Raw genomic sequence first — 56,543 nt, 5'->3', positions numbered from 1 at the left:
CCTACGACATCGCCAGCCTGATGCGCGACGCCTTCCTGACCTGGGAAGAAGACTTCGTCATCGACATCACCGTGCGCTACTGGGAAAAGGCGCGCAAGGCCGGGCTGATGGACTTCGAGGACTGGCACAGCGACTTCGGCGCCTTCTACCGCGCGGTCGAGTGGATGGGCCTGCAGCGCCATCTGAAGGTGGCCGGCATCTTCGCCCGACTGACACTGCGCGACGGCAAACCGAAGTACCTGGCCGATGCGCCGCGCTTTATCGCCTACATCCGGGCCACCGCCCACCGCTACCGGGAACTCGGTCCGCTGCTGAAACTGATCGACGAAGTGGAAGGCCTGCAGGCGGCCAGCGGCTTCGCCTTCGGCCGCGTCTGAGCCGTTCCAGCGTGCCCCGCTTTCACTGCCCCATCCCGCTGAGCGCCGGCGCCGAGCTGGAACTGCCGGCCGCTGCCGCGCGCCACGTGCAGGTGCTGCGCCACCAGCCCGGCGATGCGATCACCCTGTTCAACGGAGAAGGTGGCCAGTGGTCGGCCACCATCCTGCGCATGGGCCGCAGCGACGTCGCGGTCAAGGTCGGCGCGTTTGAAGACGTCGAGCGCGAGCCGGCGCGGCGCGTGCACCTGGCGATGGGCATGCCGGCCAACGAGCGCATGGACTGGCTGGTGGAAAAGGCCGCCGAACTCGGCGTGGCCAGCCTGCAGCCCCTGCACACCGCGCACAGCGTGCTGCGCCTCAGTGGTGAACGTGCGGCCAAGAAGCAGGGTCACTGGCAATCGGTCGCGGTCGCGGCCTGCGAACAGTGCGGCGGCAACCGCGTGCCAGCGGTGCGGCCGGTGGCCGACGTGGCCGCCTGGTTGCGTGACAGCGGGCACATCGCCCCGCTGCGCTGCGTGCTCTCGCTGGCGGACGGCTCACGCCCGCTGGCGGAGGTGCTGCGCGAACAGCCGGCCGACACACCGGTGCTCTTCCTCAGCGGCCCGGAAGGCGGACTGTCTGCGCAGGAAGACGCCCTGGCGCGCACCGCGGGCTTTGTGCCCGTCACGCTGGGGCCCCGCATCCTGCGGGCGGAAACGGCGGCGCTCGCGGCCCTGGTGAGCGCCCAGGTGTGAACGACCGCTGAACGAACCCTTCAGCGCGGGTACAGGCGGACCGGCACAGACTGCGTTCCACAGTCAATACCGACTGCCACGCACGAAGGAGTTCACCATGAACAAGCACCTGCTTCTCGCTGGCGCCGCTTGCCTGGCCCTGGCCACCACCGCATCGCTGGCCACGGCCGGCGAACACCAGCGCGATGACCAGCCGACCCAGCGGTCGGCGCAGCACCGTGACGATTCCCACCACAGCCGCGCCAACCGTTCCGCCCAGGGCTTCGATCACGGCATGCAGGTGGTGCCCACCACAGCGGGCGCCGGCCAGGCCGGCGAAGGGTGGCGCTACTTCTCGGACCCTGCGGCACACCGCGCGGTGGTCATCAGTCCGCAAGGCGAGTACTTTCTCAGCCGCGGCAAGGGGATGCGCCTGGTCGCCGTGACACGGCCGCAATCCTGAGCCGCGTTCAGGGTGGCGTGCGGCGCGGCGCCGCCGCCTTGTATAAACGCTGACTTATGAACAAAAACCTCTGGCTGCTGGCCGCCGCGCAAGGCCTGTTCCTGACCAACAACGTGGTCTTCATCGCCATCAACGGGCTGGTGGGGCTCTCGCTGGCCCCGCTGGGCTGGATGGCGACGCTGCCGGTGATGGGCTATGTGGTCGGTGGCGCACTGTCCACGCCGCTGGTGGCGCGCACCCAGAGCGCCTTCGGCCGCCAGGGCTCGTTCCAGATCGGGCTGCTGGTCGCCCTGGGTTCGGCGCTGCTGTGCTGGTGGGCCGCGATGGACAAGAACTTCTGGCTGCTGGTGGCGGCCACCGTGATCGCCGGCTACTACAGCGCCAACGGCCAGCTCTACCGCTTCGCCGCCGCCGAACTGGCGGCACCGGACTACCGCGAAAAGGCGGTGTCGCTGGTGCTGGCCGGCGGTCTGGTGGGCGCGGTGCTCGGCCCCAATCTGGCCAGCCGCACGCGCAACCTGCTGGAGGTGCCGTTCGCCGGCGCCTACCTGGCGCTGGCGGTGGTGGCGCTGCTGTCGATGGCGGTGATGGCCTTCATGAAGTTCCCGCCGCTGCCGCCGAAGAAGGCCAACGCCGACACCGGCCGGCCGCTCTCGGAGATCATGAGGCAGCCCGTCTTCATCGTGGCCGCCGCGGGCGCGGCGCTGGGCTACGGCGTGATGAACCTGCTGATGGCCGCCACGCCGCTGGCGATGCAGGTCTGCGGCTTCGAGTTCGAGGACGCGGCCCTGGTGCTGGAATGGCACGTGATCGGCATGTTCGCCCCCGGCTTCTTCACCGGCCACCTGATCAAGCGCTTCGGTGTGCTCACCATCATGGGCGTGGGCGTGCTGCTGAACGCGGCCTGCATCGCCATCGCGCTCACCGGTGTGGACCTGCACCAGTTCCTGATCGCGCTGTTCCTGCTGGGTGTGGGCTGGAATTTTCTGTTCACCGGCAGCACCACGCTGTCGCTGCAGGCCTACAGGCCTGAGGAAAAAGACCGCGCACAGGCCGCCATCAACTTCTTCGTTTTTGCCACCATGGCCGTCACCTCGTTCGCCTCCGGTGCCCTCGTCACCACCCAGGGCTGGGCCTTGCTGAACCTGGGTTCGCTGGTGCCCGTGGCCCTCACCGGGGTGGCGCTGGGCTGGCTTGCCTGGCTCCGGCGCGCGGCCCACAATCCGGCCTGAACCGGCCCCGGTCGGCGCCGGACGCCACGCATTGAGAGGAGAGCTCGCATGGGACTGTTGGATTCACTGGTGGGCGCGGCCACGAACGCCGCCTTCGGGGGACAGCAGAACAGCCAGCCGGCGCAAGGCGGCCCCGGTGGTCTGGACCCGCAGCTGCTGATCGGTCTGATCGGCGTGCTGATGAACAACGCGGGAGGGCTCTCGGGCATCCTGGCCAAACTGCAGCAGGCCGGCCTGGGCGACGCCGCCTCCTCCTGGGTCGGCACGGGGGCCAACCAGCCGGTCTCACCCGACGCGCTGGGCAGCGCCCTGGGCCCGGACCTGATGGACATGATCGCCCGCCAGCTCGGGGGCAGCCAGCAGCAGGCCGCCGGCACCATGGCCGACCTGCTGCCCGGCCTGATCGACCAGCTCACCCCCCAGGGGCAGGTGCCGCCGGACAACGGCCTGGACGCGCTCGGTTCGCTGCTCGGCGGCGGTCAGCGCGGTGGTGCCGGGGGTCTGGATGCGGGCGACCTCATGGGCATGCTCGGCGGCCTGATGGGCCGGCGCTGAGCCTCAGGCCGGAATGTGCACGTCGAGCCAGGCGCGCAGTTCGGCGTACACCGCCGAGGGGTCGGTCTCGTTGAAGATTTCGTGAAACAGCCCATCGAACCGGCGGCTGTGCACCAGCCCCTTCGGCGCGACCGCGGCAAAGGCGCGGCTGCCCTCGGGCCGCACCAGCCGGTCGGCCCCGGCGTACATCAGCAGCGTGGGCACCTGCCAGGTCGGCGCGGCCGCCACCACGCGCGGGCCGTTGCTGTCGATGAAGCGCGCCAGTCGCGCCGAAATGCGGTTGTGCACCAGCCGGTCGCGCTGGTAGGCCGCCACCTGCGCCGGGTCGTGGGAGATGCCGCGCGGGTCCAGCCCGTTGGGCACGGTGAAGTCGGGTGCCCAGCGGTAGAGCAGCCGGGTCAGCAGGCGCTGGAACGCGCTCATGCCGGTGTCCAGCGCGGGCGACGAGAGCACCAGGGCATCCACCGGCTCGATGCCGCGCTGCACGAAGGTGGAGGCCACCAGGCCGCCCATGCTGTGGCCCAGCAGCACCAGGGGGCAGGCCCAGGGTTCGGCGATGTGCCGGCGCGTGTCGTCCACCAGCTCCTGCAGGTCGGCCAGCAGGTCGTCGTCGTCCGACAGCACCCCGCGGTCACCGCCCGAGTCGCCGTGGCCGCGCTGGTCGTAGGCGCGCACGCTGAAGCCCCACTCGTTCAGGCGCTGTGCCACCGCGTCGTAGCGCCAGGCGTGTTCGCCCAGCCCATGCACGATGAGCACCACGGCCCGCGGCCGCTGCCGCGACGGCAGGGGCCAGTCGTAGAGCGCGATGTTCAGGCCGTCGCGCAGGGTGAAGGGCGCCTGGGTGGTGTCGGACATGGGCGGCGCGGCGTCAGGGCATGCGGGCGATGACCTGCGCCACCGAGGCGGTCAGGCGCCGCGCGTAGTCCAGGTGCAGGAATTCATTGGGCCCGTGCGCGTTGCTTCGCGGGCCGAGCACGCCGCAGACCATCATCTGCGCGGTGGGGAAGCCCTGGCTGAGCATGTTCATCAGCGGGATGGTGCCGCCCTGGCCGATGGTGGCGCAGGCGGCGCCGTAGTGCGCCTGCGAGGCTTCCTGCAGCGCCTGCTCGAACCACGGCGTGGTGGAGGGCGCATTCCAGCCGGTGGCCGAGCTCAAGCCCTCGAACGTCACCTTGGCCTGGTAGGGCGCGTTGTCTTCCAGCAGGGCCTTGAGCTGCTGCACGGCGGGCGCGGCCTCGACCAGCGGCGGCAGGCGCAGGCTGAGCTTGAACGCGGTGTAGGGCCGCAGCACGTTGCCAGCGTTGGCGATGTCCGGGAAACCGTCGGCGCCGGTGACCGACAGCGTGGGCCGCCAGGTGCGCGCCAGCAGCGCCTCGACCGGGTCGGTGGTGGTGGGCAGGGCCGAGACGGTGGCGCCGCCACAGTCGTGGTGGGCCCAGGGAAAGCGCTTGAACAGCTCGTCGCCCAGGATGGCGGCCGTGGCCTGCGCCTGCGCCTGCCGTTCGGCCGGCACCTCGCAGTGGAAGCTGGCCGGCAGCAGGCGGCCGGTGCCGCTGTCTTCCAGCCGGTCCAGCACCTGCCGCATGATGCGGAAGCTCGACGGCACAAGGCCCGAGGCGTCGCCCGAGTGGATGCCTTCGGTGAGGATTTCGACCTTGAGCACGCCGCTGGCCATGCCGCGCAGGCTGGTGGTCAGCCAGAGCTGGTCGTAGTTGCCGGCACCGCTGTCCAGGCAGATCACCAGTCCGACATCGCCCAGCCGGGACCGCAGCGCGTCCACATAGGGCAGCAGATCGGCCGAACCGCTTTCTTCCGAGGTTTCGATCAGGCCGACGATGCGCGGGTGGGCCACGCCCTGCGCCTTGAGGGCCTGGATGGCCGTGACGCTGGCGTAGACCGCGTAGCCGTCGTCTGCGCCACCGCGGCCGTAGAGCTTGCCGTCGTCGATCACAGGGGTCCACGGCCCCAGGTCGCTGCGCCAGCCGTTGAATTCGGGCTGCTTGTCGAGGTGGCCGTACATCAGCACGGTCTGGCCTGACGCCGGGGCGGGCGTGCCGTCCTTTCCTTCGCTGGCCGGCAGTTCAAAGAACAGCACCGGTGTGCGCGGCCGGCCCTGGGCGTCGTTCAGGCGCACGATTTCCAGTTGCAGGCCGGGCACCTGTTGCGCGCGCACCCAGTCTGCGGCGTTCTGCAGCACGCGTTCGAGCAGGCCGTGGGCCGCCCAGTCGGGGTCGAACATCGGCGACTTGGCCGGCACCGCGATGTAGCGCTGCAGCTCGGGCACGATGGATTCGCGCCAGGCGGCGTCGACCTGCGATTGCAGGGCTTGCGGTTCCAGGGGCAGGGCGGAAGCGGGCAGGCGGGCGTTCATGGCGGTCCTCTCGGCGCGGGCGGTGCGACAGAGGGCCAGTATAGGCAGGCCACCGCCCCGGCAGGGCGGCGGGAACTTCCGAAAACCGCGCTCAGGCCGACAGGCGGAAGGTGGCGACCACGCCAGCCAGCCGCTGCGCCTGGTCCCGCAGGCTCTGGGCCGCGGCGGCGCTCTCTTCCACCAGCGCCGCGTTCTGCTGCGTCATCTGGTCCAGCTGGGCCACCGCCGAGCCGACCTGGGCAATGCCCTGGCTCTGCTCGCCTGTGGCGGCACCGATCTCGCTGATGACGTCGGTCACGCGCTGCACGCTGGCCACGATCTCGTCCATGGTCTGGCCCGCCTCGCTGACCAGGCGCGTGCCCGCCTCCACGCGGTCCACGCTGGTGCCGATCAGGCCCTTGATCTCCTTGGCGGCCTCGGCGCTGCGCTGCGCCAGGCTGCGCACCTCGCCGGCCACCACGGCAAAGCCGCGGCCCTGTTCGCCCGCGCGCGCCGCCTCGACGGCTGCGTTGAGTGCCAGGATGTTGGTCTGGAACGCGATGCCGTCGATCACGCCGATGATGTCGTTGATCTTGCGGCTGCTCTCGTTGATCTCGCGCATGGTGTGCACCACCTCGCCCACCACGGTGCCGCCGCGTCGTGCGGTGCCCGCTGCGGCCTCGGCCAGCTGGGTCGCCGTGCGCGCCGACTCGGCGCTCTGCCGCACGGTGCCGGTCAGTTCTTCCATGCTGGCCGCGGTTTCCTGCAGGTTGCTGGCCGTGTGCTCGGTGCGGCTGGACAGGTCCTGGTTGCCCGAGGCGATCTCGGTGCTGGCGGTGCTGATGCTGTCGGTCGCCGTGCGCACCTGGCTCACGGTGCCCCGCAGCGAGGCGATCATGTCGGCCAGCGCCGCGAGCAGGCTGCCAGCGGGCACACGGGGCAGGGTGACGGTCAGGTCGCCATCGGCCACCGAACGCATCGCCGACACCGCCAGGGCCGGCTCGCCACCGATCTGGCGCATCACGCTGCGCAGCGTCAGCCAGCCGATGCCGGCGATCACCAGCAGCCCCGACAGCGCCAGCGCACCGTTGACCGCCAGGGTGCGCCACACCATGGCGTCCAGGTCGTCGGTGTACAGGCCCGAGCCCACCATCCAGTTCCAGCCATCGACCTTCATGATGTACTGCAGCTTGGGCACCGATTTCGTGTCGCCCGGGCGCGGGAAATTGGTCTGCACGAAGGCCCGGCCGTCGGTGCTCTGGCGCATGCCGTTGACCAGGGACGCGATGACGTCGGCACCCTCACCGTCCTTGACCTTGCCGACCATGTTCTGACCATCCCACTCCGGCTTGATCGGGTGCATCACGCCCACGCCGTCGAGCGACCAGATGTAGAGGTACTCCTTGCCGCCCTCGCCGTAGCGCGCATGCGCGACCGCGGCCTTGGCCGCTGCCTGCGCCACCTCGGCGCCGAGCTTGCCGGACGTCTGCATGGCACGGAAGCCCTCGACGATGGAATGGGCCGATTCGACCGCCGTGACGAGCTGACCGTGGCGGGCGTCGGTGAGCTGGCGCTTGGTCTGCACCACCGACAGCGCACCCATGACCGCGATGCCCAGCACCGCCACCACCACCAGCAGCAGGATGCGGCCGCGGAGACTCATCTGATTCAACATGATTGTTTCTCTTTACCTAAATCAACCGGCACTCAGCCGGAAAGTGGCCACCACACCGGCCAGCTTCTGGGCCTGGTCCTGCAGGCTCTGGGCCGCCGCTGCGCTTTCTTCCACCAGCGCGGCGTTCTGCTGCGTCATCTGGTCGAGCTGCCCCACCGCGCCGTTGACCTGCCCGATACCCTGGCTCTGCTCGTTGGCCGCCGTGGTGATGTGACCGATCAGATCGGAAATCCTCTGCGCATTCGCGACGATCTCGCCGATGGTGGTGCCGGCCTCTGTGACCTGGCGCGTCCCGGCCTCGACCTTCTCGACGCTGGCGCCGATCAGGCCCTTGATCTCCCGCGCCGCTTCGGCGCTGCGCTGCGCCAAGCTGCGCACCTCGCCGGCCACCACGGCAAAGCCGCGGCCCTGTTCGCCCGCGCGCGCCGCCTCGACGGCTGCGTTGAGCGCCAGTATGTTGGTCTGGAAGGCGATGCCGTCGATCACACCGATGATGTCGCCGATCTTCTGGCTGCGGTGGTTGATCTCCTGCATGGTCGCCACCACCTCGCCGACCACCTCGCCGCCGCGCGCCGCCACCACCGCGTTGGCCTGGGCCATCTCGCTGGCCTGGCGCGCCGACTCGGCGCTCTGCTGCACGGTGCTGGTGATCTGGTCGATGCTGCTGGCGGTCTGCTGCAGGCTGGAGGCGGCCTGCTCGGTGCGGCTGGACAGGTCCTGGTTGCCCGAGGCGATCTCGGCGCTGGCCACACCGATGCTGTCGGTGGTCTGGCGCACCTGGCTGACGATGCGTGCGAGCGATGCCTGCATCTCGCCCAGCGCCGACATCAGCCGCGTGAGCTCGTCCTTGCCCTCCACCGCGACCGGCTGGGTCAGGTCGCCGCGCGAGATGGCCATGGCCAGGCGCTGCGCCTGGTCGAGCGGGCGGCAGATGCTCTGCATGTTGGCCAGGGTGGTCGGCACCACCACCAGCACCGCCACCGCCACCGCGATGCCGAACAGCAGCATGGTCTGCTGACCGGTGCCGACCTGCTCGGCCTGCACCGCCGCCGCTTCCGCCGAGATGATGGCCTCGATCTTCTTCATGTCGGCCTGCAGTTCGGCGTAGCGGTCGTGGGCGCGCGCCAGCATGCGGTTGGCCACGGTGGCGCTGTCGTACCCCCCGGCCTTGATGTTGGCCACCGTGGGTTCGACCGCCGCCGAGTAGTCCTTGAGCTTGGCGCTCATCTGCTGCAGCACCGCGTTGTCCTCGTCGGCCTCACCCTGCTGCAGGGCCAGCATCAGCTGGCCGATCTCGTCGCGGGTCTTCTCCCACTTCATGTTCGCCAGCGACAGCTGCTCGGGCGATTCGTAGTGGATCACCATGTCCTTCTCGTGGCGGCTGAGGTCCGCCATGGCCAGTCGCAGCTTGGACAGCTCGACGGTCTCATGGAAGGCGTGATCGACAAACTCCTGACTCAGGGCCTGCATGCGCTGCATGCCCCACAGGCCGGCGCTGCCCACCACGAACAGCAGGGCCAGCACGACGCCGATGGCGCCGATCATTCGGAAGCGGATGGAAAAGTGACGCATAAAGGACCGGATCCACATGATGAGACTCGCCGGAAGGTTGGTATTGGCTTCAGAAACTTTCCCAGTCGCCTTCGGTATTGGCACTGGCACTGGTCACCACCTTGGCGGGAGACACCGGGGCCACAGCGGGCGCAGGTGCCCGGGTGGCGGTGGCCAGCGGTGCTGCGGCCGATGCCTTGGGCGGCTGTTCGCGCACCACCGGGCTCGCGGCCGCCTTGGCCGGTGCCGAAGCCGGGGCCCGGGCCGCCTGCACAGGTGCGGTGGTCGCGCGGGTCACCGGGGCAGCAGGGCCTGCCGCTGGCTTGGCCGCGGCCTCTGTGGCGCGGGTGGCGCCATCGACCTTGAAGATCGACACGACCTGCGCCAGCCGGGCCGCCTGGTCCTTCAGGCTCTCGGCAGCTGCTGCACTTTCCTCGACCAGCGCCGCGTTCTGCTGCGTCATCTGGTCCAGCTGGTTGACAGCGGTGTTGACCTGGCCGATGCCGTCGCTCTGCTCGCCTGCGGCCGCGCTGATCTCGCCGACGATGTCGGTCACACGACGGATCGAGCCGACCACCTCGTTCATGGTCTGACCGGCTTCGCCCACCAGGCGGCTGCCCGCGTCCACGCGGTCGACGCTGGCGCTGATCAGCCCCTTGATTTCCTTGGCCGCCTCGGCGCTGCGCTGCGCCAGACTGCGCACCTCGGCAGCCACCACCGCAAAGCCGCGGCCCTGTTCGCCCGCCCGGGCCGCTTCCACCGCTGCGTTGAGCGCGAGGATGTTGGTCTGGAAAGCGATGCCATCGATCACGCCGATGATGTCGCTGATCTTCTGGCTGCTGTGGTGGATCTCCTGCATGGTGTGCACCACCTGGTCGACCACCTGACCACCGCGCACGGCAATCTCCGAGGCGCTGGCAGCCAGCTGGTTGGCCTGGCGCGCCGCATCGGCGCTGTTGCGCACCGTGCTGGTCAGCTCTTCCATGGAGGCCGCCGTCTGTTGCAGGTTGCTGGCCGCCTGCTCGGTGCGGCTGGAGAGGTCGTGGTTGCCCGAGACGATCTCGCGGGAAGCCACGTTGATGCTGTCGCTGGCGCCGCGCACCTGGGACACCGTGGCCACCAGCGAGGCCTTCATGTCGGCCAGTGCCTGTTGCAGCTGACCGAGCTCGTCACCGCGGTCCACGACCAGCGGCTGGGTCAGGTCGCCATCCGCCACCGCCCGCGCGGCACGCACCGCTCCGGCCACCGGCACCGACACCGAACGGGCCGCGCGCCAGGCCACCAGCGCGCCGACCAGCAGGGCCACGCAGGCGAGGACGCCGATGATGCTCATCTGGCGCGACAGCGCGGCGCTGGCCTGCTCCACTTCCTGGGTCACCAGCGCATGTTCGTGTTTCTGGAGTTCCTGCATGGCGCCGATGTAGCGCTGCGCCGCGGGCAACAGCTTCTCGGTCAGCATGGTGGATGCCTCCGGCTCCACCGCCTTGAGCGCATCGAAGTACGTCTTGCGCACCTCGATGTATTCCTTGCGCCGTGCGCCGATGTCGGCCAGCAGGCTCTTGCCCTGTTCGGAGGTGATCGCCGCTTCCAGGTCCTTCTGCAGCGTGTTGATGCGCTCGGTGGTTTCGGCCATCAGCGGCTTGAAGTAGCTGTCCACCTCCGGGTGGTTGGCGGACTTGGCCATCGCCATCACGCGGTTGACGTTCAGCTGCGTGCTGGCCACCCACTCGTCGGCGAGCTGCACCAGCCGGTTCATTTCGAGCAGGCGCTGCTGTCCGGCGGTCGCGGAAGTCACGGCATTGAACGCCATGGCGGTCAGCAGCAGGAGCAGCAGCAGCACGGCACCAAAGCCCAGGCCCAGGCGCTGGCTGATCTTGAGGTTGTTGAATTTCATGTTGGTCCTTCGTGGGGTCGGGTCTGGTCAGCGAAGCGATTCCGTGTGGGCCGCACCCTCGGTGCGGAACGTCGCCACGACCTGAGTCAATCGAGTGGCCTGCTCCCTGAGGCTTTGCGCGGCGGCTGCGCTCTCTTCCACGAGTGCCGCGTTCTGTTGCGTCATCTGGTCCAGCTGCGTCACCGCCACGTTCACCTGGCCGATGCCGTCGCTCTGTTCGCCCGCGGCCGCGCTGATCTCGCCGATGATCTCCGTCACCCGCTGCACGCTGGCCACCACCTCGCCCATGGTCTGACCCGCATCGCCCACCAGGCGGCTGCCGGTCTCGACCTTGTCCACGCTGGTGCCGATCAGCCCCTTGATCTCCTTGGCCGCCTCGGCGCTGCGCTGGGCCAGGCTGCGCACCTCGGCCGCCACCACCGCGAAACCACGGCCCTGCTCGCCCGCCCGCGCCGCCTCCACCGCCGCATTGAGCGCGAGGATGTTGGTCTGGAACGCGATGCCGTCGATCACGCCGATGATGTCGTTGATCTTCTGGCTGCTGTGGTGGATCTCCTGCATGGTGTGCACCACCTGGTCGACCACCTGACCACCGCGCACCGCAATCTCCGAGGCGCTGGCGGCCAGCTGGTTGGCCTGGCGCGCGGCATCGGCGCTGTTCCTGACCGTGCTGGTCAGCTGCTCCATGGAGGCCGCGGTCTGCTGCAGGTTGCTGGCCGCCTGCTCGGTGCGGCTGGAGAGGTCCTGGTTGCCCGAAGCGATCTCCGCGCTCGCCGTGCCGATGCTGTCGCTGGCATGGCGCAACTCGCCGAGCATGCCGACGAAGCGCTGGCGCATGTCCTCGACCTCGCGCACCAGACGGCCGATCTCGTCGCTGCGGTCGGTGGTGAAGCGCTGGCTCAGGTCGCCCTTGGCCACGGCCGTGACCGCGACGGTCAGGCTGCCCAGCGGGCGGCTGACATTGCGCCGCACCAGCCAGTACAGGCCCAGACCCAGCACCGCGGTGGCCGCAACCAGCAGGCCCCAGAAGGCGTACATGGTGGCCCAGTGCGACGCCATGGCCTCGTCGTCCGACACCTCGGCCACCACCCACCAGCCACCGGCCTTGGTGGGTCGCTTGACCACCCAGGGGCTGGACAGGTCGTTCGAGACCAGGGACGTGGAGTCCGCCACGAACGCCTCGGGCGTGGCACGAAGGCTGGCCAGCAGCGGTCCGGCCGAGGGGTAGGCCTCCAGCACCTTCTTGCCCGCCGCCGTGGGATGCACGACGAACACCGCGTCCGCATCGCTCTTGCGCGGATCGATGATCACGGTGGAGCCGCTCTCGAAGAAACGGGCCTCGCTCACCAGCTTCTGCAGCGCGGTCTGGAAGTCCGAGAGATCGAAACCGATGAACAGGATGCCCACCACCTTGCCGGCCTGGTCCTTCAGGGCCTCGTAGTGCGTCATGTAGGGCTTGCCGAACAGCACGGCACGGCCGGTGTAGTTCTGGCCCTGCAGCACCAGCGGGTAGGCCGGGTGGTCGCGCGCCAGCAGGGTGCCGACGGCCCGCTCGCCGTCTTCCTTCTTGAGCGAGGTGGTCACGCGCTCGAAGTCCTCGCCCTTGCGCATGAACACGGTGGCCACGCCGCCGGTCATCTTGTTGAAGTCGTCCACGTCGCTCGTTTCGCCGTTGAGGCGGAACGACCAGCTCTTGATCAGGCCGGCGGCCTCGTCCAGTTCAAAGAACTGGGAGAACTTGGCCCGGAACGGCCGGTACGCACGGTCGGTCATCAGGCGCGCGGTGGCGTCGAAGGCGTCCACCGAATCGGCGACCGACTGCGTCTTGTCGCCCACCCACTGCACGATGCGCTCGCGGGAGCGCTCCTCGGCCACCAGGCTCATGACAACGCTGATCGTCACCAGCACGCCCGAGAGCATGGCCACCGCCAGCAGCGCGACGCGCCGTGCCAGCGAGCGGTTGTTGATGGTGGGGTTCTTCATGGCTTACTGCAGGTTCTGCGAGCTGCTGTCCATCAGCCCCATGTCGGGACTGCTCATCAGCGCCTCGATGTCCATCAGGATCAGCATGCGCTCGCCCACGCTGGCGATGCCCGTGATGAAGCTCGTGTCCATCGACGTGTTCATCTCCGGCGCCGGCTTGATCAGCTCGCTGGCCAGCTCCAGCACGTCCGAGACCGAATCGACCACCGCACCGACCACCCGGCCGCGCACGTTGAGCACGATCACCACCGTGAAGCCGTTGTATTCCACCTTCTCGCAGCCCAGCTTGATGCGCAGGTCCACCACCGGCACGATCACCCCGCGCAGGTTCACCACGCCCTTGATGAAGTGCGGTGCGTTCGCGATCCGCGTAGGCTCCTCGTAGGAGCGGATCTCCTGCACCCGCAGGATGTCGATCCCGTATTCCTCCGCACCCAGGCGGAAGGTCAGGAATTCGGCATGGGCGCCTTGCTGGCCTGCGACGTGGCGGGCATCGCCGGCAGCGGTGGAGGGAGAGTGCATGTCCATGTAGGCCGTCCTTGAAACACAAATGGGGATTCATGAACTATCGGCCGGTCCGCCCGGTACTGAAGGCGGAAAAAGAGCCACTGGACCCGGGCAAATGACCGAATGACCGCCCACCATGGGTCCAAAGAGAAGGGCGCCCGACGGGCGCCCTTGAACACAGACCTGGTTTTCCCGGGACCTACTGCAGGTTCTGCGAACTGCTGTCCATCAGCCCCATGTCGGGACTGCTCATCAGCGCCTCGATGTCCATCAGGATCAGCATGCGCTCGCCCACGCTGGCGATGCCCGTGATGAAGCTCGTGTCCATCGACGTGTTCATCTCCGGCGCCGGCTTGATCAGCTCGCTGGCCAACTCCAGCACGTCCGAGACCGAATCGACCACCGCACCGACCACCCGGCCGCGCACGTTGAGCACGATCACCACCGTGAAGCCGTTGTATTCCACCTTCTCGCAGCCCAGCTTGATGCGCAGGTCCACCACCGGCACGATCACCCCGCGCAGGTTCACCACGCCCTTGATGAAGTGCGGTGCGTTCGCGATCCGCGTAGGCTCCTCGTAGGAGCGGATCTCCTGCACCCGCAGGATGTCGATCCCGTATTCCTCCGCACCCAGGCGGAAGGTCAGGAATTCGGCATGGGCGCCTTGCTGGCCTGCGACGTGGCGGGCATCGCCGGCAGCGGTGGAGGGAGAGTGCATGTCCATGGTCGGGTCCTCGGAGGCGGGTTCAGAAGCTTTCCCAGTCGTCGCTGGCGCCAGCGCCGGTGGTCAGGGTCTTGGGGATTGGAGCCGGCGGGTTCGCCGGTGCCGGGCGCAGGGCCCTGGCAGGCGACGGGGGCGTCGGCTGGTGGGCAGGCGCTCTGGCCGGAGCGGCGGCCTTGGACACGGACGCGGGCTTGTGCACCGGCATCGAAGCCCCGCCGTTCACCCGGAACACGCTCACCGACTTCAGCAGCTGGTCGGCCTGCTGCTGCAGCGAGGCCGCGGCCGAGGCGCTTTCTTCCACCAGCGCGGCGTTCTGCTGCGTGGTCTGGTCCATGCTGGTCACGGCCTCGGCCACCTGGTTCACTCCGGCGTTCTGCTCCTGGCTGGCGCTGCTGATCTCGCCCACGATGTCGGTCACGCGCTGGATCGACTGCACCACCTCCTGCATGGTCGATCCGGCCCGGTCAACCAGGGTCGTGCCCTGCTCGACGCGCTCGACACTGGCGTTGATCAGCTGCTTGATCTCCTTGGCCGCCTCGGCGCTGCGCTGCGCCAGCGTGCGCACCTCGCCGGCCACCACGGCAAAGCCGCGGCCCTGCTCGCCCGCGCGCGCGGCTTCCACCGCCGCGTTGAGCGCCAGGATGTTGGTCTGAAAGGCAATGCCGTCGATCACGCCGATGATGTCGCTGATCTTCTGGCTGCTGTGCTGGATCTCGCGCATGGTCGACACCACCTGGCCCACCACCTCGCCGCCCTGCACAGCCACGCTGCTGGCGCTGGCGGCCAGCTGGCTGGCGGCGCGGGCGTTGTCGGCGTTCTGTTGCGCGGTCGAGCCCATCTCTTCCATGGACGCGGAGGTTTGCTCCAGCGCCGAGGCCTGCTGCTCGGTGCGGCTGGACAGGTCCTGGTTGCCCTGGGCGATCTGCGCGCTGGCCGTGGCCACGCCCTCGGCGCCCTGGCGCACGGAGCTGACCAGCGAGCTCAGGGCCTGCTGCATCTTTTGCATGGCGGTCAGCAGCTGGCTGGTCTCGTCGCGACCGCTGACCACGATCTTCTGTGTGAGATCGCCGCTGGCGATGTGATCGGCGATGCCCACGGCATCGGTGATCGGCCGCACGATGGAGCGCGTGATCAGCACCGCCGCCAGCAGGCCGATGGCCATGGCCGCAGCGGCCAGCACCAGCACCGTCAGCAGGACCTGCCGATAGGAAACGGCCGACTCCTTCTTGACCTGGTCCGCATGGTTCACATTGAAAGTCCAGAGCTTGTCCAGCTTGGCCTGCAGTTGCTCGAAGTACTCGCGCGACGGGCCGGTCAGGCGCTCTTCGGCCACCGACTTGCCGGCGCCACCGATCTGTCCGGACAGGGCTTGGATGGCACCCCACTGACTCACGTAGCGCAGCGCATCGGCCTGGGCTTCCTGCCACAGGGCGCGATCCTCGTCGCCGCTGATCAGCGGCTCATACGCCTTGAATGTCTGCAGCAGATCGGCCTGCTGTTTCGCGATGTCGGCTTCCAGCACCAACAGCCGGCTCGGGTCTTCGGACACCAGGTGGTTGTATTCGAAGCGGCGCAGATTCAGGGACGTGCTCTTGAGATCGGCCGCCACCTGCAGCGACGGCACCGTGTTGTCCGCGATGCTGTGCAGGTCGTCGTTCGTGTCGTTCAGGCCCACATAGGCCGCAAGCGTGAGCGCCGCCATCAGCGACATCACCAGGCCAAAGCCGAGGGCCAACCGGTGACCCAGCTTGAGATTGTTGAAAATGCTCATGAGTACCTCGCCTGAGGATGGACGCGTTGAGTTTGGGAGACCTCTTCAGCGCACGCCCGCACCGAAGCGCCTGAACACCGACACCGCCTGCCGGGCCAGGATGGCGTGCCGGATCTGCAGCGACACACGGTGTCCCCAGCACTATCGGCGCGCCGGGCACAAGCTGAAGTGCGAAAAAAGAGTGCAATTCGACCCCTGATCCCGCACATCCGTCGCGCCGGTGATCGCCATCGACCGGCGGGTCTGCTACCTTGGGTCCATGTCCAGCCCGCACACGCCTCCCTCAGCGCCTTCTGCTGCCTGCCTGCAGCCCAGCACCGCCATCGACAGCGACCACCCGCTGGTCCTGGCCTTCGCGCGCGAACACGCCACCGGCCAGACCGAGCGCGAGCGCGCGGTGTCGCTGTACCTGGCGGTGCGCGACCGCCTGCGCTACGACCCCTACCGCATCGACCTGTCGGCACCGGGCATGCGGGCGAGCACGGCGCTGTCGCAAGAATTCGGCTGGTGCGTGCCCAAGGCGGTGGCGCTGGCGGCCGTGGCGCGCGCGGCGGGCATCCCGGCGCGGTTGGGGTTTGCCGACGTGCGCAACCACCTCTCGACCGAGCGCCTGCGTCAGACCATGAAAACCGACGTCTTCGCCTGGCACGGCTACACCGCACTCTGGATCGATGGCGCCTGGCGCAAGGCGACACCCGCGTTCAACCTGTCGCTGTGCGAGAAGTTCGGCCTGCTGCCGCTGGAATTCGATGGCGTCAGCGACTCGCTCTACCACCCCTACGACCGCGCGGGGCAGCGGCACATGGAATATGTGAACGAGCGCGGGCAGTTCGACGACCTGCCGCTGGCCGCCATCCGGGCCACGTTCGCCGAGCTGTATCCGTTATGGACGCAGGCGCCGGACGTGGGCACAGGAGACTTTGCGCAGGACGCGGCCCGGGAAAGCGGCGCCTGAGCCGGCTGAGCGCCGGCCCGGGGACTCAGTTGGAGAACTTGAAGACCGCCGTGCTGGCCAGCAGGTTGGGCGCGAAGCGCACCTCGCGGTCCTCCTGCAGACCGAAGCTGTCGTCCACGGTCAGGCCGCAGCTGCGGGCCAGTACCTCGAAATCGGCGTAGGTGCCGACCCGGATGTTGGGCGTGTCGTACCACTGGTAAGGCAGACGCCGGGTCACGGGCATGCGGCCCTGCAGCACCGCCAGCCGGTTGGGCCAGTGGGCGAAGTTGGGGAAGGCCACGATGCCGATGCGGCCCACGCGCGCGGTCTCGCGCAGCATGGTTTCGGCGTTGCGCAGGTGCTGCAGGGTGTCGATCTGCAGCACCACGTCGAAGGCGTCGTCACCGAACATGGAGAGGCCGTCCTCCAGGTTGAGCTGCAGCACGTTGACGCCGCGGCGGATGCAGGCGTGCACCTTGGCGTCGTCGATCTCGACGCCATAGCCGCTGCACTGGCGCGTGGTCTGCAGGTGCGCCAGCAGGGCGCCGTCGCCGCAACCGAGGTCGAGCACGCGCGAGCCGGGCGGCACCAGCCGGGCGATGGATTCGAGCAGGTGGCGTTCGCTCATTGCACACCTCCGGCGATGGTCTGTTCAAAGTAGCTCTTCACGGCCGCGTGGTAGCGCGGGTCGTCGAGCAGGAAGGCGTCGTGCCCGTGCGGTGCATCGATCTCGGCGTAGCTCACGTCGCGCCGGTTCTCCAGCAGCGCCTTGACGATCTCGCGCGAGCGCGCGGGCGAGAAGCGCCAGTCGGTGGTGAAGCTCACCAGCAGGAACTTGGCCTGGGCCCGCGCCAGCGCCGCGCTGAGGTTGCCGTCAAACTCGCGGGCCGGGTCGAAGTAGTCCAGCGCGCGGGTGATGAGCAGGTAGGTGTTGGCGTCGAAGTACTCGCTGAACTTGTCGCCCTGGTATCGCAGGTAGCTCTCAATCTGGAACTCCACGTCTTGGGTGGAATACCGGTAGGCCAGTTCGGCGGTAGCGCTCGGGTCTTCGCCATCGGCGGCCCGCAGCGTCCGACCGAACTTCTCGTTCATCACGTCGTCGCTCAGGTACGTGATGTGGCCGATCATGCGGGCGATGCGCAGGCCGCGGCGCGGCAGCGTGCCGGCGCGCAGGTAGTGGCCGCCGTGGAAGTCCGGGTCGGTGACGATGGCGCGGCGCGCCACTTCGTTGAAGGCGATGTTTTCGGCCGTGAGGTTGGGCGCGCTGGCCACCACCACCGCGTGGCGCACGCGCTCGGGGTACTGCAGCGTCCAGGAAAGCGTCTGCATGCCCCCCAGGCTGCCGCCCATGACCGCGGCGAGCTGCTCGATGCCCAGTATGTCGAGCAGCCGTGCCTGGGCATCGACCCAGTCCTCGACCGTCACCACCGGAAAGTCGGCGCCCCAGGGCTGGCCGGTGGCCGGGTTGGTGTGGGTCGGGCCGGTGCTGCCGAAGCAGGAGCCGATGTTGTTCACGCCGATCACGAACCAGCGGTTCGTGTCCACCGACTTGCCCGGGCCGATCATGTTGTGCCACCACCCTTCGCTGCGCGCGATCGGCTGGCCACGCTCGTCGGCGTGCAGCCCGGCCACGTGGTGGCTGGCGTTCAGGGCGTGGCATATCAGCACCGCGTTGGAGCGGTCGGCGTTGAGGCTGCCGTAGGTTTCATAGACCAGCTCATAGGCCGGCAGGACCGCGCCACTCCGGAGCGGCAGGGGCTCATCGAAGCGCTGGGTTTGTGGTGTGACGATCACGGTGGTTCACCTCGGGGGCTGGCAAAGCCCCAAAAACAGAAATCCCGGTGCCGCAAGGTGCGAGACCGGGAGTCCCCCCTTTAGCGGTATTTGTAGAGCGCCCGCAATCCGGACAAATCGGCGCTGGGAAGCAGTATAGAGGGAAGGCCACGACCCATGTTCTGTCGCACAACGGGCCCCTGCCGGATGCCCTGTGTTGCAAATGCGCACCAGCGCCGAAGGCGGCTTGACGCCCCCCCAAAAAAAGAACTCGCTTTCAGACAAACGGCGCATAATGGCCCGGCGAGCGTCCAAAACGCGCGCAAAACAAGTGATCGGTTGGTTTCGCGTGCTACAGAATTGTTTGCTGCCGGGGCTCCATCGCTATCTTTTTCTGTGTTTCTAGGAGTCCCAACCATGGGCAACAAACTGTACGTGGGCAACCTGCCCTACAGCGTGCGCGACGAAGACCTGCAACAGTCCTTCAGCGCCTTCGGCTCTGTCAACAGCGCCAAGGTCATGATGGAGCGCGACACCGGTCGCTCCAAGGGTTTCGGTTTTGTCGAGATGGGCAGCGATGCCGAAGCTCAGGCCGCCATCCAGGGCATGAACGGCCAGTCGCTGGGCGGCCGCAGCTTGGTGGTCAACGAAGCCCGCCCCATGGAACCGCGCCCCCCCCGCTCCGGTGGCGGTGGTTTCGGCGGCGGCCGTCGTGAAGGCGGCTACGGCGGTGGCGGTGGCGACGGCGGTTTCCGCAGTCCCTACGGCAACGGCGGCCGTCGTGAAGGCGGTGGCGGTCGCGGCGGTTACTGATTCTCAGGCAGGCCGGTCTTCGCACAGGCCTGCAAGCCCCGAACAAAAGCCCCTCGACGAGGGGCTTTTTTTCATGCCGGGGCGCCTTGAACCAACAGCGTCAGGACGCCGGCTTGCCCTGGCCCTGGCGGTGTTTGCGCGCACGCCCCGCCAGCAGCCGGTCGAACCAGGCGTTGGGCAACAGCCGCAACAACTTGGCCACCACCCCCATCTGCCAGGGAATGACGCGGTAGCTGCTGCCGGCCTCGATCGCGGCGAAGGCCCGGTCGGCAAACACCTCGGGGCTGAGCAGAAACGGCATCGCATAGCGGTTCTCGCGGGTCAGCGGCGTGTCCACGTAGCCCGGCAGCAAGGTCACCACCCGCACACCGCTGCCCCGCAGCTCACCGCGCAGGCTTTCGCAATAGGCCACCACGGCGGCCTTGCTGGCGCAGTAGGCCCCGTGCCCCGGCAGGCCCCGGATCGCCGCCACGCTGGCGATGCCGACCAGCCGCCCGCTGCCGCGCGCGCGCATGGCCGCCACGAAGGGATGGAAGGTGGCGGCCATCCCGGTGTTGTTGGTGGCAAAGGTACGCGCCATCACCACCAGATCGTCGCGTTCGGCGGTGTCCATGCCGATGCTGATGCCGGCGTTGGCCACCACCACCTCGGGCACGCCCTGCTGCTCAAGGCAGCCCAGGCCGGCCTGCACGATGCCATCGATGTCGGCCACATCGGCCCGGTAGACGCGGCAGCGCTGGGCGTCCCAGCCCTGCGCGTCCACCCAGGCCTGCAGCTCTTCGCTGCGCCGGGCCACCAGAGCCAGCCGGTAACCGGCGCGGGCACAGCGCAAGGCAAGCGCCTGACCGATGCCGCTGGAAGCGCCGGTGATGAAGGCCAGCGGCGCGCTGGTTCCAGGCACGCTGCTCATGGGCGGGGGGCGAACAAGGCGCGCACGTGGCCCGTGAGCACCGCCACACGGGCGTCGCCCGCATAGTCGAGGTTGTCGGCCGTGATCTGGTCCTGATCGCGCACCAGCAGCACGGGCTGGTCGGACATGATGTGCTCCGGCTCGGTGCTCACCCGCAGGTACTCGCCGTGAAATTCCAGCCGCGGCAGCGGTTCCCCGTTGACGCCTTTGCCGGCCTGACGGACCACGGCGGCGTTGCCCTCCAGCACAAACACCGTGCCTTCGTCGTTGCTGGTGATCTGCCGGGCCGTGGCGGTGGAGAGCTGGCGCTGCTGCCCGAAGGAGCGCACGCGGGCGGCATCCACCACCAGGGTCCCGTCGTCGGGATGGTGCCGCGCCGCCGTACCGTACAACTCGGTCTTCAGTGTCCCGCTCGGTTCAAACACCTTGACCGAGAAGCGCTGCATGAAGTAATCGGGCTCGTGGGTCACCTCGGGCTTGGGCCCGGGCTCTTCGGGAATCGGGGTCGCCCGCAACAGCCAGTACGAGGCGAGCGCCAGCAGCATCATGAGCAGCACGGGCAGGTAGATGGACATCCGGTCCCACCAGCGCGAAAAGCTGTGGCGGCCAGAAGAGGGCCCCGGCAGGGTTGCGGTGTTCATCGCGCCGCCGCCTCCAGCTCCGCCGAATAGGCGCCTCGCGCCACCAGCAGCAGGTCGCACAGCTCGCGCACGGCCCCGGCACCGGGCAGGCGCTGCGTCACATGATGGGCCAGTGCCAGCACCTCGGGATGGGCGGTCGGCGGGACGCAGGCGAAGGCCACACGGCGCAGCATGGGCAGGTCCGGCCAGTCGTCCCCCATGGCGGCCGCGGCCGACCAGTCCAGGCCCAGTTCGGCCAGGATGGCCTCGGCGGCGGGGCGCTTGTCCTCGGTGCCAAAGCGGGTGTGGCGCACCCCCAGCGCGGACAACCGGGCCCGCAGCGCCAGAGAATCGCGACCGCTGACCACAGCCGGCGTGATGCCCGCGCGCTGCAGCAGCTTGATGCCGTGGCCGTCGAGCGTGTGAAAGCGCTTGAGTGCTTCGCCCGACTCGCCGAAATACAGGCCGCCGTCGGTGAGCACCCCGTCGACATCGAAGAACACCACGCGCACCGGCTGCGCCCGCAGCAGCAACTCGGGATCAATGTTCAGCACGGGGCGCAAGGGCGGCAGGTTCTCGGACATCCGGCAATGCTAACGGGTGGCCGGCTCAGATGACTTTCGCCCGCATCAGGTCGTTGCTGTTGAGGGCGCCCACCAGGGCGCCGGTGTCGTCGACCACCAGCACGCTGGTGATGCGGCTGGCTTCCATCAGGTCGGCCGCTTCGACCGCCAGCGCATCGGCACGCACGGTGCGCGGGTTCGGATGCATCACGTCCCCGGCGCTCAACGCCCGCAGGTCGGTGCTGTTGCCGGTGCGCTCGATGACCCGCCGCAGGTCGCCGTCGGTGAAGATGCCCAGCACCTGCCCGTCCCCGTCGACCACGGCGCTCATGCCCAGCCCCTTGGCGCTCATCTCGCGCATCAGGCCCATCAGCGGCACATCAAGGGTCACACGCGGCACGTCGTCGCCGCTGCGCATCACGTCGCTGACATGGGTCAGCAGCTTGCGCCCCAGCGATCCGCCCGGGTGGGAACGGGCGAAGTCGTCGGCCTTGAAGCCCCGGGCGTTCAGCAGCGCCACCGCGAGCGCGTCGCCCAGCGCCAGCTGTGCGGTGGTGCTGGCCGTGGGCGCGAGGTTGTGCGGACAGGCCTCGCGCGCGACCGCGGTGTCCAGCACCACATCGGCGTGGCGGGCCAGGGTCGAATCCGGCCGGCCGGTGAAGGCGACCAAGGGCACACCCATGCGCTTGATCAGCGGCAGGATGGCCGACAGCTCGTCGCTCTCGCCGCTGTTGCTGATGCCCAGCACCACGTCGGCGGGCGTGATCATGCCCAGGTCGCCGTGGCTGGCTTCGGCCGGGTGCACGAACATGGCGGGCGTGCCGGTCGAGGCCAGGGTGGCGGCGAGCTTGCGGCCGATGTGGCCGCTCTTGCCCATGCCGGTGACCACCACGCGGCCCGTGCAGGCCAGCAGGCAGCGCACCGCATCGGCGAATCGCTCGTCGAGCCGGCCGGCCAGCGCCGTCACCGCCTCGGCCTCGATCTGAAGGGTCTCGCGCGCCATCGCCAGCAGGCGCGTGGCTTCTAGGGAAAGGGCCGTGCTCATGGGCGGATTATCGCGTGGGGCACCCATTACCATCAGGGCGCATGAATTCCCTGGACATCACCCTGCTGTACCTGCTGGCGGCCGTGCTGGGCGTGGTCGGCTGCCGCATGCTGCGGCTGCCGCCCATGCTGGGCTACCTGGTGGTCGGCGTGGTGATCGGGCCGAATGCGCTGGCGCTGGCCCAGAACTCGCAGGGCCTGCGCTACCTGGCCGAGTTCGGCGTGGTGTTCCTGATGTTCGTGATCGGACTGGAGTTCAGCCTGCCCAAGCTGCGCGCCATGAAGCGCCACGTGTTCGGACTGGGTCTGTCCCAGGTGGTGCTGACCGTGCTGCTGACCACCCTGGCCTCGCTGGCGCTGGGCTGGCTCCTGCCGACCTGGTGGAAGATGGAATGGCAGATGGCGCTGGCCCTGGGCGGCGTGATGGCCATGAGCAGCACCGCCATCGTGATCAAGCTGGTGGCCGAGCGGCTGGAGCTGGAGTCCGAGCATGGCAAGCGCGTGGTCGGCATCCTGCTGTTCCAGGACCTGGCCGTGGTGCCGCTGCTGGTGCTGATTCCGGCCCTGGGTTCACCGCCCGACGAGCTGTTCAAGGCGCTGGGCATCGCCCTGCTCAAGGCCGCCGTGCTGCTGGGCATCCTGCTGACCGGCGGGCAGAAGCTGATGCGCTGGTGGCTGACCCAGGTGGCGCGCCGCAAGAGCGACGAGCTGTTCATGCTCAACCTGCTGCTCATCACCCTGGGTCTGGCCTGGATGACCGAACACGCGGGCCTGTCGCTGGCGCTGGGTGCCTTCGTCGCCGGCATGCTGATCTCGGAGACCGAATACAAGCACCAGGTGGAGACCGACATCCGGCCCTTCCACGACGTGCTGCTGGGCCTGTTCTTCATCACCATCGGCATGCTGCTGGACTGGCGTCTGGTGCTGGAGCGCTGGCCGCTCGTGTTGTTGCTGCTCTCGCTCTCGCTGGCGTTCAAGATCGGCATGATCACCAGCCTGACGCGGCTGTTCGGCGCACCCATGGGCACCGCCCTGCGCACCGGCCTCTACCTGTGCCAGGCCGGCGAGTTCGGCCTGGTGCTGCTGTCGCTGGCCGGGCGGCACCAGCTGGTGCCGCCCGCGCTGTTCAACCCCATCCTGGCGAGCATGGTGATCTCCATGCTCGCCACGCCCTTCATCATCCAGTACACCAACGACATCGTCACCCGCGTGGTGGGCAGCGACTGGCTGATGCAGTCGGTGCAGATGACCAGCATCGCGCGCCGCTCGATCAACGCCGACAAGCACGTGATCATCTGCGGCTACGGCCGCTGCGGCCAGAACCTGGCGCGGCTGCTGGAGGCCGAAGGCATCCCCTACATGGCGCTGGACCTGGACCCGGACCGGGTGCGCCAGGCCGCCGCCGCCGGCCATTCCGTGGTGTTCGGTGACGCGGCACGGCTGCAGGCGCTCATGGCCGCCGGCCTGCACCGCGCCAGCGCGGTGGTCATCACCTACATCGAGACCGCCAGCGCGCTCAAAGTCCTGCATCACGCGCACGAACACGCACCGCAGGTGCCGGTGGTGGTGCGCACCATCGATGATGTCGACGACGGCAAGCTGCGCGCCGCCGGCGCGACCGAGGTGGTGCCCGAAGCGATCGAGGCCAGCCTGATGCTGGCCAGCCACGCGCTGGCGCTGGTGGGCGTGCCCATGCGGCGCGTGATCCGGGTGGTGCAGGACCAGCGCGACGCCCGCTACAGCCTGCTCAAGGGCTACTTCCACGGCGCCGATGACGGCAGTGCGGAGGAAGCCGAACACGAACGGCTGTCGACGGTGACGATTCCGCCGGGCGGGCGCAAGGTGGGTCGAACGCTGGGCAGTGTGGCGCTGGAGGCCATGGGCGTGCGCGTGGCCAGCCTGCGGCGCGCCGGAGGCCAGAACACGCCGTTTGACGACACCACCGTGCTCGACGGCGGCGACACCCTGGTGCTCAGCGGCAAGGCTCCTGCGCTGGCCCTGGCAGAAGAAAAGCTGCTGGGCGGGGGCTGAGCCCTCGGGTTTTCCCCAATCCATCCGCCGGGAACCCTCTCGCGGCATTGACGTCGCATCGTCTTTCAACCCGCTGAAAGATTTTCCGATGGATCGACGTGCTTTCCTGGGCACCGGCATGGCCGGCGCCGCCGCCCTGACCTTCTCGTCCGCGTGGTCGCAGCAGGCCACGCCGAACTTCGGTCCGCCGACGCTGCCGGCCACCGGCGTCAAGCGCATGAAGCTGGGTGCCATGGAAGTGATCGCGCTCAACGATGGCGCGCTGCGCCGCCCGTTGGGCGAGGAGTTCGTGCGCAACGTGCCGCTGGAGCAGGTCAAGTCGCTGCTGGCCTCTCAGAACCTGCCCACCGACTACGTCGACATCCCGTTCACGCCGTTTCTGGTGGTGACGCCGGCCGGCCGCTTCCTGCTGGACACCGGCTTTGCCGACAACGGACCGCCGACCACCGGCAAGCTCGCAGCGCAGCTGGCCGCCGCCGGCTTCAAGCCCGAAGACGTCGACCACGTGGTCATCAGTCACTACCACGGCGACCACATCAACGGTCTGCGCAAGAAGGACGGTTCGCTGGCCTTTCCCAAGGCCAAGGTGCACGTGCCGGCGCCGGAACACGCCTTCTGGTTCGACGACGCGAAGATGAACGCGGCGCCCCCGGCCGCCAAAGGCGCCTTCGAGAACGCTCGCAAAGTCATCGGCAGCCTGCCGGCCGACATCTTGGTGAAGTACGAGCCCGGCCAGGAACTCGCGCCCGGTATCAAGGCCGAGGCGGCGTTCGGTCACACGCCCGGCATGAGCATGGTGTCGGTGCAGTCCGAAGGCCAGAAGTTCATGTACGTGGCCGACCTGACCAACGTGCCCTCGCTGTTCGCGCGCAGCCCCGACTGGGCGGTGCAGTTCGACATGGACGCCGAACTGGCCCGCCAGACCCGCCGCCGCGTGTTCGACATGCTGGTCAAGGACAAGGTGACGGCAGGCGGCTACCACTTCCCATTCCCGGCGTTGGGCACCATCGAGACCGCGGGCAGCGGCTACCAGTTCAAACCCGTCGCCTGAGCGCGGCGGCGGTGTCTTCATAATGGCTTCCATGGACACCACCGCCTTTCTCAAGAGCCACATCCGCACCGTGCCCGACTGGCCCGCGCCGGGCGTGCAGTTCCGTGACATCACGCCGCTGCTGCAGGACCCGCGGGTCTTCCGGGTGCTGATCGACACCTTCGTGCACCGCTACATGGAGCCGTCGCTGCGGCCCTCCGTGGTGGCGGGGCTTGATGCCCGCGGCTTCATCATCGGTTCGGTGCTGGCCTACGAGCTGGGTGTCGGCTTCGTGCCGATCCGCAAGAAGGGCAAGCTGCCCTTCACCACGGTGGAGGAGACCTATGAGCTGGAGTACGGCAGCGCCACGGTCGAACTGCACACCGACGCGGTGAAGTCCGGCGACCGTGTGCTGCTGATCGACGACCTGATCGCCACCGGCGGCACCATGATGGCTGGTCGCCGCCTGCTGGAGAAGCTGGGGGCCGAGGTGATCGAAGGGGCGGCCATCGTGGATCTGCCGGAACTCGGCGGTTCACGCAAACTGCTCGACTCCGGCCTGCCCCTCTTCACGCTGGTGCATTTCGAGGGTCATTGAGCGCGGCCCGCCGGGCCTGGTCAGAGCCTGCCGTACTGGGTTTCGCTCAGTCCGGCGAAATCGCTGTGGACTTCCGGCGGTTGCTCCATCTGGGCCACGGCCGGGGCCTCCATGCGGTGTGCAGGCAGCGCCGGGGTCTCCAGGGCCGAGCGGAATGCCGCCACCTGTTCGGGAGCCAGCGGGCGGGCGGAACCGGATGCCGCGGCGCTCTCGCGCCGGGTCTGCGCCGCCACCGAGGCCTTGAGTGCAACACCCCGCAGATCGTGCACCGGCTGGCGGCGCCAGTACACCGCCTGCACCTGCATGGAATGGCGCGATCGGGCGCTGCCCTGGATCCAGCGCTCAATCTCCAGCAGGTACTCGTCGGGCATCACGTCGGCTGGCAGCGTAAGGTTGATCAGCACCAGGAAGCCGTCGCCCGTGGAGTCCAGGGCCAGCACTTTGAACTCGTAGCTGGTGGACAGCACGCCCGCGCGGATCAGGGACTCGCGCACGACCGAAAACAGCTGCTCGCGGCGCAGGATGCGCCGTCCCCGCCGCGGGGAGATCAGGGGCAATGTGGTCTGGCCGAAGGAGCGACGGGGCTTGCGCCCGCCAGTGGCTCCGGCATCGGACTTTTTGGCTTGCAGCCAGCGCAGGAGGGACATGGGCGAAGTATGCCTTCAGGAACGTTGACTTGTGACAGCTGCAGCGGGACAGACTCTCAGCACCGGTCGCCCGAAGTCGTGCACCCGCATCAGGTGACGGCCACGCGCTTGGGCTTGTTGTACATGCGCCGGGCCAGCACCGCCGCCATGGCCACGGTCAGTTCCAGTGCAATAACAGGGAAGCGGGTGGACAGCTCGCGGAACCGCAACGGGGTCAGGCACCACAGCCGGCTGTGGCCACCGGCGTTCACCGTCGCGCTGCGGGGCAGGTGACTGAAGAACGCCCCTTCGCCCAGCACCGAACCCGCGCCGACCATGGCGATGCGCACACGGTCCTTGTCGTCTTCGTAATGCACGGTGAGGCTGCCGCTTTCGACAAAGTAGACCGTCCGGTCCTTGACGCCCTGCTCAATGAGAACCTGCCCCTGGCTGAGGGTCACCGGCTGCAGGTAGTCGCCCAGCAACTGCCATTGCGCATCCGAAAGGTTCACCGGCACCGCATCCAGCGCGTTGCTGGTGCGCATGGCTTGCGCCAGCGCCAGCACGTCGAACCGCGGATCGGTGGGTACTCGGGCATTCATCCCTGCACCATACCGGTGGGAGCCATGGCCCCACAAGCCATGGTTACCGTTGCTTACGCTTTGGCTCCCGGTGGCGTCCTAAAGGAGGCCAGCGGTGGGCCTGTTAACGCCCCGTCACACTTTGACGCCCGAGAACCAGCGCCGGAACACGCGGCCGGCCAGGCGGTAAGGCGCCATCAACCGCCACGACCGGCTGGCCAAGAGCTCGGCCATCCCTCGCTGGCTTTCGGCCAATGCAGCCTGCGACTGTGCAAGGGCCCGTTCCACCAGCCGGCAGTGGTCTTCCCGTTGCGACAGCTGAGCGTTCTTCTGCGCCAGGTCCGCCGCCAAGGCGACCTGCGACTGCAACCGCTCTTCCAGACGCCCGAGTGTGCGCGCGAGTCCCTGCACCTGGCGTCGCCAGACCTGGGCATCCTGCATCGGCCGGACCTCCGCCGGACACGGGTCCGCCCGCCCATCCTCCAGCGAAGGCCCGGGCAGCGACCGAAGATCAAAGAAGGCCAGCGGAACCATCTCGTTGGTGATCACCATCAGGCGCCCCGATCGGTCCAGGTCCAGCCCCTTGGGACCTCCCTCCTGTGGGTTGGAGCGCCCCTGCAGAAAGGTGTGCTCGTCCAGCACCCGCAGCCGGCAGCCGTGCCGCTGCTCGCCCTGCCACCGACCATCGGGACAGGTGTAGACGTGTACGAACGGCGCACCAGCGTCGGCCACCAGGATGCGCCGCGAGTTCTCCACGAAACGCAGGCCGTGGGGATAGTCGACACCCAGCAGGCGGGCATCGGGCTCGGCATCCGGCCCGAGCGGCCGGCTGGTGTCATACAGGCGCACGCAATGCTCGTTGTGGTTGCTGACAGCGATCCATTGTCCGTCGGGGCTGTGGGCCACCCCGTCGGGTATGTCCAGCCCCCGGGCCAGCAGAGGTGACCCCGCGACGGCGCCTGGCCGGGCACCGTCCAGGTCCACCAGGTGCTGGGTCACCTGGTGCGTGTAGTTGTTGCACACCAGCACATCCAGGCAACCACACGCCAGGGGACGGGCGCTGACGGACCCCGGCGTCTCCACCAGCCCCGGATGGGCGGCCTCAAGGCGCAGCAGCGGTTGAAGTTCACAGGGTGTCGCGCCCCCGGTGGGCGGTGGAATGTGGAACACCGGCACACCACCCTGGCGATTGGCCACCAGCAGGGTGTCGTCGCTGCTCCAGAACAGACCATGGGGGTAGGAAAACTCGCGCGAGACGAATGGCTGGGGACTGTGCAGGCGCACATGGGGGTCCTTCGCGCCCCAGTCGATGTCGATGCCCAGGACCAGCACGCGATTGCTCAAGTGACCTGCAATGGCCAGCCGCCGGTTGTCAGGCGACAGATGCACGTCCTCGGTGCGGCCCAGCTCGGCCAGGGCGGTCGCCACACCGGGTCCGTGCACCACGGGCAGGCGCACGGCCTCCAGCGCGGGTGCCGTGGTCGTCGCGTCGGTATCGAACTCGGAAGCACTCATCGCAGGCCTGTCCGGTGGGGGGGTACAAGTGTGAGATTTTGTACCCAGGCCAGCGGCCCGCCGGTGCTCACTTCCCGATGCAGAACCTGGAAAAGATCTCGCCCAGCAGGTCGTCGGCGCTGAACTCGCCGGTGATCTCGCCCAGCGCCACCTGCGCCAGCCGCAGCTCTTCGGCCAGCAGGTCCAGGTGCTCGGCCCGCGCCGCCAGGTGCTCGTGCGCCAGCGCCAGGTGCTCGCCCACGCGGCGCAACGCCTGCAGGTGCCGCTCGCGGGCCATGAACAGGCCGTCGCCCGCGTGCTGCCAGCCGGCCAGGTCAAGCAGGCGCTGGCGCAGCGCCTCCAGGCCTTCGCCCTGCTTGGCCGAGATGACCAGTTCGCCGGCCGCCTCGGCGCGCGCCTTCAAGGGCATCGCGCCCGCGCTGCACTGGTCCCGCTTGTTCCACACCGGCAGCAGCGTCACACCCGCGGGCAAGTCGGCAGCGATGGCCGCGTCGGCCGCCTGGTAGTCGGCCTGGTCGGCGCGGCTGAGGTCGTGCAGGAACAGCACCGCATCGGCCTGTTCGATCTGGCCCCAGGCGCGCTGAATGCCGATCTGCTCCACCTCGTCCACGTCGGCGCCGTGGCGCAGGCCCGCGGTGTCGATCACATGCAGCGGCACGCCTTCGATCTGGATGGTCTGCTGCACCAGGTCGCGCGTGGTGCCGGCAATGGGAGTCACGATGGCCAGCTCGGCCCCGGCCAGTGCGTTCAGCAGCGAACTCTTGCCCGCGTTGGGCTGACCGGCGATCACCACCTTCAGGCCGTCGCGCAGCAGGGCACCCTGGCGCGCCTCGGCGAGCACCGCATCCAGCCCGGCGCGCAGGCGCGCCAGCTGGCCGGTGGCGTCGGCCTTCTGCAGGAAGTCGATCTCTTCCTCGGGGAAATCCAGCGTCGCCTCGACCAGCATGCGCAGGTTCACCAGCGCGTCGCGCAGCGCGTGGATGCGCTGGGAGAACACACCCGCCAGCGACCGGCTGGCACTGCGCGCCGCAGCCTCGGTGCTGGCGTCGATCAGGTCGGCCACCGCCTCGGCCTGCGCCAGGTCCAGCTTGTCGTTCAGGAACGCGCGTTCGGTGAACTCGCCCGCACGCGCGGGGCGCAGACCGCGCAGCAACGGCTGGCCGTCGGCACCTGTGGACTGCGCCACCTGAAGGCAACGCGCCAGCAGCAGTTGCAGCACCACCGGCCCGCCGTGGCCCTGCAACTCCAGCACGTCCTCGCCGGTGTAGGAATGCGGGCCGGGAAACCACAGCGCCAGTCCGTGGTCGATGGGCTGGCCGGCGGCGTCGGGAAAGGGCAGGTAGGTCGCCTCGCGGGCTTTCAGCGCACGCCCGAGCAGCGCCCGCACGAACGCTGCCAGCCCCTGGCCCGACACCCGCACGATGCCCACCGCCCCGCGACCGGGTGCGGTGGCGATGGCGGCGATGGGGTCACGGGACGCAGCGAGCATGGGCCAAAGGATAGGCGGAAAAACAATGGGCCTGCATCGCAGGCCCATCGGATGGTTCAACCCGTTGTTCAGCTCTTGAACAGGGTGATCGGATTGGTGATCTTCAGCGGCACGCCCATCTTGCTGTTGATGTACGCCTGCTGGGCGATGGTCAGCAGGTTGTTCGTGATCCAGTACAGCACCAGACCGGCCGGGAAGAAGAAGAACATGACCGAGAACATCAGCGGCATCAGCCACATCATCTTGGCCTGCAGCGGATCGGGCGGCAGCGGGTTCAGCGCGGTCTGCACGATCGTGGTCAGCGTCATCACGAACGGCAGCACGTAGAACGGGTCCTTGGTCGAGAGGTCGGTGATCCAGCCCATCCACGGCGCGTTGCGCATCTCCACCGACGACAGCAGCACCCAGTACAGCGCGATGAACACCGGAATCTGGATCAGGATGGGGAAACAACCACCCAGCGGGTTGACCTTCTCCTCCCGGTAGATCTTCATCATCTCCTGCTGCATCAGCTGCGGGTTGCCCTTCAGGCGCTCACGCATTTCCGTGATGCGCGGGTTGATGGCCTTCATCTTGGCCATCGAGCGGTATGCGCTGGCGTTGAGCCAGTAGAACGCCGCCTTGAGCAGCACCACCAGCAGCACGATCGCCCAGCCCCAGTTGCCCACGAAGCCGTGGATCTTCTCCAGCAGCCAGTACAGCGGCTTGGCAATGATGGTCAGCCAGCCGTAGTCCTTGACCAGCTCCAGACCGGGGGCCGTGGTCTCCAGCACCTTCTCCAGTTGCGGGCCCACGAACAGACGCGCGTCGAGCTTCTGGCTCTGGCCGGGGGCGATGGCGGGCAAGGTGCTGATCGCGCCGATGGAGAACAGGTTGTTGTCGATTCGGCGGGCGAAGTTCTCGCGCGCCGCGCCCTCGGGCAGCAGCCAGGCGGAGGTGAAATAGTGCTGCACCATGGCCACGTAGCCGTCCGTGGCGCTCTTCTCGAAGGTGGCCTTGTTGTCGGTGATCTGGCCGAATTCGATCTTCTGGTACTTCTGGGCCGAGGTGTAGACCGCCGGACCGGTGAAGGTCGAATAGAACGGCGTCTCGCTGTCGGTCTTGTTGCCGTCTCGCACCAGCTGCACGTAGAGCTGCGGTGTCACCGGCGCGGCGCCGGTGTTGACCACCTCGTGCGCGACGTCGATGGTGTAGCTGCCACGCTTGAGCGTGTAGGTCTTGACCAGCTTGACGCCGCCGACGTCGGCCGACTCGAACTTCACCGCCAGCGTGTCCTGACCATCGGCCAGCGAGTTGGGTCCGGGCACCAGCGCCATCGGCGTCTTGTGCGTCGGGAAGCTGCCGCCGATCAGGCCGGTCTGCGCGATGTAGGTGTGCTGGTCGTTCTGGGCCAGCAGCTGGAACGGCTCGGAGCCCAGCTGCTTGCTGGCGTGCTTCAGCAGCGTCGCGCCGATCAGCGAACCGCCTTCGCTGTTGAAGGTCAGCTTGAACACATCGGTGGTCACCTCGTGGCGCACAGCCGCCGGAGCGGGCGCACCCGCATCAGGCGCCGCCGCTCCGGAAGCGGCGGAAGCACTGGCGGAGGTGGCGGCCGGCACGCTGGCATCGGCCGCCGGCGCCGCTTTCTGCTCAGCCGGCGCGGTCGCGGCCGACGACGGGAAGAACGTCGGTGCCTTGCCGTTGTGGATCTGCCACTTGTCCCAGATCAGGACCATCGAAAAACCAAAAACCACCCAGAGGATGGAACGGCGGATGTCGTTCATGAAGGGTTCTTCTTTTCTGAGGAAACAGGAATCAGGTGAGAGAACAGTGCGGGCGCCGCGTCGGGCACCGGGTCGCAACCGCCCTCGCACCAGGGACCACAGCGCCCGATGCGCCTGAGCATCAGATACCCACCGGCCAGAGCGCCGTGGCGCTGCAAGGCCCCCAGCGCGTAGACCGAGCAGGTGGGCTCGAAACGGCAACTGCCGCCCAGCCAGGGACTGAGCAACAGGCGGTAGCCCTTGACCAGTCCGATGAGGGCCTGGCGCGGCCAGTCGCGCATCATGCCGCAAGCTCCGGCCGTGCGGCGATGCGTCCCAGCAACTGGGTCAGTTCGGCGCGCACCGCCCGTTTGAGCACGTCCGAGGTGGCGCTCACGAACTGCTCGCGGCTGAACCCGCTGCGCAGCCGCACGACCAGCGCCGCCGGCGGCAACTGGCTCGCGGCCAGGCGGGTGGCCTCGTACACCTGGCGCCGGATGGCGTTGCGGGTGACGGCCCGCTTGGCCCAGCGCTTGGGCAACACGACGCCAACCCAGGTGTCAGACACCGGAAACAGCAAACGCCCGTGCTCCGTGCCTGGCAGTGCCAACCGGTGCAGGGCGAAATGAGGGGTTTTGGCCACGATGGCACCCGCCATGGCAGCCTGGAACTGGGGCCGGGTCCGGATGCGCTGCATCAGACGACCGGAGTCACAGGCGCGCTGGAGAGCGTGGGCCCGGCCGACCAAGGACTGATCGATGCGGCAGGGCGGATCAGGCTCAGACGGCCAGACGCTTGCGGCCCTTGGCGCGGCGTGCGTTGATGACGGCGCGGCCACCGCGGGTCTTCATGCGCACGAGGAAACCGTGGGTACGGGCGCGCTTGATCTTCGAAGGCTGGTAGGTGCGTTTCATTGCCATGGCAGTGCGGCCCAGGCAAGGCCAGGGCGATTCAAGTTGGAGGGAAACCCGCAATTATCGCCGATAAAGCCTGAAGGCGGCAAGTGCGGCCGTCGCCAGCCTTGGTCAAGGGCTGATCTGCGGCTCCTTCGGACGAACATGTAACAGTCGCCCGAGGGGTGTGGATAACTTTTCGGCGGGCCTACAATGCCGGTCCAGCCCCGAGCCGTTTGTCCACAAGAACAATCTTTCCTTCCCGTTTCATGATCGAGGGCCATTCCCCCCTTTCTGCTGCCAGCGACGCCTCGTCGCTCTGGCTGTCCTGCGTCGACCGTCTCGCCCAGGAAATCCCCGAGCAGCAGTTCAACACCTGGATCCGTCCGCTCTCGGCCACGGTCGCGCCCGACGGGTCGCGCGTCACCGTGGCGGTCGCCAACCGCTTCAAGATGGACTGGATCCGGGCGCAGTACGCGGCCCGGATCACCGCCTTGCTGGAGGGCATCCAGGGTGCTCCCGTGGTACTGGAGTTAGCGCTTGCTCCTCGCGAAACCACCATCCGAAGCACCCCGTCGACGCGCACCGTGCAGGAACAGGTGCTGGCCGAGCTGCCCGATGTGGCGCCCGCTGAGCCCACCGCAGCCACCGGACCGCGCAGCCGCCTGAACCCGGCGCTGACCTTCGCTACGCTGGTTGAAGGCTCGGCCAACCGCATGGCGCGCGCCGCCGCGATGCACGTGGCCGGCAGCCTGGGTCAGCTCTACAACCCGCTGTTCATCTATGGCGGCGTCGGTCTGGGCAAGACCCACCTGGTGCACGCCATCGGCAACCAGTTGCTGGCCGACAAGCCGCAGGCCAAGGTTCTGTACATCCACGCCGAGCAGTTCGTCTCGGATGTGGTCAAGTCCTACCAGCGCAAGACGTTTGACGAGTTCAAGGAGCGGTACCACTCGCTCGATCTGCTGCTGATCGACGACGTGCAGTTCTTCGCCAACAAGGAACGCACGCAGGAAGAGTTCTTCAACGCGTTCGAGGCGCTGCTGGCCCGCAAGAGCCACATCGTGCTGACCAGCGACACCTATCCCAAGGGTCTGGCCGACATCCACGAGCGCCTGGTTTCTCGCTTCGATTCGGGTCTGACGGTGGCCATCGAACCGCCCGAGCTGGAAATGCGCGTGGCGATCCTGATCAACAAGGCCGCGGCCGAGAATGCCGTGATGCCCGAGGAGGTCGCCTTCTTCGTCGCCAAGAACGTGCGCTCGAACGTGCGCGAACTCGAAGGCGCGCTGCGCAAGATCCTGGCCTACAGCCGTTTCAACCAGAAAGAGATATCGATCCAGCTGGCTCGCGATGCACTCAAGGACCTGCTGTCGATCCAGAACCGCCAGATCTCGGTCGAGAACATCCAGAAGACGGTGGCCGACTACTACAAGATCAAGGTCGCGGACATGTACAGCAAGAAGCGCCCGGCCAGCATCGCCCGGCCGCGCCAGATCGCGATGTTCCTGGCCAAGGAGCTGACCCAGAAAAGCCTGCCCGAGATCGGCGAGCTGTTCGGCGGCCGGGACCACACGACGGTGCTGCACGCAGTGCGCAAGATCGCGGCCGAGCGCCAGACCAACACGGAGCTGAACCAGCAGCTGCACGTGCTGGAGCAGACCCTGAAAGGCTGACCGGGGGCGCCCGGAGCGGTCTGTAAAAACAGGTGAAAATAGCTACGTTTTGGGTTTCGAGGGGGCTGAGAGGCATGCCCGAGGAGAGCGCCGCGACAGAGCGCCAGTCAACCAGTGACGAAAGAGTCTGACATGATCGTTTTGAAGTCTTCCCAGGCCCAGGTGCTGGCCGCGCTGCAGTCGGTCGCCGGCATCGTCGAGCGGCGTCACACGCTGCCCATCCTGGCCAACGTGCTGCTGCGCAAGACCGGAGGCCAGGTGCAGCTGACCACCAGCGACCTGGAAATCCAGATCCGCACCACGGCCGAACTGGGCGGCGACGACGGCAGCTTCGCCACCACGATCGGCGCGCGCAAGCTGATCGACATCCTGCGCACCATGCCGGCCGACCAGGCTGTGAGCCTGGAGCACACCGGTGGCAAGACCATTCTCAAGGGCGGCAAGAGCCGCTTCACCCTGCAGAGCATGCCGCCCGAGGACTTCCCACTGGTGCAGGAGTCGGCCAGCTTCGGCCCCGTGTTCTCGGTGCCGCAAAAGACGCTCAAGAGCCTGCTGGGTCAGGTGTCGTTCGCGATGGCGGTGCACGACATCCGCTACTACCTCAACGGCATCCTGTTCGTGGCCGAGGGTACGAAGCTCTCGCTGGTCGCCACCGATGGCCACCGCCTCGCGTTTGCCAGCGCCGAGCTGGACGTGGAAGTGCCCAAGCAGGAAGTCATCCTGCCGCGCAAGACCGTGCTGGAGCTGCAGCGCCTGCTGTCCGACAAGGAAGGCGCGATCGAGATGCAGTTCGCGGCCAACCAGGCCAAGTTCAGCTTCGACGGCATGGAGTTCGTCACCAAGCTGGTCGAGGGCAAGTTCCCCGACTACAACCGCGTCATCCCCAAGAACCACAAGAACATCGTCACGCTGGGCCGCCAGCCGCTGCTGGCCAGCCTGCAACGCACCGCCATCATGACGAGCGAGAAGTTCAAGGGCGTGCGCCTGAACGTCGAGCCGGGCACGCTGCGCGTGGCGTCCAGCAACGCCGAACAGGAAGAGGCGGTCGACGAGCTCGACATCGACTACGGCGGCGACGCCATCGAAATCGGCTTCAACGTCACCTACCTGATCGATGCGCTGCAGAACATGGGCCAGGAAATGGTCCGCATCGAACTGCAGGACGGCAACAGCTCCGCGCTGATCACCAACCCCGAAGACAACGCGTTCAAGTACGTGGTCATGCCCATGCGGATCTGATCCGCAACACCCGCAGCCAACTTGCATGCCAACCCGCTGATCAGCGGGTTTGGCGTTTCTAGAAGTCAGAGAAATTCACCATGTCCGAAGCCAACAAGCCCGCCGATTCCGGAAAAGACGCCGTTCACACCGGTGAAGCAGGCGCCGACAGCTCCAATTTCCAGCCCAAGATCGACGCGAACCAGGCCGGCGCCAGTGAAGGCTATGGCGAGGGGGCGATCCAGATCCTGGAAGGCCTGGAGGCCGTTCGCAAGCGCCCGGGCATGTACATCGGCGACACGTCCGACGGCACCGGCCTGCACCACCTCGTCTTCGAAGTGGTGGACAACTCCATCGACGAAGCCCTGGCCGGCCACTGCGACGACATCGTCGTCACCATCCACACCGACAACTCGATCAGCGTGACCGACAACGGCCGCGGCATCCCGACCGGTGTGAAGATGGACGACAAGCACGAGCCCAGGCGCTCGGCCGCCGAAATCGCGCTGACCGAGCTGCACGCGGGCGGCAAGTTCAACCAGAACAGCTACAAGGTCTCGGGCGGCCTGCACGGCGTGGGCGTGTCCTGCGTGAACGCGCTGTCCGTGTGGCTGCGCCTGACGGTGCGCCGTGAAGGCCAGGTGCACCAGATCGAGTTCGCGCGCGGCTTCGTGCAGAACCGCCTCGTCGAGCAGCGCGACGGCGTCGAGGTCTCGCCGATGAAGGTCATCGGCGCGACCGAGAAGCGCGGCACCGAGGTGCACTTCCTGCCCGATACCGAGATTTTCAAAGAGAACAACGACTTCCACTACGAGATCCTGGCCAAGCGCCTGCGCGAACTCTCGTTCCTGAACAACGGCGTGCGCATCCGCCTGAAGGACGAGCGCAGCGGCAAGGAAGACGACTTCTCGGGCGCCGGCGGCGTCAAGGGCTTTGTCGAGTTCATCAACAAGGGCAAGCAGGTCCTGCACCCCAACTGCTTCCACGCCATCGGCGACCGGCAAAGCGACCAGGGCACCAACATCGGTGTCGAGGTGGCCATGCAGTGGAACAGCGGCTACAACGAGCAGGTGCTCTGCTTCACCAACAACATCCCGCAGCGCGACGGCGGCACCCACCTGACCGGCCTGCGCGCCGCGATGACGCGCGTCATCAACAAGTACATCGAAGAGAACGACTTCGCGAAGAAGGCCAAGGTCGAAGTGACTGGTGACGACATGCGCGAAGGCCTGTGCTGCGTGCTCTCCGTCAAGGTGCCCGAACCCAAGTTCAGCAGCCAGACCAAGGACAAGCTGGTGTCCAGCGAAGTGCGTGGCCCGGTGGAAGACGTGGTGGCCCGCCTGCTGACCGACTACCTGCAGGAAAAGCCCAACGACGCCAAGATCATCTGCGGCAAGATCGTCGAAGCCGCCCGCGCCCGCGAAGCCGCCCGCAAGGCCCGTGAGATGACACGCCGCAAGGGCGTGCTCGACGGCATGGGCCTGCCGGGCAAGCTGGCCGACTGCCAGGAGAAAGACCCCGCCCTGTGCGAGATCTACATCGTCGAGGGCGACTCCGCCGGTGGCTCGGCCAAGCAGGGACGCGACCGCAAGTTCCAGGCGATCCTGCCGCTGCGCGGCAAGATCCTGAACGTGGAGAAGGCGCGCTACGAAAAGCTGCTGTCCTCCAACGAAATCCTGACCCTCATCACCGCGCTGGGCACCGGCATCGGCAAGGCCGGCGGCGAGGGTTCGGGCGGTGAAGGCAAGGACGACTTCGACGTCGCCAAGCTGCGCTACCACCGCATCATCATCATGACCGACGCCGACGTCGACGGCGCCCACATCCGCACCCTGCTGCTGACCTTCTTCTACCGCCAGATGCCCGAACTGGTCGAACGCGGCCACATCTACATCGCGCAACCGCCGCTGTACAAGGTGAAGAACGGCAAGGAAGAGCTGTACCTGAAGGACGCGCCCGCGCTGGACCAGTACCTGCTGCGCATCGCCCTGAACGGCGCCAAGGTGCAGACCGGTGGCGCCGCCAACACCGTGCTCGAAGGCGACACCCTGGCCGAGCTGGCGCGCAAGCACCAGGCGGCCGAGCGCGTGATCGAGCGCCTCTCCAACTTCATGGACGCCGAAGCGCTGCGTGCGATTGCCGACGGCGTGAGCGTCAAGCTCGACACCGTGGAAGAGGCCGAAGCCAGCGCCGTCGCCATGCAGGCCAAGCTGGCCGAGCTGAGCACCACCGGCGTGCCGCCCGAAGTGGCCGGCGAATTCGATGCGCGCAGCGACAAACCCATCCTGCGCATCAGCCGCCGCCACCACGGCAACGTCAAGAGCAGCATCCTCACGCAGGACTTCGTGCACGGCGCCGACTACGCCGCCCTGGCCACCGCGGCCGACACCTTCCGCGGCCTGCTGGGCGAAGGCGCCAAGGCGCAGCGCGGCGAAGGCGACAAGCAGAAGGAAGAAAAGGTCGGCGACTTCCGCCAGGCCATGCAGTGGCTCATCAGCGAAGCCGAACGCACCACCAGCCGCCAGCGCTACAAAGGCCTGGGCGAAATGAACCCCGAGCAGCTGTGGGAAACCACCATGGACCCGCAGGTGCGCCGCCTGCTGCGCGTGCAGATCGACGACGCGATCGAAGCCGACCGCGTGTTCACCATGTTGATGGGGGATGAGGTGGAGCCGCGGCGGGATTTCATCGAAACCAACGCCTTGCGGGCGGGGAACATCGACGTGTGATCGTTTCTGCAAACCTTTCTGCAAACCGACCCTTTTGGCGGTTTGCAGAAAGAGCCAAGTCTTTGATTTTTAAAGACTTATTCAAAAGGCCATAAGCGGATCAGCCGTTTATGGCTTTTTGCTTTCTGCAAGTGACCAAATGGGTTGCGGTCGGATGTCTGCGTTGACTGACAAGCCCACTCCACCCCGCGCGCCCGGGCGACAGCGGCGAATGGAATGATGCAATCCCCCTCAGCCGCGACGCTGACGGAACATGTATGAGGAGGCACTTGGGTTCTTGGTTGAAAACTCAGGTAAGCCCTTTCTGCCGCCCGCCTGAAGTCTCCTCGAATTCCTGAGCCAGTCAGAAGTAGAGGTTGGGGAACAGTTTGACACGGTACTCGACCGGTGGGACTGGATTTCTTCATGTAGAGACTCCGTCTTGGGGAATTCTCTACTTCCGGGTGGTTCAGGTTTTCAAGGGGACTTCACACACTGTTTCAATACTCTCCGGTAAGCTTCCAAGCCTTTGCAGTGGTTTGGACTGGTATGGCAGGCCTGCGCCTAATACCGTGGCGGTTCCCTGACATCAGCTACGGCCTATACATCTTCCACATGCCAATTATTCTGTTTTTGGTCAAACGCCAACTGGTATCCACTACTACGGACATCGCTTGGTCACTACCATTGCCGTTGTTGTCCATAGCTTTAGCCAGTTGGTACCTTGTCGAAAAGCCTGCTCTGCGCTTCAAGCCACAGCGATCTGACACTAAAAACTTTCAGTGACGTTCCCCAGGAAAACCGCGACAGGTCAAAACTAGAGGTACGGTTGCTTCCCGAGGCTCCGAGAGGGGCAAGGAGAAGCGATGAAGAAGTCCCGATTCAGCGAAGAGCAGATCGCCTATGCGCTGCGAATGGCCGACGGTGGCACACCGGTGGTGGACGTGTGCCGCCAGATCGGCATCTCGGAGGCCACGTTCTACACGTGGAAGAAGAGGTACGGCGAGCTGGGCGTGAGCGAGCTGCGCAAGCTGCGGCAGCTTGAAGACGAGAACGCGCGCTTGCGGCGCATCGTGGCCGATCTGACGCTGGACAAACAGATCCTGCAGGAGGTCGTCAAAAAAAAGCTCTGAGGGCTGCCAAGCCTACGGGCCCGAATCAGCACTGGAGCATGGATTTTGTGCATGACCAGACGCACGATGGCCGCGCGTTTCGCATCCTCACGGTCATTGCTCAGTGGAGTCGCGAGGGTGTGTGCCTGGAGGCCAACTTCCGGCTGTCAGGCCGGTGCGTGGCGCAGGCGCTGGACGAGGTCGCCAGGCACCGCGGTTGGCCCAAAGCAATCACCGTGGACAACGGGACGGAATTCACCTCGAAAGCGCTGGACGAATGGGCGTATCGGCGAGGGATCAAACTCGACTACACCCGTCCCGGAAAGCCCACGGATAATGGCCTGATCGAGTCGTTCAACGGCCGGCTGCGCGACGAGTTCCTCAACGTCAACGAATTCGTCACGCTGCACGATGCCCGGGAGAAATTGAAGGCTTGGCAGGACGACTACAACCACCACCGTCCACACAGCTCGCTCGGCAACCTGACCCCGAATGAGTTCGTCAACAGCAGGTCAGTTCAACCCAACGAAGCGGCCAGCCTGTAGTTCAGAACTGTCCGGTTTCCGGGGGAACGTCATCAGGAACTGGGGAAGTCTGCTTCAAACTGACCTGCCTCGGTCATATCCTACCGTACACATCAGCCAAGCGAACAATATCATCCTCTCCCAAATAGCTGCCGCACTGCACTTCGATAAGCACCAGTTCCCCCTCGCCGACATTGGTCAGGCGATGGCGCTCCTTCAGAGGGATGAACCGGTACTCCCCCGCGTGAGTGGTGAACTCGGATTTTCCGATCTGGACTAGAGCGTGCCCCTCAACAACTACCCAGTGCTCGGCCCGTTTGTGGTGATACTGGAGGCTCAGACTCTGGCCGGGGCGAACCGTAATGCGCTTGACCTTGTAGTGAGTCTCTTCCTTGAGTGTGGCAAAGGTGCCCCACGGACGCTGCACAGCAGCAGGCAACATGGTGGTCTGGTGTGCGGCGCTGTCGGGGTGCCGTTCCTTGAGCATCTCGACCACACGTTTGACTTTCTGGGCCTGTTCCTTGCTGGCCACCAGCAGAGCGTCGGGCGTGTCCACCACCACCAGATCCTTGACACCGACAGTAGCGATCACCTTGTGTCCATGGCTTTCCACATGTACATGGGTGCCTGTGGTATCGACAGCCGCCCAGTGGATGTCTTCGGTGATGCCGATGGTGTTTCCGGCGGCGTCCGCAGGGTGCGCCGAAGCAACCGAGGGCCACGCGCCCACGTCGCTCCAGCCGAAGCGGGCTGGCACGAGCATGACATTGCCCGCTCTTTCCATCACCGCATAGTCGACGCTGATGTCGGGTTGCAGGCCAAAGGTATAGGCATCAAAGCGTGTCACCTGCGCCGCTCCCACGGCACCTGTGGGGGGCAATGCCGTGGTGTGGCCACCATCCATCACTTTCCGCGCAGTTGTTAGCACATCTGGCGCATGTACTTCGAAGGCCTCCAGGATGCTCCTGGCGGTGAAGCAGAACATGCCGCTGTTCCAGTAGTAGCGGCCGGTGGCCAAGTACTCCTGCGCGGTGACCAGGTCCGGCTTCTCGACGAACTGCAGCACCGGTTGCGCCTGGCGGCCAATCTGGGCGACCTCGATGTAGCCGAAGCCAGTTTCCGGACCGGTGGGCTGGATGCCGAATACCACCAGGTGTCCGTCTCGTGCGCGGTAGGCTGCTTCCCGCGCATTGGCCACAAAGGACTTGGTGTCGGGAATCAGGTGGTCGGCAGGCAGTACCAGCATCACGGCATCGTCGCCGTGCAGCTTCTGGCAAGCCAGCGCGGCGAGCGCAATAGCCGGCGCAGTGTTGCGCCCCTTGGGTTCAAGCAGGTAATGAGGGAGGGGCGGGCCCGACATCTCCGCCAGCAAACCCTGCGTCAGGAACAAATGATCATGGTTGGTCACCACAATCAGGTGGTCTGTGCCACAGGCCTGACCGCGGTTGATCGCCTGTTCCAAAAGGGTTCGTCCACCAAGCCTCATGAACGGTTTTGGATAGGCTTGGCGCGACACTGGCCATAGACGGGTACCTGCACCACCGGAAAGGACAACGGAAACAAGCTTCATTGGCAGCTTTCAACCCCAGCGGGAGTCAGTCGAAGACTTGAACTTTTTTGAGCAGAATCGAAACTTACTGGGCGCATCATCTCTTCTCCCAAACGGAAATGGCAAAAGAACCTCAAAGAAGAGGCCGCAGCCGTAGTTGAAGAGCCCTCGCTTGCCCAAGCCGCTCAGAAGCAGCGGTCGGGAATAGTGTGACACGGCATTCGACCGGATAATCCGTACCTCCCACGAACATTCACGGTGTCGCTATGAGTTACCCCGAAGACAGGCTCTCCCGTCAAGCGGGCAAGCCAACACCTACAGTGTGGCTGAACATCAATCCAGACACCGAAAATGTTCATGCATGCTGCTGGGAACGCAAGTTCGATCGCCGGCTCGAAATGATTGGAATCCACATGTCAAGCTCTCTAGACAACGGATTAAGGGCATGAAAACCGCCATCATCACCGGCATCACCGGGCAGGACGGCGCCTACCTCGCAGAGCTGCTGCTGAACAAGGGTTACGCCGTGCATGGCACCTACCGCCGCACAAGTTCCGTCAACTTCTGGCGCATCGAGGAACTGGGCATCCAGAACCACCCCAACCTGCACCTGGTCGAGTACGACCTGACCGACCTGGGCGCCAGCATCGCGCTGGTGCAAAAGGTCCAACCCGACGAGATCTACAACCTCGCTGCGCAGAGCTTCGTCGGCGTGAGCTTCGACCAGCCCACCACAACGGCCCAGATCACCGGCCTCGGAGCCGTCAACCTGCTCGAAGCGATCCGCCTCATCAACCGAAAGATCCGCTTCTACCAGGCCAGCACCTCCGAAATGTTCGGCAAGGTGCAGACGATTCCGCAGACCGAAAGCACGCCGTTCTACCCGCGCAGCCCCTATGGTGTGGCCAAGCTCTATGCCCACTGGATGACCATCAACTACCGCGAGAGCTACGACATCTTCGGCAGCAGCGGCATCCTGTTCAACCACGAAAGCCCGCTTCGCGGCCGCGAATTCGTCACCCGCAAGATCACCGATGCAGTGGCCAAGATCAAGCTCGGACAGCTTGACTGCATGGAACTGGGCAATCTGGACGCCAAGCGCGACTGGGGCTATGCCAAAGAGTATGTCGAGGGCATGTGGCGCATGCTGCAGGCCAACCAGCCTGACACCTTCGTTCTGGCCACCAATCGCACCGAGACCGTGCGCGACTTCGTGCGCCTGGCCTTCAAGGGTGCCGGGATCGAGGTGGACTTCCGCGGACAGGCCGAGGGAGAAACGGCGGTGGATGCAGCGACCGGCAAGACCGTGATGCGCATCAACCCCAGGTTCTATCGCCCAGCCGAAGTGGAGTTGCTGATCGGTAATCCCGCACACGCGAAGGCTACGCTGGGCTGGGAGCCTCAAACCACCCTCGAGCAGCTGTGCCAGATGATGGTGGAGGCGGATCTGCGCCGCAACCGGACCGGGATGTCGTTCTGATGCGCATTCTGCTGACAGGTGCGTCCGGATTCACAGGACTGCATTTCGGTCAACTGGCAAAACAGTACGGACACGAGATCGTCGACTGCTCCGTCGACCTGACCAACGCTTCCGCAGTGAGGCGTGCCATCGAGTGCACCGCCCCCTGTGATGCGCTTGTCCACCTGGCCGCTATCAGCTTTGTTGGGCATGCCGACGAATCGGCCTTTTATGCGGTCAATACCGTGGGCACGACGAATTTGCTCAAGGCATTCGATGCACTGCCAGCCTCGGTACAACCGCGGAAGCTGCTCATCGCCAGCAGCGCCAACGTCTACGGCAACAGCCCCCGATCGCCCATCTCCGAAAACCAGCCACCCGCACCTGTGAACCACTATGCGGCCAGCAAGCTGGCGATGGAGCAGCTGGCCATGACGTTCGCTGACCGGCTACCCATCGTGGTATGCCGCCCGTTCAACTACACCGGCCCAGGACAAGCCACGTCATTCCTCGTTCCCAAGATGGTCGATCATTTCGCGCGCCGGGCGCCAGTCATTGAACTGGGCAACCTTCACGTTGAGCGGGAGTTCAACGACGTGCGCATGGTCTGCGAAGCCTATCTCCGGCTGCTTGTCCACGGTGAGCCAGGGCAGATCTACAACGTGTGCACAGGGACCGCTTTCAGTCTGCAGCGGGTGCTTGACACTCTCAAGAACCTCACCGGTCACGACATCGCTGTCCGGGTCAACCCGGCCTTCGTCCGCGCGAGCGAGGTCCATCGCCTGTGCGGCGCTCCCGACAAGCTGATCGGGTGCATCGGCCCGTTGCCGGTCTACCCACTCACCGAGTGCCTGTCCGCCATGATCCAGGCACACGCCACCCAAGCGCGGCCTGCGCCACTCTGAAGCCTGGAGCCGGCTTACAGGTTCGCGTAGGTGCGCAACCTATAATTGCAGGTTGGCCGCTGGTTGGTGTGGTCATGTCTATGCGCCCCTTACAGGATCCCCCAGTGTCTTCTCATACCGCGTGGTCAGCACGGGCTCCCTCGGACCAAACTGACCGGCACTTGAGCGTGCCTGCGGGACTCCAGGCCATGGCGGCGATCCGCCCTGACCTGCGGCATCTGGATCTCGCCCGCCTGACAGACCGCATAGCCCTCTATGCCTTTTGGGAAAGCAGGCTTCACCGCGAATACCCGGAGCTGGAGTGGCGCCTGACCACAGGGGACATGACTCACCTGGGTGAATACGACGTCTCCCGGTTTCTTGCAGACGGCGGCACCGGGCTGTCCAGCGCTCTTCAGGGAAACTGGCCCACCCAGCTCGACCTGATGCCGGGATTCGAGGCATACAGCCGCCATACAGACATTGACACAGCCGCGTTCAAAGAGGCGCTGCCGCTTCCACTGCAACTGATCTGGAACGACCGCCCGGATCTGCAGGCTTCTCATGACATCCGCTCCGACGAGGGCCGCATCGGGTTCCTTCGTTGGTGGTTCCACTTCGGACACCTCGAACACTTGCGCGTCCGATGGAGTCTGGCCAGTGACCTGAATGCACTCGACTGGCATGTGCAGGGCCGTCTGCCCTGGCCACGCTTTCTGTCCCTGATCGTGGATGGACGCAGCGACCTGGACAAATCCCGCTTCGCGCCCCTCACTGAAGACAACTGGTTCAACGGTCTGGCGTGGTGGCTGCGCAGTGGTTGTGCGGAGTTTGGCGTCCCCTCCTGGTCTTTGATGTGGCTGACTGACCTGAGGCAACACCTCCATCAGGTGGCCACCTCGTTCGATGCCTGCGCGCCCGAAAATGGCCGCTGCGCCAAGCCTCTGCCCTACGTGCCTTTCCGTGTCTTCTCGTCGCGAGCCGACCTTCGACAGGCGTTCGATCTCAGCCAGCCGACGGGGTGCGATGCCCTGCTGGCGTGGTGGGCTGCTCACGGGGTCCGCGAGTACGGCCCTCTGGAATCGTTGTTCCATAACCCGCTGGACGAGCAACCGGGAATGAACATCGTCGGGTATGCGCGCAGTGTGATCGGTATCGCAGAGGACGTTCGCATGGCAGCCCAGTCTGCCCGCCTTGCCGGTATCCCGTTCGCCGTGATCGATGCCCCGATGCCTGGCCCGCAGAAGGCGGATTTTTCCCTTGACGACCACATCGTCGAGCGACCTCAGTGGCCGGTCTCCCTGTACTGCCTGCCACCCACCGAGACCATCCGGCTGGGGATGGAGGGCGGCCGCACGCTGCTGGACTCTGGCACCTACAACATCGGTGGCTGGCACTGGGAACTGCCGGTCTGGCCGGACCACCTGGCGGGGGTGATCGACTCGGTGGACGAGCTGTGGGTGTACAGCGATTTCGTCCGGCAAGCGTTCGCAAACAGGACGGACAAACCAGTCCGCAAGATGCCCCTGGCCGTCGAACTGCCCGACAGCCCTGCGCCGAACCGTTCGTTGTTTGGCCTGCCCAACAACCGTTTTCTCTTCCTGGTCATGTTCGACGGGAACTCGTGGTTGTCCAGAAAAAACCCTCTGGCAGCGGTGCAAGCATTCAAGAAAGCATTTCGGACCGACCAGGGAGTTGGGTTAGTGATCAAGGCCATCAACCTCGACAGGACTACTGAGGCGTGGCAGACCATCGAGCAGGAAATCGGTGGCGACCCGCGAGTGTCCGTGATTGACCGGACCATGCAGCGGGTCGAACTCGTGCAGCTCATGTCGTCCTGCAACGCCTACTTGTCCCTGCACCGATCTGAAGGCTTCGGCCGCGTCATTGCCGAATCGATGCTGCTGGGAATACCCACGGTCACCACGGCGTTCTCGGGCAACGCCGACTTCTGCACCCCGGAGACCAGCTACCTGGTTCAGGGGCCACTGGTGGCCCTCACCTCCAAGGACTACATCTTTCACCAGGGGCAATACTGGTGCGATCCGGACGTCACCCAGGCCGCCGAGCAAATGCGGCGTCTGGTCGAGCACAGACAGGAGGCAGCTCGTCTGGTGCAGAAGGCACAGGACAATATTCGCCAGCACTACTCCTCGCGCGCGGTGGCAGAGGCCTACCGCCTTCGACTGCGCGAGCTGCGCCAAGCCCATCTGATCTGAAGAAACCACAATGTCCGAACACGACACGTCCACCATGACCGGGTCTTCCAAACTGCTGTCGCCGGAAGACGAGTGCGCCAGGCTTGCCGAAGAACTCAAAGACCGCGAGCAGCAGCTCGTGGACCTGCTGCAGGATTACACCGACCGCAACCTGCAGTTGGTGTCCGCACAGCACCAGGTGATGACGCTGACCCAGCGGGTTCTGGCGCACGAAGAAGCAGCCAAGGCGCATGCGGCCCACATCCAGAACCTGTACCAGTCCACCAGCTGGCGCGTTACAGCGCCGCTGCGGCGAATCAGCGTGCTGTCGCAAGACGTGAAGTACTCGGTGCGGGTGTTTCGCGAGGCACTGGCGGCTGGCAAAGGCGTGTCCATGGCCCTCAGACAGGCACTGCACGCGAACGCTGCCCAAGAAGCCGCCGTGGTCACTGCCGAAGTGACGGACCACGCCCCGAAGGCGTTCGACCCCCGGGACTACAAGGAATGGGTGCGGCGCTACGACACGCTGGACAGCGCGTCGCTTGAGCAGCTGAGGCGGGAAGCAGCATCCATGGCCAACGGACCTCTCGTGTCGGTTGTGATGCCGACTTACAACGCCAATCTCGACTGGCTGGGGCAGGCGATCAGATCTGTCCAGGAACAGCTGTATCCGCGCTGGGAGCTGTGCATCGCAGACGATGCATCCACCGACCCCGAGGTTCGTCCCTTCCTGGAACAGTGGATGGCCGAAGACCCCCGGATCAAGGTGACCTTCCGCGACACCAACGGGCACATCTCGGCGGCCACCAACAGTGCGCTGGCCCTGGCCTCCGGCGACTGGATCACCTTTCTGGACCACGACGATGTGCTGCCGGCACACGCCCTGCTGTACATGGTCAAGGCCATTGCCCACCATCCCGACGCGCGGATGCTGTACTCGGACGAAGACAAGCTCGACGAGAACGGCAAGCGGTACGACCCTTACTTCAAGACCGACTGGAACCCAGACCTGTTCTATTCGCACAACCTGGTCACCCACCTGGCTTTCTACCGTGGCGACCTCATGCGCAAGGTGGGTGGCCTGCGTGAAGCCTATGCGGGCGCCCAGGACTACGACCTCGTTCTGAGGGTGATCGAAAAGGTGAAAGCGGACCAGATCGTCCATGTGCCGTTCATCCTCTACCACTGGCGGGCCCATGCCGGCAGCACCGCCACGGCCGACCTGAACATCAAGCCCTACGCCATGCTCGCTGGCGAACGTGCGCTCAACGACCACTACAAGCGGATGGGCATCAACGCCCGGGCGCAGTTCATCGGCCATGGGTACCGCGCGCGCCACCGGCTGCCCAAGCCGGCGCCGAAGGTCAGCATCATCATCCCGACCCGCAACGCGGTGGACCTGGTCAGGACGTGCGTGGAGAGCATCCGGGACAAGTCCACCTACAAGAACTACGAAATCCTGCTGATGGACAACGGCTCGGACGACCCCGAGGCGCTGGCGTACTTTGCCGAACAGGCCCAAACGCCCAACTTCCGGGTCATCCGCGACGATTCTCCGTTCAGCTACTCGGCCATCAACAACCTGGGCGCCTCACAGGCCACCGGGGACGTGCTGTGCTTCCTCAACAACGACATCGAGGTGATCTCGCACGACTGGCTGGAGGAGCTGGTGAGCCAGGCCTGCCGTCCGGGCATCGGCGCCGTGGGTGCCAAGCTCCTGTACCCCAACTCCACCATCCAGCATGCCGGCGTCGTACTGGGAGTAAGGGGCTGGGCAGGCCATGCCCACAAGGGCTTCTCCCTGTACGCGCACGGCTACGTCGGTCGGGCCTCGCTGGCAAGCAACTTCAGCGCCGTCACCGGCGCCTGCATGGCGGTGCAGAAAAAGCACTTTGACCAGGCGGGTGGGTTCGACGAGGTCAACCTCAAGGTCGCCTGCAACGACGTGGACCTCTGCCTGCGGTTCGCCGAAATGGGCCTGCGCAACCTGTTCACGCCGCACGCCCTGCTCTTCCACCACGAGTCGGCCACCCGGGGCTACGAAGACACCCTGGAGAAGAAAGCCCGATTCCAGAAGGAAGTGGACTACATGTGGAAGCGCTGGCCCGCCATGATGGCCCGCGACCCGGCTTACAGTCCCAATCTCTCGCTGGATCACGAGGACTTCGGTCTCGCCTGGCCTCCCCGCGTTCGCCACGGCGAGCCGGCCTGACCTCAGGGTACCCACGCATGTTCCAACGCTTCCTCCACAGCCTCCGCCAAGGGCTGAACATCTGGACGGGCATGCCGCTGGCGCTATTCATGCTCGTGTTCGTGATCCTGCAGGGCGTGGTCATGGCCAGCCATTCGCCGCTGAGCTATCCGCCGGACGAGATGCCCCACCTGTCGTACATCAACGACAGCATCCGCTCGCCGCAGGCTCTGCCGAACTACAGCGACGGAAAGATCATGGGGTTCACCCAGGCCAACTACCTGGGTCATCCACCGCTGTACTACAGTGCCCTGGGCGTGGCCGGCAAGCTGTTCGCCCTCCATCCGAAGACGGACTACCTGATCTTCCGGCTGATCGGTGTCGGTTTCGTGGGACTGGGCTTGGCTTTCGTGGTGCTGATGGCCCGGGAACTGAGGCTGACACAAGGCATCACCGCGCTGCTGCTGTTTGCCTGCGCCGGCGTGCCAATGTTCTCGTACATCGCCGGCAGTGTCTCCAACGACACCCTGCTGTACCTGGGCATGACCATGGGCTTCTACGGACTGGCGCGCATGGCCAATCCCGCCCGCAATGGGCCAGATGCCTTGGCGCCGGTCGTGCTGCTGGTCGGCCTGTTGATTGTGTTCCTCACCAAGGCCACAGGCATCGTCTTCATGATCCTGCTCCTCGGCGCCTGGGGAATGCGCAATTTCCGGCGCATCCATCCGGTGGTGCTGGTCCGCAGCTACTGGCCCCACCTGGCTGTCTTCTCCGTTGTTGTGGGCGGCTACTACGTCTACACCCTGCTCCAGCACGGGGGTGTTTTCCCATCGCCCGGCAGGCTCTATGGCAGCACACCACCCGCCGAACCGCTCGATCTGGCCGGCTATGTCAGGGAATATGTCGGTTCGATGTGGCGGCGGCTGCACGGCATCATGTCGCACCTGAGCATCACCCCCATCGGAGACCGCTGGCAGCCGGTGTTCTACACGATGGTCTGCCTGCCCATTGTGGGCTGGCTGGTGGTGCGCTTCAGCACGCCCCTGTTGACCTCCAACCGCATGGCCGTCCGGCTGTTCGATGCCATGGCCCTGGCCACCTTGGGCACCGTCGTTGTCCACGTGGTGTTCGGCTACCGCGCCTACCTGGTCAATGGCGTGCTCTCGGGTCTGCAGCCGCGCTACTACATGTACCTGCTGCCGGTGTTGTGGTTCCCGTTCTTCGTGCTCTGCCAGCCCGGCTGGTTCAAACAGACGGTCACCACCCTCTTTGCAGCCAGCGCACTCGTGGTGTTCTGGGCCTCTGCTCCTCAGGTGCTGCTCAAACAGCACCAGGCCCTGCAGGAGCTGCCCCGCAACATCGGATACGCCGACCGCAACGGGCTCGAAGCGATGTCGGTCCGTCTCCCCCGGCGCCTCACCACCGAAGGCAATGTGGAAACACTCACGCTGGCCAATGGGGAGTTGCGGGCCAAAGGCTGGGTCTATGACACCACACTGGGCGATCAGGCCCAGCGCCTCTGGATCCTGGCCGGAGACGAGTTCGTTTCGTCCGTGCCAGTGCTGATCAAGCGCGACGATGTCGCCGCCGCCCTGGGCACACAACGAGCACTGAACACCGGGTTCGCCTTCACCGCTCGACGCTTGCCGACCACCCTGAAGCCGTGCGATGTCCGGCTGCTGGCCGAGTACCGCGACGGCAGCGTGGGCCCACTGAAGAACGACCTGTGCCCGCAATGATCCGCCGGCACGACACCGATACACGCCGTCACCATCCACGGAGTTCCTCTTGAAACTTATCATCCAGATCCCCTGCTACAACGAAGCCGCCACCCTGGGCATTGCCCTGGCCGCCCTGCCGCGCGAGGTGCCAGGCTTCGACAAGGTCGAGTGGCTCATCATCGATGATGGCTGCACGGACAACACCGTCGAAGTCGCGCTGGCCCACGGCGTCGACCACGTGGTGCGCCACACCCGCAACCAGGGCCTCGCGCGCGGTTTCATGAACGGCCTGCAGGCCTGCCTGGAGCACGGCGCCGATGTGATCGTCAACACCGACGCCGACAACCAGTACAACGCCGATGACATTCCGGCGCTGACCCGTCCGATCCTGGAAGGCAAGGCAGACATCGTGATCGGCGCCCGCCCCATCGCCGCCATCGAGCACTTCAGCCCGATCAAGAAACTGCTGCAGAAGCTGGGCAGCTGGGTGGTGCGGGTGGCCAGCAAGACCAGCATTCCGGACGCCCCAAGCGGCTTCCGCGCCATGAGCCGCGCCGCCGCACGCCGGCTGACGGTGTTCTCCGACTACACCTACACCCTGGAAACCATCATCCAGGCGGGCCAGAAGAACATGGCCATCACCTCGGTGCCGATCCGCGTCAACGGTGATCTCCGCCCATCGCGCTTGGTCAAGAGCATCGCCTCCTACATCCAGCGCAGCATCGTCACGATCATCCGGGTGTTCGTGATCTACCGTCCGTTTCGCTTCTTCGCCAGCATAGGCATCGCGCTGTTCACGCTGGGCTTCATCATTGGCCTGCGGTTCCTCTACAAGTGGCTGACCGTTGACTACGATGGCCACATCCAGTCCCTGATCCTGGCCAGTTCGCTGCTGATCATCGGCTTCCAGACCATCCTGATCGCTTTTGTGGCCGACCTGCTGTCGGCCAACCGCAAGCTGATGGAAGAGGTCCGCTCGCTGACGCTGGAGAACCGGGACCGCCGGCCGCAATGACCGTGATCGTGGCCGTCACCGGCGCCCACGGTTTTGTCGGGCGCGCCCTTTGCCAGCACCTGAAGGCCTGCGGATTCTCTGTCCGGGCCATCACACGCTCCGCGTCCGGCGAAGAAGACACCTGGGCCGTTGGAGACCTGGGACCAGGAACCGACTGGGGCCAGAGCCTGCAGGGGGTCGACTGCGTGGTCCATTGCGCCGCCCGGGTACACATGGTGCAGGACACCGACCCTGACCCGTTGCAGTCCTACCGGCGGGTCAATGTGGAGGGCAGCCGGTCCCTGGCCATCGCTGCGGCGGCTGCGGGCGTTCGCCGGCTGGTGTTCCTGAGTTCACTCAAGGTGCATGGAGAGCGCACTGTGCCGGGTCACCCGTTCACGTCTGGCACGGCGCCAGCGCCCGAAGATGCCTACGGTCAGTCGAAATGGGAGGCCGAACAGGCCCTTCACGAGGTGGCCGGAAGAACCGGCCTTGAACTGGTGGTGGTCCGGCCACCCCTGGTCTACGGCCCCGGGGTGAAGGCCAACTTCCTCAAACTCATGAACGCGGTGGCCCGCGGCACGCCGCTTCCGCTGGGCGCTGTAGACAACCGGCGCTCGCTTTTGGCGCTGGACAACCTGACCGATCTGCTGCTCCTCTGTGTGGAACAGCCGGCCGCCGCAGGACACACCTTCCTGGCATCGGACGGTCAGGATCTTTCAACGCCGGACCTGGTGCGCGCACTCGCGCGTGCAATGGGCCGGCCCGCACGGCTGTGGCCGGTGCCTGTTGCCTGGCTGCGCATGGCGGGAAAATTGCTGGGTCGGGGCCCTCAAATCGACCGACTGATCGGATCGCTGCAGGTCGACATCGGGCATACTAGACAGGTTTTAGGCTGGACGCCCCGGTTAACGGTGGAGCAGGGCCTGCGTCTCGCGGTACAGGATGTGATGGCATGAAACGCGCCTTCGACCTGTTCTTTGCGCTGTGCGCGGCCGCCATCCTGCTGCTGCCCATCGGGTTGATCGCCTTGGTGGTTCGTTGGACCTCACCCGGTCCCGCCCTCTACTGGAGTGATCGCATCGGCCGGGACAACCGCATTTTCAAGATGCCCAAATTTCGCAGCATGCGACTGGACACGCCCGCCGTGGCCACCCACCTGCTGTCAGATCCCGACCGGTATCTGACGCCAGTGGGCTCCTTTCTGCGAAAAACCAGTCTGGACGAGCTTCCACAGCTCTGGAGCATCCTGAAAGGCGACATGAGTCTGGTGGGGCCTCGCCCCGCCCTGTTCAACCAGGACGATCTGATCGCCTTGCGCACCGAGGCCGGTGTTCACCGGCTGGTCCCCGGCTTGACGGGCTGGGCCCAGATCCACGGTCGGGACGAGTTGCCGATTCCCGAGAAAGTCCGGCTGGATGCCGAGTACCTGCAGAAGAGGTCGCTGGGACTGGACCTGAAGATCATTTTCCTCACGGCGTGGCGCGTGCTGCGCCGCGACGGGGTGACCCACTGACACACGATTCGACGCCCACACGATGCTGAACCGATTCGCACAGCCCATTCTGGCCATGCCCCGCCCTGCCAAGCGGGTGGTGGTGCTGTCGGTGGACGCTGCACTGTGCATTCTCACAGTCTGGCTGTCGTACTACCTGCGCCTGGGCGAGTGGGTCAAGCTGTCGGGCGACAGCTACTGGCAACCCATGTGGGCCGTTGGCGTGTCGCTGCTGCTCGCGCTGCCCATCTTTGTGGTCAATGGTTTCTACCGGGCCATTTTCCGCTACACCGGTCTCTCCGCACTGCAGACCATCCTGAAAGCGACAGCGGTATACGGTCTGCTGTTTGCCACGGTGTTCACCGCCTACGGTGTGGACGGCGTGCCCCGAACGGTGGGTCTGATCCAACCGATGCTGCTGCTGCTGACCGTCGGCGCGTCGCGCATGCTGGCACGCTTCTGGCTTGGAGGTCTTTATCGCAATCAGTTGCGGATGGTGGCCCTGCCCAGGGTGCTGATCTACGGCGCCGGCAACGCCGGACGCCAGTTGGCGGCGGCCATGACCAACAGCCACGAGATGCGGGTGGTGGGGTTTCTGGACGACGACGACCGGCTGCATGGTCATGTGCTCAACGGTCTGTCGATCTACAGCCCCGCCGACCTGCCGGGTCTGGTGACCTCGCTGCAAGTCAGCACCGTCCTGCTCGCCATCCCTTCGGTCAGCCGCCACCGACGCAACGAAATGATCGCGAAGATGTTGCGCGCCCACGTTCAGGTGCGCACCCTGCCCGCGGTCAGCGAACTGGCGCAGGGCATGGTCAGTACGTCCGACCTGCGTGAACTGGACATTGACGACCTGCTCGGGCGCGAACCGGTGGCACCCAACCACATCCTGCTGGGACGCAACATCACCGACAAGGTGGTGCTGGTGACCGGGGCCGGCGGCTCCATCGGCAGCGAACTGTGCCGCCAGATCCTCTCGGTCAACCCGAGCACGCTGGTGCTGATTGAACAAAGTGAGTTTGCGCTGTACGAGATCCAGCAGGAACTGCAGGAGAAGATCGAAGACAACACCACCCTGCTGGTGCCGGTGCTGGCCTCGGTGCGGGACGCGCAGCGGCTCAACGAGATCTTCGCCGACTGGAAACCCGACACCGTCTACCACGCGGCCGCCTACAAGCACGTGCCCCTGGTGGAGCACAACCCGATCGAAGGCATCCGCAACAACACGCTGGGCACCCTCACCGCCGCCAGGGCGGCGGCGGAGCACGGCGTGAGCGACTTCGTGCTCATCAGCACCGACAAGGCGGTGCGCCCGACCAACATCATGGGCGCATCCAAGCGCCTGGCGGAAATGGCGCTGCAGGCGCTGGCCGCCACAGCTCCGAAAACGCGTTTCTCGATGGTCCGCTTCGGCAACGTGCTGGGCTCCTCCGGCTCGGTGGTTCCCAAGTTCCGGCGCCAGATCCGCGATGGTGGCCCCATCACACTCACCCACCCGGACATCACGCGCTATTTCATGACCATTCCCGAGGCCGCCCAGCTGGTGATCCAGGCAGGTGCCATGGCCAAGGGCGGCGACGTGTTCGTGCTGGACATGGGCGATCCCGTCAAGATCATGGACCTCGCCACCCGGATGATCGAGCTCTCGGGCCTCTGCGTGCGCGACGAGAACAACCCCGAAGGCGACATCGAGATCGAGATCACGGGTCTGCGCCCGGGCGAGAAGCTGTTCGAGGAACTCCTGATCGGAAACAACCCGCGCCCGACCTCCCATCCCCGCATCATGAAGGCCCACGAAGAATTCGTCGCCTGGCCTGTCCTGCTGGAGAAGCTGCAGCAGCTGGAGTCCTTGCTCGAACAGCGGAACGTCGAAGGCACCAAGGAACTCCTTACCGAGCTGGTGTCCGGCTACGCGCCGCAAGAGCCGGGGCAGGAATCCGACAGCCGCCTGCGCTACAGCGTCTGAGCGGCCTCACAAACCATTGTCATCACACACCATGAACAGCCCCCAAAAACGCATCGGTCTGGTTGGAACCGGCTTCATTGCCAGCGGCTTTGCCAGGCTGCTGCACAACCACGCCACCGACCTGACCCTGAGCGCCGTGCTCACCCGGCGCCCTGCTGCCAGCGTCGAAGGATTTCCCTGCACCGACCGCTTCACGCACTCGGAGCAGGAACTCCTGGACAAGTCCGACCTGATTGTCGAATGCAGCGGTGACGTGCTGCACGCCACACGCATCATCGACATCGCGTTGAAGGCCGGCAAGCCGGTCGTCACGATGAACTCCGAGTTCCACGTCACCACCGGCTCCTACTTCGCCGACAAGGGTCTGCTCACCGAGGCGGAAGGCGACCAGCCCGGCTCGATCGCCGCCCTGCGCGAAGAGGCGGTGATGATGGGCTTCAAGCCCCTCGTGTACGGCAACATGAAGGGCTTCCTGAACCACCACCCGACGCCCGAAGAAATGGCGTACTGGGCCGGCAAGCAGGGCATCAGCGTCGAGCAGACCACCTCGTTCACCGACGGCACCAAGATCCAGATCGAACAGGCCCTGGTGGCCAACGGCTTCGGCGGCACGATCACGCGCCAGGGCATGGAAGGCCCCAAGGCCACCGACGTCACCAAGGCGGCCATCGAACTGGCGCGTGGGGCCGCCGAGCGTGGGCAGGCCATTTCGGACTATGTGCTCGCGCCGGGCAATGCCGGGGTCTTCGTGGTCGGTACGCACGACAAGTCCGAGTGGAAGGCGCTGAACTACCTAAAACTGGGCGACGGCCCCTACTATGTGCTGGTGCGTCCGTTCCACCTCTGCCAGTACGAAATCATCAAGACCGTGCGGCGGGTGCTCCACGGCGGTGGCGTGCTGCTGAACAACTCCAGCAGCCCAACGGTCTCCATCGTGGGCATCGCCAAACACGACATGCCCGCGGGCACGTGCATCGACCGCGCCATCGGCGGGTTCCAGGTGCGTGGCGAGGCCGCCCGCATCGCGGACGTCAAGGGTCACGTCCCCATCGGCATGATCCAGAACGCCGTGCTGACCCGCGCGGTGAGTGCCGGGCAGATGCTGATGTTCGACGACGTCGAGTTGCCCGACTCTCTGGCGCACACCATCGCCCGCCAGCTGTACGCTTGATCGCCGGGCATCCGGGCCCTGAAGACCTGGATGCAGACCACCTCGGCCCAGAGCCGTCCCCTGGCGCCACCGGCTCAGCCGCCAGCCCATGTCTGCCGAAGCCCGTATCGCCCCGCACCGCCCCGACCTTGATGGTCTGAAGGCGGTTGCGGTGGTGTCCATGGTGTTCCACCAGGCCTTTCCCGACGTCCTCGGTGGGGGTTTTGCAGGCCTCGGCGTCTTTTTTGTCGTTTCCGGCTACCTGATCAGCTCAAGCGTCCTGTCAGAGCTGCAGAGCCCGGGGTTCAGCCCTGGCGATTTTTACGCACGGCGCATCAGACACCTCGTCCCAGCGCTGCTTCTGGTGCTGGCCGCGGTGCTGGTCGCAGGCTGGTTCCTGTTGGTACCGGCCGACTACCGCCAACTGGGCCAGCAGGTCGTGGCAGGCAGCACCTTCGTTCCCAACCTGACGGCAGAGCCTGGCTCTTTTGCTGCAGGGTCTGCCAGCAAGCCGCTGCTGCATCTCTGGCCACTGAGCATGTGGGTGCTGTTCTGCCTGCTGTGGCCTCTTGCAATGTGGGCGCTTCACAGCTGGCACATGAACGCGATGTGCTGGACTATTGCCGCGCTGCTGCTGTCCGTCCTTCTGCATCTGGCGCACGACCAGACTGCAGCAGCGTTCGACCCGTCATCGGCCCTGCTCCTGTCGCTGCTGGTCGGGGCGTTGCTGAGTACGAG

Annotated in this window: 49 protein-coding genes and 1 pseudogene (2 of these 50 cut by a window edge); 26 read left to right on the top strand and 24 right to left on the bottom strand. The window is 66.1% G+C overall.

Going from position 1 to position 56,543, the window contains the following annotated elements:
- The 5 genes from DD542_RS10595 to DD542_RS10575 all read left to right on the top strand — a co-directional run.
- Window positions 1–377, top strand: the end of a protein-coding gene (locus DD542_RS10595; protein ID WP_127805632.1) for a phosphotransferase. 715 nt of this gene lie to the left of the window's left edge; the window shows 377 of its 1,092 coding nt (coding positions 716–1,092); its start codon lies beyond the left edge, outside the window; its stop codon occupies window positions 375–377.
- Window positions 378–388: 11 nt separating this feature from the next.
- A complete protein-coding gene (locus DD542_RS10590) occupies window positions 389–1,111 on the top strand; it encodes a 16S rRNA (uracil(1498)-N(3))-methyltransferase (RefSeq protein ID WP_127805630.1) in 723 nt (240 codons plus the stop codon).
- A gap of 97 nt (window positions 1,112–1,208) precedes the next feature.
- Window positions 1,209–1,553 (top strand): hypothetical protein, encoded by a 345-nt coding sequence (locus DD542_RS10585; RefSeq protein WP_127805628.1) that lies wholly within the window; start codon window positions 1,209–1,211, stop codon window positions 1,551–1,553.
- Between the two features lie 56 nt (window positions 1,554–1,609).
- The gene (locus DD542_RS10580; protein WP_127805626.1) at window positions 1,610–2,785 is read left to right on the top strand and encodes an MFS transporter; all 1,176 of its coding nucleotides are present in this window, start codon (window positions 1,610–1,612) and stop codon (window positions 2,783–2,785) included.
- A 48-nt stretch (window positions 2,786–2,833) separates the two neighbouring features.
- On the top strand, window positions 2,834–3,340 hold the full coding sequence (locus DD542_RS10575) for a YidB family protein (protein WP_079364783.1): 507 nt from the start codon (window positions 2,834–2,836) through the stop codon (window positions 3,338–3,340).
- Window positions 3,341–3,343: 3 nt separating this feature from the next.
- On the opposite strand, the gene DD542_RS10570 is transcribed toward DD542_RS10575, so the two are convergent.
- From DD542_RS10570 to DD542_RS24195, 9 genes are all read right to left on the bottom strand, one after another.
- Entirely contained in the window at window positions 3,344–4,195 is an 852-nt protein-coding gene (locus DD542_RS10570) for an alpha/beta hydrolase (protein WP_127805624.1), read from the bottom strand.
- Window positions 4,196–4,208: 13 nt separating this feature from the next.
- Window positions 4,209–5,711 carry a M20/M25/M40 family metallo-hydrolase gene (locus tag DD542_RS10565; protein ID WP_127805622.1) on the bottom strand — a complete coding sequence of 501 codons (1,503 nt, stop codon included), beginning with the start codon at window positions 5,709–5,711 and terminating at the stop codon, window positions 4,209–4,211.
- A 91-nt stretch (window positions 5,712–5,802) separates the two neighbouring features.
- On the bottom strand, window positions 5,803–7,353 hold the full coding sequence (locus tag DD542_RS10560) for a methyl-accepting chemotaxis protein (protein ID WP_127805620.1): 1,551 nt from the start codon (window positions 7,351–7,353) through the stop codon (window positions 5,803–5,805).
- A gap of 33 nt (window positions 7,354–7,386) precedes the next feature.
- A complete protein-coding gene (locus DD542_RS24200) occupies window positions 7,387–8,937 on the bottom strand; it encodes a methyl-accepting chemotaxis protein (RefSeq protein ID WP_277750668.1) in 1,551 nt (516 codons plus the stop codon).
- Between the two features lie 49 nt (window positions 8,938–8,986).
- Window positions 8,987–10,810, bottom strand: coding sequence for a methyl-accepting chemotaxis protein (locus DD542_RS10550; RefSeq protein WP_127805618.1), 1,824 nt, complete (start codon window positions 10,808–10,810; stop codon window positions 8,987–8,989).
- A gap of 27 nt (window positions 10,811–10,837) precedes the next feature.
- The gene (locus DD542_RS10545) at window positions 10,838–12,793 is read right to left on the bottom strand and encodes a methyl-accepting chemotaxis protein (RefSeq protein WP_127805616.1); all 1,956 of its coding nucleotides are present in this window, start codon (window positions 12,791–12,793) and stop codon (window positions 10,838–10,840) included.
- Between the two features lie 3 nt (window positions 12,794–12,796).
- A complete protein-coding gene (locus tag DD542_RS10540; protein ID WP_127807360.1) occupies window positions 12,797–13,315 on the bottom strand; it encodes a chemotaxis protein CheW in 519 nt (172 codons plus the stop codon).
- A 184-nt stretch (window positions 13,316–13,499) separates the two neighbouring features.
- Window positions 13,500–14,018 carry a chemotaxis protein CheW gene (locus DD542_RS10535; RefSeq protein ID WP_127807360.1) on the bottom strand — a complete coding sequence of 173 codons (519 nt, stop codon included), beginning with the start codon at window positions 14,016–14,018 and terminating at the stop codon, window positions 13,500–13,502.
- Between the two features lie 28 nt (window positions 14,019–14,046).
- Window positions 14,047–15,795, bottom strand: coding sequence for a methyl-accepting chemotaxis protein (locus tag DD542_RS24195; protein WP_127805614.1), 1,749 nt, complete (start codon window positions 15,793–15,795; stop codon window positions 14,047–14,049).
- A 259-nt stretch (window positions 15,796–16,054) separates the two neighbouring features.
- On the opposite strand from DD542_RS24195, the gene DD542_RS10525 reads away from it, so the two are divergent.
- Window positions 16,055–16,750 (top strand): transglutaminase family protein, encoded by a 696-nt coding sequence (locus DD542_RS10525; protein WP_127805612.1) that lies wholly within the window; start codon window positions 16,055–16,057, stop codon window positions 16,748–16,750.
- Window positions 16,751–16,775: 25 nt separating this feature from the next.
- On the opposite strand, the gene metW is transcribed toward DD542_RS10525, so the two are convergent.
- Window positions 16,776–17,357 carry a methionine biosynthesis protein MetW gene (metW, locus tag DD542_RS10520; protein ID WP_127805610.1) on the bottom strand — a complete coding sequence of 194 codons (582 nt, stop codon included), beginning with the start codon at window positions 17,355–17,357 and terminating at the stop codon, window positions 16,776–16,778.
- Window positions 17,354–18,523, bottom strand: coding sequence for a homoserine O-acetyltransferase (locus DD542_RS10515; RefSeq protein ID WP_127805607.1), 1,170 nt, complete (start codon window positions 18,521–18,523; stop codon window positions 17,354–17,356). Before DD542_RS10515 ends, metW begins: the two co-directional genes overlap by 4 nt.
- A gap of 396 nt (window positions 18,524–18,919) precedes the next feature.
- Between DD542_RS10515 and DD542_RS10510 the strand changes: the two genes are divergently transcribed.
- Window positions 18,920–19,315 carry an RNA-binding protein gene (locus DD542_RS10510; protein WP_066160776.1) on the top strand — a complete coding sequence of 132 codons (396 nt, stop codon included), beginning with the start codon at window positions 18,920–18,922 and terminating at the stop codon, window positions 19,313–19,315.
- Between the two features lie 100 nt (window positions 19,316–19,415).
- Here the strand turns inward: DD542_RS10510 and DD542_RS10505 are convergent, their stop codons facing one another.
- From DD542_RS10505 to DD542_RS10490, 4 genes are read right to left on the bottom strand one after another with little or no spacing between them, the layout of a single operon-like run.
- Window positions 19,416–20,225, bottom strand: coding sequence for an SDR family oxidoreductase (locus DD542_RS10505; protein WP_127805605.1), 810 nt, complete (start codon window positions 20,223–20,225; stop codon window positions 19,416–19,418).
- Complete coding sequence (lptC, locus tag DD542_RS10500) at window positions 20,222–20,866, bottom strand: LPS export ABC transporter periplasmic protein LptC (protein ID WP_127805603.1); 645 nt, start codon at window positions 20,864–20,866, stop codon at window positions 20,222–20,224. The genes DD542_RS10505 and lptC overlap by 4 nt, the downstream gene beginning before the upstream one ends.
- A complete protein-coding gene (locus DD542_RS10495) occupies window positions 20,863–21,429 on the bottom strand; it encodes an HAD hydrolase family protein (RefSeq protein WP_127805601.1) in 567 nt (188 codons plus the stop codon). The genes lptC and DD542_RS10495 overlap by 4 nt, the downstream gene beginning before the upstream one ends.
- A 25-nt stretch (window positions 21,430–21,454) precedes the next feature.
- Entirely contained in the window at window positions 21,455–22,453 is a 999-nt protein-coding gene (locus DD542_RS10490; protein WP_066160764.1) for a KpsF/GutQ family sugar-phosphate isomerase, read from the bottom strand.
- A gap of 41 nt (window positions 22,454–22,494) precedes the next feature.
- On the opposite strand from DD542_RS10490, the gene DD542_RS10485 reads away from it, so the two are divergent.
- The 3 genes from DD542_RS10485 (at window position 22,495) to DD542_RS10475 (ending at window position 26,111) form a co-directional block, all read left to right on the top strand.
- Entirely contained in the window at window positions 22,495–24,483 is a 1,989-nt protein-coding gene (locus tag DD542_RS10485; protein WP_127805599.1) for a monovalent cation:proton antiporter family protein, read from the top strand.
- Between the two features lie 88 nt (window positions 24,484–24,571).
- A complete protein-coding gene (locus tag DD542_RS10480; protein ID WP_127805597.1) occupies window positions 24,572–25,534 on the top strand; it encodes an MBL fold metallo-hydrolase in 963 nt (320 codons plus the stop codon).
- A 31-nt stretch (window positions 25,535–25,565) separates the two neighbouring features.
- Window positions 25,566–26,111 (top strand): adenine phosphoribosyltransferase, encoded by a 546-nt coding sequence (locus tag DD542_RS10475; protein WP_179130083.1) that lies wholly within the window; start codon window positions 25,566–25,568, stop codon window positions 26,109–26,111.
- Window positions 26,112–26,131: 20 nt separating this feature from the next.
- On the opposite strand, the gene DD542_RS10470 is transcribed toward DD542_RS10475, so the two are convergent.
- The 8 genes from DD542_RS10470 to rpmH form a co-directional block, all read right to left on the bottom strand.
- Window positions 26,132–26,758 (bottom strand): hypothetical protein, encoded by a 627-nt coding sequence (locus DD542_RS10470; protein WP_066160755.1) that lies wholly within the window; start codon window positions 26,756–26,758, stop codon window positions 26,132–26,134.
- 89 nt (window positions 26,759–26,847) lie between these two features.
- Complete coding sequence (locus DD542_RS10465) at window positions 26,848–27,339, bottom strand: cyclic nucleotide-binding domain-containing protein (protein WP_127805595.1); 492 nt, start codon at window positions 27,337–27,339, stop codon at window positions 26,848–26,850.
- Between the two features lie 114 nt (window positions 27,340–27,453).
- Window positions 27,454–28,833, bottom strand: coding sequence for an LpqB family beta-propeller domain-containing protein (locus DD542_RS10460; protein ID WP_127805593.1), 1,380 nt, complete (start codon window positions 28,831–28,833; stop codon window positions 27,454–27,456).
- A gap of 67 nt (window positions 28,834–28,900) precedes the next feature.
- A complete protein-coding gene (gene mnmE / locus DD542_RS10455) occupies window positions 28,901–30,322 on the bottom strand; it encodes a tRNA uridine-5-carboxymethylaminomethyl(34) synthesis GTPase MnmE (protein WP_127805591.1) in 1,422 nt (473 codons plus the stop codon).
- 68 nt (window positions 30,323–30,390) lie between these two features.
- Window positions 30,391–32,085, bottom strand: coding sequence for a membrane protein insertase YidC (yidC, locus tag DD542_RS10450; protein WP_066160744.1), 1,695 nt, complete (start codon window positions 32,083–32,085; stop codon window positions 30,391–30,393).
- The gene (gene yidD / locus DD542_RS10445) at window positions 32,082–32,369 is read right to left on the bottom strand and encodes a membrane protein insertion efficiency factor YidD (RefSeq protein WP_066160741.1); all 288 of its coding nucleotides are present in this window, start codon (window positions 32,367–32,369) and stop codon (window positions 32,082–32,084) included. Before yidD ends, yidC begins: the two co-directional genes overlap by 4 nt.
- Window positions 32,366–32,761: a ribonuclease P protein component gene (locus tag DD542_RS10440; RefSeq protein ID WP_066160738.1), complete on the bottom strand. Its 396-nt coding sequence runs from the start codon at window positions 32,759–32,761 to the stop codon at window positions 32,366–32,368. Before DD542_RS10440 ends, yidD begins: the two co-directional genes overlap by 4 nt.
- 82 nt (window positions 32,762–32,843) lie before the next feature.
- Window positions 32,844–32,978 (bottom strand): 50S ribosomal protein L34, encoded by a 135-nt coding sequence (gene rpmH / locus DD542_RS10435; protein WP_066096666.1) that lies wholly within the window; start codon window positions 32,976–32,978, stop codon window positions 32,844–32,846.
- A 248-nt stretch (window positions 32,979–33,226) separates the two neighbouring features.
- Between rpmH and dnaA the strand changes: the two genes are divergently transcribed.
- The 5 genes and pseudogenes from dnaA to DD542_RS10415 form a co-directional block, all read left to right on the top strand.
- Complete coding sequence (gene dnaA, locus DD542_RS10430) at window positions 33,227–34,633, top strand: chromosomal replication initiator protein DnaA (RefSeq protein WP_066160735.1); 1,407 nt, start codon at window positions 33,227–33,229, stop codon at window positions 34,631–34,633.
- Window positions 34,634–34,765: 132 nt separating this feature from the next.
- Window positions 34,766–35,872 (top strand): DNA polymerase III subunit beta, encoded by a 1,107-nt coding sequence (gene dnaN / locus DD542_RS10425; protein ID WP_066160732.1) that lies wholly within the window; start codon window positions 34,766–34,768, stop codon window positions 35,870–35,872.
- Between the two features lie 80 nt (window positions 35,873–35,952).
- On the top strand, window positions 35,953–38,580 hold the full coding sequence (gene gyrB / locus DD542_RS10420; protein WP_206610794.1) for a DNA topoisomerase (ATP-hydrolyzing) subunit B: 2,628 nt from the start codon (window positions 35,953–35,955) through the stop codon (window positions 38,578–38,580).
- Window positions 38,581–39,425: 845 nt separating this feature from the next.
- Window positions 39,426–39,692, top strand: coding sequence for a transposase (locus DD542_RS23950; RefSeq protein ID WP_347232072.1), 267 nt, complete (start codon window positions 39,426–39,428; stop codon window positions 39,690–39,692).
- Window positions 39,680–40,216, top strand: a pseudogene (locus tag DD542_RS10415) (IS3 family transposase); the annotation flags it as partial. The gene DD542_RS23950 and the pseudogene DD542_RS10415, both read left to right, overlap by 13 nt.
- Window positions 40,217–40,289: 73 nt before the next feature.
- Here DD542_RS10415 and DD542_RS10410 read toward each other — a convergent pair.
- Window positions 40,290–41,765: a mannose-1-phosphate guanylyltransferase/mannose-6-phosphate isomerase gene (locus DD542_RS10410; RefSeq protein WP_127805589.1), complete on the bottom strand. Its 1,476-nt coding sequence runs from the start codon at window positions 41,763–41,765 to the stop codon at window positions 40,290–40,292.
- 424 nt (window positions 41,766–42,189) lie between these two features.
- Here DD542_RS10410 and gmd point away from each other — a divergent pair, with 424 nt between their 5' ends.
- The 11 genes from gmd to DD542_RS10355 form a co-directional block, all read left to right on the top strand.
- Window positions 42,190–43,224 carry a GDP-mannose 4,6-dehydratase gene (gmd, locus tag DD542_RS10405; protein ID WP_127805587.1) on the top strand — a complete coding sequence of 345 codons (1,035 nt, stop codon included), beginning with the start codon at window positions 42,190–42,192 and terminating at the stop codon, window positions 43,222–43,224.
- A complete protein-coding gene (locus tag DD542_RS10400) occupies window positions 43,224–44,108 on the top strand; it encodes an NAD-dependent epimerase/dehydratase family protein (RefSeq protein WP_127805585.1) in 885 nt (294 codons plus the stop codon). The genes gmd and DD542_RS10400 overlap by 1 nt, the downstream gene beginning before the upstream one ends.
- Window positions 44,109–44,296: 188 nt before the next feature.
- Window positions 44,297–46,306, top strand: coding sequence for a glycosyltransferase family 4 protein (locus DD542_RS10395; protein ID WP_164868380.1), 2,010 nt, complete (start codon window positions 44,297–44,299; stop codon window positions 46,304–46,306).
- A 10-nt stretch (window positions 46,307–46,316) separates the two neighbouring features.
- On the top strand, window positions 46,317–48,497 hold the full coding sequence (locus DD542_RS10390) for a glycosyltransferase family 2 protein (RefSeq protein WP_241559745.1): 2,181 nt from the start codon (window positions 46,317–46,319) through the stop codon (window positions 48,495–48,497).
- Between the two features lie 17 nt (window positions 48,498–48,514).
- Window positions 48,515–50,215 carry a DUF2142 domain-containing protein gene (locus DD542_RS10385; RefSeq protein ID WP_127805581.1) on the top strand — a complete coding sequence of 567 codons (1,701 nt, stop codon included), beginning with the start codon at window positions 48,515–48,517 and terminating at the stop codon, window positions 50,213–50,215.
- Between the two features lie 49 nt (window positions 50,216–50,264).
- On the top strand, window positions 50,265–51,212 hold the full coding sequence (locus DD542_RS10380; RefSeq protein ID WP_127805579.1) for a glycosyltransferase family 2 protein: 948 nt from the start codon (window positions 50,265–50,267) through the stop codon (window positions 51,210–51,212).
- Complete coding sequence (locus tag DD542_RS10375; protein ID WP_127805577.1) at window positions 51,209–52,150, top strand: SDR family oxidoreductase; 942 nt, start codon at window positions 51,209–51,211, stop codon at window positions 52,148–52,150. Before DD542_RS10380 ends, DD542_RS10375 begins: the two co-directional genes overlap by 4 nt.
- Window positions 52,147–52,707 carry a sugar transferase gene (locus DD542_RS10370; protein WP_066254014.1) on the top strand — a complete coding sequence of 187 codons (561 nt, stop codon included), beginning with the start codon at window positions 52,147–52,149 and terminating at the stop codon, window positions 52,705–52,707. The genes DD542_RS10375 and DD542_RS10370 overlap by 4 nt, the downstream gene beginning before the upstream one ends.
- Before the next feature lie 22 nt (window positions 52,708–52,729).
- Complete coding sequence (locus DD542_RS10365; protein ID WP_079365351.1) at window positions 52,730–54,655, top strand: nucleoside-diphosphate sugar epimerase/dehydratase; 1,926 nt, start codon at window positions 52,730–52,732, stop codon at window positions 54,653–54,655.
- 31 nt (window positions 54,656–54,686) lie between these two features.
- Entirely contained in the window at window positions 54,687–55,826 is a 1,140-nt protein-coding gene (locus DD542_RS10360) for an NAD(P)-dependent oxidoreductase (protein ID WP_127805575.1), read from the top strand.
- Between the two features lie 88 nt (window positions 55,827–55,914).
- Window positions 55,915–56,543: the beginning of an acyltransferase family protein gene (locus tag DD542_RS10355; RefSeq protein ID WP_127805573.1), read on the top strand. 1,267 nt of this gene lie beyond the right edge of the window; the window shows 629 of its 1,896 coding nt (coding positions 1–629); it begins with the start codon at window positions 55,915–55,917; its stop codon lies beyond the right edge, outside the window.

Origin of the sequence: Hydrogenophaga sp. NH-16 (assembly GCF_004006415.1) — a bacterium.
Taxonomy (GTDB): Bacteria; Pseudomonadota; Gammaproteobacteria; order Burkholderiales; family Burkholderiaceae_C; genus Hydrogenophaga; species Hydrogenophaga pseudoflava.
This window is presented reverse-complemented; position numbering and strand designations above follow the sequence as displayed.

What these genes read in the sequence shown, in the direction of transcription:
- yidD (WP_066160741.1), bottom strand. Translation starts at nt 32,369, where the DNA reads ATGATGCGCGACTGGCCGCGCCAGGCCCTCATCGGACTGGTCAAGGGC.
- DD542_RS10585 (WP_127805628.1), top strand. Translation starts at nt 1,209, where the DNA reads ATGAACAAGCACCTGCTTCTCGCTGGCGCCGCTTGCCTGGCCCTGGCC.
- DD542_RS10465 (WP_127805595.1), bottom strand. Translation starts at nt 27,339, where the DNA reads ATGAATGCCCGAGTACCCACCGATCCGCGGTTCGACGTGCTGGCGCTG.
- DD542_RS10365 (WP_079365351.1), top strand. Translation starts at nt 52,730, where the DNA reads ATGCTGAACCGATTCGCACAGCCCATTCTGGCCATGCCCCGCCCTGCC.
- DD542_RS10375 (WP_127805577.1), top strand. Translation starts at nt 51,209, where the DNA reads ATGACCGTGATCGTGGCCGTCACCGGCGCCCACGGTTTTGTCGGGCGC.
- yidC (WP_066160744.1), bottom strand. Translation starts at nt 32,085, where the DNA reads ATGAACGACATCCGCCGTTCCATCCTCTGGGTGGTTTTTGGTTTTTCG.
- DD542_RS10565 (WP_127805622.1), bottom strand. Translation starts at nt 5,711, where the DNA reads ATGAACGCCCGCCTGCCCGCTTCCGCCCTGCCCCTGGAACCGCAAGCC.
- DD542_RS10495 (WP_127805601.1), bottom strand. Translation starts at nt 21,429, where the DNA reads ATGTCCGAGAACCTGCCGCCCTTGCGCCCCGTGCTGAACATTGATCCC.
- DD542_RS10580 (WP_127805626.1), top strand. Translation starts at nt 1,610, where the DNA reads ATGAACAAAAACCTCTGGCTGCTGGCCGCCGCGCAAGGCCTGTTCCTG.
- DD542_RS10560 (WP_127805620.1), bottom strand. Translation starts at nt 7,353, where the DNA reads ATGAGTCTCCGCGGCCGCATCCTGCTGCTGGTGGTGGTGGCGGTGCTG.
- DD542_RS24195 (WP_127805614.1), bottom strand. Translation starts at nt 15,795, where the DNA reads ATGAGCATTTTCAACAATCTCAAGCTGGGTCACCGGTTGGCCCTCGGC.
- DD542_RS10575 (WP_079364783.1), top strand. Translation starts at nt 2,834, where the DNA reads ATGGGACTGTTGGATTCACTGGTGGGCGCGGCCACGAACGCCGCCTTC.
- DD542_RS10550 (WP_127805618.1), bottom strand. Translation starts at nt 10,810, where the DNA reads ATGAAATTCAACAACCTCAAGATCAGCCAGCGCCTGGGCCTGGGCTTT.
- DD542_RS10410 (WP_127805589.1), bottom strand. Translation starts at nt 41,765, where the DNA reads ATGAAGCTTGTTTCCGTTGTCCTTTCCGGTGGTGCAGGTACCCGTCTA.
- DD542_RS10510 (WP_066160776.1), top strand. Translation starts at nt 18,920, where the DNA reads ATGGGCAACAAACTGTACGTGGGCAACCTGCCCTACAGCGTGCGCGAC.
- DD542_RS24200 (WP_277750668.1), bottom strand. Translation starts at nt 8,937, where the DNA reads ATGCGTCACTTTTCCATCCGCTTCCGAATGATCGGCGCCATCGGCGTC.
- DD542_RS10490 (WP_066160764.1), bottom strand. Translation starts at nt 22,453, where the DNA reads ATGAGCACGGCCCTTTCCCTAGAAGCCACGCGCCTGCTGGCGATGGCG.
- DD542_RS10360 (WP_127805575.1), top strand. Translation starts at nt 54,687, where the DNA reads ATGAACAGCCCCCAAAAACGCATCGGTCTGGTTGGAACCGGCTTCATT.
- DD542_RS10540 (WP_127807360.1), bottom strand. Translation starts at nt 13,315, where the DNA reads ATGCACTCTCCCTCCACCGCTGCCGGCGATGCCCGCCACGTCGCAGGC.
- gyrB (WP_206610794.1), top strand. Translation starts at nt 35,953, where the DNA reads ATGTCCGAAGCCAACAAGCCCGCCGATTCCGGAAAAGACGCCGTTCAC.
- gmd (WP_127805587.1), top strand. Translation starts at nt 42,190, where the DNA reads ATGAAAACCGCCATCATCACCGGCATCACCGGGCAGGACGGCGCCTAC.
- dnaN (WP_066160732.1), top strand. Translation starts at nt 34,766, where the DNA reads ATGATCGTTTTGAAGTCTTCCCAGGCCCAGGTGCTGGCCGCGCTGCAG.
- DD542_RS10475 (WP_179130083.1), top strand. Translation starts at nt 25,566, where the DNA reads ATGGACACCACCGCCTTTCTCAAGAGCCACATCCGCACCGTGCCCGAC.
- lptC (WP_127805603.1), bottom strand. Translation starts at nt 20,866, where the DNA reads ATGAACACCGCAACCCTGCCGGGGCCCTCTTCTGGCCGCCACAGCTTT.
- rpmH (WP_066096666.1), bottom strand. Translation starts at nt 32,978, where the DNA reads ATGAAACGCACCTACCAGCCTTCGAAGATCAAGCGCGCCCGTACCCAC.
- DD542_RS10545 (WP_127805616.1), bottom strand. Translation starts at nt 12,793, where the DNA reads ATGAAGAACCCCACCATCAACAACCGCTCGCTGGCACGGCGCGTCGCG.
- DD542_RS10535 (WP_127807360.1), bottom strand. Translation starts at nt 14,018, where the DNA reads ATGCACTCTCCCTCCACCGCTGCCGGCGATGCCCGCCACGTCGCAGGC.
- DD542_RS10525 (WP_127805612.1), top strand. Translation starts at nt 16,055, where the DNA reads ATGTCCAGCCCGCACACGCCTCCCTCAGCGCCTTCTGCTGCCTGCCTG.
- DD542_RS10440 (WP_066160738.1), bottom strand. Translation starts at nt 32,761, where the DNA reads ATGCAGCGCATCCGGACCCGGCCCCAGTTCCAGGCTGCCATGGCGGGT.
- DD542_RS10480 (WP_127805597.1), top strand. Translation starts at nt 24,572, where the DNA reads ATGGATCGACGTGCTTTCCTGGGCACCGGCATGGCCGGCGCCGCCGCC.
- DD542_RS10470 (WP_066160755.1), bottom strand. Translation starts at nt 26,758, where the DNA reads ATGTCCCTCCTGCGCTGGCTGCAAGCCAAAAAGTCCGATGCCGGAGCC.
- mnmE (WP_127805591.1), bottom strand. Translation starts at nt 30,322, where the DNA reads ATGCTCGCTGCGTCCCGTGACCCCATCGCCGCCATCGCCACCGCACCC.
- dnaA (WP_066160735.1), top strand. Translation starts at nt 33,227, where the DNA reads ATGATCGAGGGCCATTCCCCCCTTTCTGCTGCCAGCGACGCCTCGTCG.
- DD542_RS10395 (WP_164868380.1), top strand. Translation starts at nt 44,297, where the DNA reads ATGGCGGCGATCCGCCCTGACCTGCGGCATCTGGATCTCGCCCGCCTG.
- metW (WP_127805610.1), bottom strand. Translation starts at nt 17,357, where the DNA reads ATGAGCGAACGCCACCTGCTCGAATCCATCGCCCGGCTGGTGCCGCCC.
- DD542_RS10385 (WP_127805581.1), top strand. Translation starts at nt 48,515, where the DNA reads ATGTTCCAACGCTTCCTCCACAGCCTCCGCCAAGGGCTGAACATCTGG.
- DD542_RS10400 (WP_127805585.1), top strand. Translation starts at nt 43,224, where the DNA reads ATGCGCATTCTGCTGACAGGTGCGTCCGGATTCACAGGACTGCATTTC.
- DD542_RS10460 (WP_127805593.1), bottom strand. Translation starts at nt 28,833, where the DNA reads ATGAGTGCTTCCGAGTTCGATACCGACGCGACGACCACGGCACCCGCG.
- DD542_RS23950 (WP_347232072.1), top strand. Translation starts at nt 39,426, where the DNA reads ATGAAGAAGTCCCGATTCAGCGAAGAGCAGATCGCCTATGCGCTGCGA.
- DD542_RS10485 (WP_127805599.1), top strand. Translation starts at nt 22,495, where the DNA reads ATGAATTCCCTGGACATCACCCTGCTGTACCTGCTGGCGGCCGTGCTG.
- DD542_RS10505 (WP_127805605.1), bottom strand. Translation starts at nt 20,225, where the DNA reads ATGAGCAGCGTGCCTGGAACCAGCGCGCCGCTGGCCTTCATCACCGGC.
- DD542_RS10370 (WP_066254014.1), top strand. Translation starts at nt 52,147, where the DNA reads ATGAAACGCGCCTTCGACCTGTTCTTTGCGCTGTGCGCGGCCGCCATC.
- DD542_RS10570 (WP_127805624.1), bottom strand. Translation starts at nt 4,195, where the DNA reads ATGTCCGACACCACCCAGGCGCCCTTCACCCTGCGCGACGGCCTGAAC.
- DD542_RS10390 (WP_241559745.1), top strand. Translation starts at nt 46,317, where the DNA reads ATGTCCGAACACGACACGTCCACCATGACCGGGTCTTCCAAACTGCTG.